Here is a 56,132-nt window from a genome sequence, read left to right on the forward strand (position 1 = left end):
GCGGCTTGCCACGCCTGCGTGCAGTTTCGAAAATCGGATTCGACTTTCGAAGAGAACTGTGCGCAAATTCAAAGTGTTACTGCGCCTTTACGTGTCTCGGTGATTGTCGGGGCGCAGTAAGAAGCCAAACTCGAGAGAGCGATGCTGCACGTCTCCTGGTGGAAGACCGTCCTGATCTGGTTCGCCGTTCTCTTGAGCGTTCTCCTTGCCGTACCCAATCTGCTCGGCGATCAGCAGCTTTCCTCTTTTCCGGCATGGTTCGCGCAGCGGAAAGTCGGGCTCGGGCTCGATCTTCAGGGCGGCTCGCATATCATGGTGAAGATCGAGCGTGGCGACGTCGTCAGGAATCGGCTGGAGACCGTAGTCGGCGATATCAGCGCTAGGCTGCGTACAGTCAATATCGGCTATTCCGGTCTCACAGGTACCGGCCAGAAAATCCAGCTCCGCATCAACGATCCCGCTCAGGTGGAAGCTGCGGTGAACGCCCTGAAGCCGATCACCAGCGGCAAGGCGGAGGCGACCTTGTCGCAAGGCGACAACGGTGCCCTGATCATCGATATTACTGATGCCGGCATCAATGAGCGTGTCTCCGCATCCATGACGCGCTCGCTCAAAGTCATTCGCAATCGTATCGCTCAGTTGGGTGTCGGCGAGCCACTGATCCGCCGGCAGGGCGCGGACCGTGTCATCATTCAGGTGCCGGGTCTCGCCGATCCGCAGCGCCTGAAGAATCTTCTGAACCAGCCTGCCCAGCTCAGCTTCCGTCTGGTCGATCAATCCATGCAGGTGCAGGATGCCATCAATGGCCGACCGCCCGCCGGTTCGGAAGTGCTGTTTTCCGACGACGATCCGCCGGTCGGCTATCTCGTCCAGAAGCAGCCTCTCCTTTCGAATATTGACTTTGCCGATGCCGTAGCGGTGTCCAATGCCCAAAACAACGACGGCAATATCTCCGTCAAACTGACGCCCGAAGCGACCAGCCGCTTTGCGCAAGCGACGGCTAACAATCTCGGCAAGAATATCGTGGTCGTGCTTGACGATCAGGTCATTTCGGTGGCCGCATTGAAGACGGCAATCACCACCGGCGACATCGATATACCCGGCGATTTCACGGCACAGGGCGCACAGGATCTCGCCGTCATGCTGAAGTCGGGGCCGTTGCCTGCGACGCTGACTACGGTCGAAGAGCGGACCATCAAGCCCGGTCTGGGCAATGAAACGATGCGCTCCGGCGTAACGGCCTGCATCGCCGCCGGTATTTTCGTTGCCGCGCTGATGATCGGCTTTTATGGACTGCTCGGTGTCGCCGCGACGATTGCGCTTGTCATCAACATCATCATGGTTCTGGCGATCATGGGGCTCTTCGGCATCACGCTGACGCTGCCCGGGATTGCCGCCATCGTTCTCATCATTGGCATTGCGCTCGATGCCAATGTGTTGATCTACGAGCGCGTCCGGGAAGAAGAAAAGAAGACCCATCTTCTCGTCGATGCGCTGCGCCATGGCTTCAACCGGGCGGCCGCCACCGTAGCCGACGCCGATCTCACGGTGCTCATCGTCGCCGCCATTCTCTTTTATGTCAGCGGCGGTGCGGTTCGTGGCTTTGCGGCGACATTGATGGTGGGCGTTTTCACCACCTTCTTTACCGCCTGCTTCGTCACGCGGTCGCTCGTCGATGCCTGGATTTCGCATCGCAAGCCGCGGGTGCTGCTGGCGGGTGTGCGAAGCGGCATTTTCGATGGCGCGAATATCCGCTTCATGGGTATACGACGCTATTCGTTTACAGTCTCGGCGGCGCTGTCGGTCGCAACTCTGCTCGCCTTCGCAACGGTCGGCATGCACCTCGGTATAGACTTTACCGGCGGATCGATCATCGAAGTTCGCGCCAAGCAGGGCGTTGTCGATCCGGCCAATATTCAATCGCGCCTGCAGAATGTGGTTCCGGGCGATGTGCAGGTCGACCGGCTGGCCGATCGGCTGAGTGCGGTGATCCGGGTGCATGCGCAGCAGGGCGGCGAAAACGCCGAACAATCCGCCGTGACCCTCGTGCGCGACGAGCTGGGCAAAGACTACGATTTCTCCCGTATCGAGGTCGTCGGCCCCGCCGTCTCCGGCGAAATCAGCACCACGGCTTCGGTTGCGGTTCTGGCGGCGCTGGCTGCGATCCTCATCTACATCTGGCTGCGTTTCGAATGGCAGTTTGCCGTTGGCGCGATCGTCGCCACCTTGCATGACGTCATCCTGACGCTTGGCCTTTTCGTGCTGACCGGCATGGAATTCAACATGACGGGCATTGCAGCACTTTTGACCATTGTCGGCTATTCGCTGAACGACACGGTTGTGGTCTATGACCGGATGCGCGAGAATCTGAGACGCTATCCGCAGATGCCGTTGCCGATTCTGATCGACGCTTCGATCAATCAGACGCTGTCACGCACGGTTCTGACCTCGGCGACGACTTTGCTGGCGCTGTTCGCGCTCTATATATTCGGCGGCGAGGTGATCCGATCCTTCACCTTCGTCTTACTTTTCGGCGTCGCGGTTGGCACTTTCTCGTCGATCTATATTGCGGCTCCAGTCCTGATCGTCTTCAAGCTGCGCCCGGATAAATTCCAGGCCGGCGGCGAAAACGAGGGACAGGCAGGCGGCGACGTGCAATCAGGCAAACCAGCGGTGTGACAAAGTGGCAAAAGGCATAGAAATACGGAACGCGCATTTTCCCGGCCGCGCACCGATCGACGCTTATGGCAATGGCGGTTTCCGGTTTGCCGATATGTCGCATCGCGGTTCGCTGCTCTGCCTGCCCTCGGGCATCTATGGCTGGGATATGACGCCGGAGGATGCGCTGACGCCGGCGCATTTCCAGAAAGTGCTCGATGAGTCCGCCGAGATCGAAGTGCTGCTGGTCGGCACGGGCTTGGAACTGCGGCCCTTGCCTTCGGAGCTGAGGGCAATGCTCCGCGCCAAGCAGATTTCTTCCGATTCGATGAACACGGGAGCGGCGGTGCGCACATTCAACATCATGCTGGCTGAGTCCCGCGCTGTTGCCGCGGCGCTGATCGCCGTTTGACGAGGATCAGTTAGGGCATGACAACATTAGCTGCGCCCCGTAGCAACCAGGATCTTTGCCTGGCGACGCTTCGCGACACCGATCGCGACCGTTATCTCGCCTGCCTGCTGGCACCGGAGGACAAGCGCGGCGCACTCGCCGCACTCTATGCCTTCAATGCCGAACTCGCGCGCATCCGCGATCTCGTCCACGAGCCTTTGCCGGGCGAAGTGCGTATGCAATATTGGCGTGATCTGCTCGAGGGACAGGCGCATGGGTCAAGCGCTGCCAATCCCGTCGCTGCCGAGCTGCTCGCCGCGATCGAAGCGTATCGCCTGCCGCGACAAACGCTGATCGATATGATCGATGCGCGCATCTTCGATCTCTACGATGATCCGATGGAAACGCGCGGCACGCTGGAAGGCTATGCCGGCGAGACGGCATCGGCGCTGATCCAGCTCGCGAGCCTGGTGCTGTCGCCGGAGGATGCCAGCCGCTCGGCCGATGCCGCCGGCCATGCAGGCGTGGCGCAGGCGATTGCTGGGCTGCTGCAGCTGATGCCGCTGCATCGCCGCCGCGGACAGCTCTACCTACCGTTAGAAATCTTGACGGCAACCGGCCTCGATCGTGATGCCTTCCTCGCCGGCGAGGACAAGGCACGCATTTCCGCCGCCATCGAAGCTTTTGCCGGCCTTGGCCGCGAGCATCTGGCGAAGGCCAGAGCCGCCGGCAATATTGCGCCGACGGTGTTTCCGGCTTTCCTGCCGGTGGTTTTGGCGGAGCCGGTGCTGAAACGCGCACAGGCGCTGGGCGCTGAGTTGTTCGATCAATCTTTCCTGCAGCCGCAATGGCGCCGGCAGATGCGCATGGCATTGGCTTCAATGACCCGGAAAATCTGAAATCGACCACGTTCGCGCAAGTCTCGGGGTCTATAGAGACCGCTGAACATCTGCCCGCATTCCAGGAGAGCCGCTATGGGCATCATCGTCTGGTGCATACTCTTTGCGATCGTCGTTTTCTTTGCCTTCTTCGCAACGCGCATGGCGTCGCAGAACAAGGAGGACGGTTTGCACGACACCGGTCTTGCCATTCTTGAATTCGGCCGCGCTTTTCCGACGGAAGCGATCCGGCAGTTGCAGACCACGGCCAACGGCCAGGCGGTTTTCGTGCGCCTGCATGACGACAAGGCCGGCTTCATGCGGAGCCTGCGCAATCACTTTGCCGTTCATCTGATCGAGCCGGGCAGGGCGCGTGCCAAGGATTCTGGGACCGGACGCGGTTTGACCGTCGAGTTCCTGGACGCACCGCACCATAACGGCACATTCGAATTCGCCACGCCCGCGGAGGCCGCAGAGGTCTCGCTCTGGCTGCTCGGCAATTATGTTGAAAAAACTTCGCCCCAGCGGGGAGAAGGTGGGCATGATCGGTTGAGTGAAGCGAAACCGTGAATGGCCCGTTGAGGGGCACTGCAGGCAAAGTGCCGCTGTCACGCACACTAAATTCTTTCCAGTAACGCCCCCTCAATCCGCCCTTCGGGCGACCTTCTTCCCGCTGGGCGAAGGCAATTATTGTCCCAGCCACCCGGCGCAATCCGCCAGCGCCCGCTTGGCGATAAGTTGCCGTTTCATGATCGTCTTATCCTTGCCGCGGAAGCGCTTGACGCCCTCCGGCTTGACGATCGAGCCTGGTTCCAATTCCGGAAACAGCCCGAAATTGATGTTCATCGGCTGGAAGGATCGCTTGCCCGGCTCTTCATCGGAAACGATATGGCCGCCGGTGATGTGGTTGAGCAGCGAACCCAGCGCCGTCGTGTCCGGCGGCAGCGACGGCGACTCACCCTTGCGCTCGGCAGCGGCAAAGCGTCCGGCGAGCAGGCCGATGCTAGCGCTTTCGACATAACCTTCGCAGCCGGTGATCTGGCCGGCAAAGCGCAGGCCCGGCCGCGATTTCAGCGTCAGCGAGCGATCGAGCAGCGTCGGCGAATTGATATAGGTATTGCGGTGCAGCCCGCCGAGCCGTGCGAATTCGGCATTCTCCAGGCCTGGGATCAGCCGGAAAATCTCGGCCTGCGCACCATATTTCAGCTTCGTCTGGAAACCGACCATGTTGTAGAGCGTGCCAAGAGCATTGTCTTGGCGGAGCTGGACGATTGCATAGGCCTTGACGCCTGGATTATGGGCATTGGTCAGGCCCATCGGCTTCATCGGCCCGTGGCGCAGCGTCTCGCGCCCGCGCTCTGCCATCACTTCGATCGGCAGGCAGCCATCGAAATAGGGCGTGCCTTCCCATTCCTTGAAACCAACCGCATCGCCGGCAATCAGGGCATCGACGAAGGCATTGTATTGGGCTTCGTCCATCGGGCAGTTGATGTAGTCCTTGCCGGTGCCGCCCGGTCCGACCTTGTCGTAACGTGACTGGTACCAGCAGATATCCATATTGATGCTATCGCGATAGACGATCGGCGCGATGGCGTCGAAAAAGGCAAGCGCATCCGCACCGGTCTCGGCCTGGATGGCGCTGGCGAGTCCGGGTGCCGTCAGTGGTCCGGTGGCGATGATCGCCTGGTCCCATTCCTTCGGCGGCAGACCCTGGATTTCCTCGCGCAGGACCGTGATCAGCGGATGGCTTTCGATCGCCTGCGTGACTGCTGCGGAAAATCCATCGCGATCCACCGCCAGCGCGCCGCCGGCGGGAACCTGGTGTTTATCCGCCGAAGCCATGATCAGCGAGCCGGCCAAACGCATTTCCGCATGGATGACGCCGACTGCATTGCTGGTCGCATCATCGGAGCGAAAAGAATTGGAACAGACGAGTTCCGCCAGATCGTCGGTCTTATGCGCCTCGGTGCCGCGCACGCCGCGCATCTCATGCAGGATGACGGGCACGCCGGCGCTGGCGATCTGCCAAGCGGCTTCCGAGCCGGCAAGACCGCCGCCGATGACATGGATGGGAGAAAAAGAGCTGCTATTTGTCATGCGCGCGTCATTACCACGGGCAGGGCGGCGATCCAATTGCTTTACGCAAAAGCCGGAATCAAAAACGGCGCCGAAGGGCGCCGTCTTGGGGCAGTCCACTTGGTCCGTTGTATTAACGGAAAGAGCGGGAAGCGATGTTGCGGATTTCGTAGCGGCTAACGCCGATATCCGACAGGGTCTGGCTGGAAAGGTTGCCGAGCTCGTTCAGGGTGCGGCGGTAGCTAATCCAGTTCTTGGCAATGCGAAGCGGGTTCATTGTTTTGTCCTCAGTCATTCATGTTGCGAGCGGCACGATTGCCGCCTCAGCGCTTGCCATCTATATAGGCGCGAGGACGAATATTTTGCAGTGCAAATAAAAAGCGTCTGCTATGCATTTGTGCAATATGACGCCCAAAAAGCCATCAATGCCCAAAATTTATGTGACCCTGCGAGGCGCATGGCTTGAAGCAGTTTGAGAGTTGCTGCCGGCGCGAACGACGGAAAAAAACAATGCCAAAAAAAGAACGCCCGCCGCGGTTGTCCGCAACGGGCGTTGTGTAGGCTGTCGCTATTTAGCGAAGCCAAACCGGTACTTAGCGGCCGGTGGCTTCGCGAGCTACGCGACGGATGTCCGAACGATCGATACCGAGGTCGTGCAGTTCGCGGGTGCTCATGCGGCCGAGTTCGTTAACGGTCTGACGATACTTGCGCCAGTTATTGAAAGAGCGGGTCAGGTTCATTTTAAATCCCTTTCGAGGGTCTGGAGATCTTGCCGGTTCCGCAATTGGTTCCGTCCTTGATCTGATGATCGTGAATATATGCTGCGCTGCAAGAACTAAAAGAGCGAATGCTTCATGCCACCTATGCGCATGGTGCAATTCAGTATGATGATTTGGTTAAGAGAGTGGCTGCTTTATGTGCACATCGTAGTGGCGCGAAGGCGAGCATTCGGCAGGATATTTGGTCGAGTCTGTGATCGTTTGCGCGAATTGAGCAATTGCTCAAGAAGGTCGGCCCCGCGAGCTCGGCACGCGAACAAAATCCGGACCGCACTCCCTGTACTCTTCCAATAGTCCGGGCCGCAAAAGCAGTGCGCAGCCGCGGCCTGCCGATTCGCGCCGAGTAGACCGATTTGGTTGGATAAAAAATAACGCCCACCGCGGGAGGAGGATGCGGTGGGCGTCATTTGTGGTGATTGACGACTGGGAGGAGGAGTGTCGTCAATCCATCGGAGCGCACTGGGAGGAGGAGTGTGCGGCTCCGAATTCTGTGTGAGGATTTATCCCCAGGCTCTTTCCAGCTTTCGCCGAAGCGGCGCGCCACCGCCGTCCTTTGATGCTCATAAAATAGTATGACTTTTTATTTTTGTGCAGCGCAATAATTTCATGGGAGGCATGCTGAATTTGCATACCTTAGGGCGATGCCTATGCCGCAAACGATCATTCTAGGGAGTAAAGCCTTAATCCAACATTAACGCGGTGCGGCTTTGCTGGAAATCCGGCTCGATTTGAGACTCGAAAGAGCGACTTCGAACCCACTCGATCTGTGATAAGACGTGCTGAGACGAGGGAATCGCTGTCAGGGGCGCGCGATGTACCGGGGTAGGCTGGAGCGTGATTTAAAGATCTGGGTGGATAAGGGACTGGTCGACGCACCGGCAGCGGCGGCGATTCTCAGCGAATATGACAGCCGCCCTGCAAGCTTCAGCCTCGGTCGAGTGCTTGCCGTCATGGCGGCGCTGTTGGTTGGCGTCGCGATTCTGCTTTTCGTAGCGTCGAATTGGGAGGCCATCCCCAGGGTTGTCAGGCTCTCCGGGCTTATAGCGCTGATCTGGGCTTTTTATCTCGGCGGCGCCTATTCATTCACGCGCGGGCATCCGATTCTCGCCTCGGCGGTGCTGATTCTCGGTACGATGAGTTTCGGTGGCGCCATGTCGCTGGTCGGCCAGATGTATAATATGTCCGGCGATGATCTGACGATGATGATCGTCTGGTTCGCAGTCGCCAGCATCGCGGCCACATTGTTTCGCTCAAGCGCGCAGGTCGCTCTTGCCGGGTTTCTGGCTTGGGGCTTTTGCGGCTTTTATCTTTGGGATCATTATGACCAATGGTACGGCCTCATGCCTTGGGCGCCACCGGTTATGGCGGCCGTGCTGATCGCCCTTGTCCGATACGTCAATGCGCCGAGGTCTCGGCATCTTGCCTACTTCATGCTTGTCGGCTGGCTGACATGGATTTTTGCGCAGTATGAGAGCCTGCATGCGGCTGTTCTGCTTGCCGCCGCCGGCTTGATTGTGTTCCTGGCCGTTAGCCTGCCAGTTTCGCCTCTGATGCGGATCGCCCGGACTGCCGGCGCGGCGCCGGCCTTCTATGCCTTCCTCATCGCTGCCATCGGTCTCTTCGCAGTCCATGGAGAGATCGGCAACGGTGTTTTTGAGAACAATATATGGGTTGAAAACAAGCTGCCTCTCATCGTGATTGCCTTTGTGACGCTCGCAAGTGCCATCGTAGCGATCATTCTGAGCGGCCGCGACAATGGTGCAGTGCGTTATCTCGCATACGTCGTCTTTGCTTGGGAGATTCTCTATCTTGCGAGCGAGACGGTTGGTTCGATCATCGGCACATCGGGCTTCTTCCTGATTTGCGGCGTGTTGGTTGCCATCGCCGCCTGGCTGGTCATTCGGCTTGAGCGGCGATTTTCCCATCATGCCGGCCCGCGGAGTGACGGGCAGGAGGTGCAGGTATGACGATGGCAGCCGAAACGAGCAGCGTCGCACGCAACCTCAGCCGGCGCATGTGGATCGCCGCCATCATTGTCGCGACGCTGCAGACGGCCATCCTTGGCTATATGGTCGGCGAACGGGCTTGGGGCTTGAGAAGCGGCGTCGAAGTGCTGTTGAAAACCGCTCCGATCGATCCCCGCGATTTGCTGCGCGGCGACTATGTGACACTGAATTACGATATTTCGCGGGTACCGGTATCGACCCTGATCGGCGGGGCACCGACCGAGAGCCGGAAAAACCAGGTTCTGTCCGTTCGCCTGAAGAAACGGGATGATGGCTATTGGGGCATTGTCGAATCGTCCTTTGGACCATTGGAACCGAAACCGGACACCGTCGTTCTCAAAACCCTGCCTTTCGACTATTTCTCTTATGGCGATAGCCCGGAGGCTACGATCCAGGTCACATACGGCATCGAGCGCTATTATATGCCCGAAGGCGAGGGCCGCGCCATCGAGGATGCACGCAATCACGACCGCGTCGCCATTGCCGCCCGCGTCTCGGCCGATGGCGTGGCGCATATCAGGAGCCTGCTCCTGGACGGTAAATCCGTCTATGACGAGCCGCTTTACTGACGGCGTTTCCGTGGAAAACCAAACAAGGTCCGCGGACGGTCGTGGAACCGTCATTTTTCCTTTGCGTGGTTTAAAACGGGTGATATAGAGACGCCGCGCTCCGGAAGGCCTCATGGGCAGGCATTGCCGTATGCTTTTGGGAACGCGGGTATGGTGAAATTGGTAGACACGCCAGATTTAGGTTCTGGTGCCGCAAGGCGTGGGAGTTCAAGTCTCTCTACCCGCACCAAGGCTGCCTTGTGGACGGGAGAGGCTTAACGAGCCTGTCTCCTGACCCGCTGTAGGACGCGCCATTTTGCCTAGAGCATCCCGCTTTCTACTGGAAAGTGGACAAGATGCCCTAGATTCCGAGAGGGAGAGCGACCTTTTGCGCGTTCGTTCGAACGCGCGGCGCTCCAGCAAAATGATGAGGAATTGCATCCAAGCCACGCTCGGGATTTTCCGGCGTCGTGCTCATCGAAACGAACGGCTGTCTGGGCACGGCCGCCATGAATGAAGGTAGGACAATGCAGGTTATCGAAACGCTCGCTGAAGGGCTGAAGCGCGAAATCAAGGTGGTCATCCCGGCCAAGGACATGGAAGTTCGCATGAACGAGCGTCTGGCCGAGGTCAAGGACAAGGTCCGTATCAACGGTTTCCGTCCGGGCAAGGTGCCGGTTGCGCATCTGAAGAAGGTCTACGGCAAGTCGATCATGGCCGACCTCGTCAACGAGATCGTTCGCGACCAGCCGCCGGCCATCCTGACCGAGCGCGGCGAAAAGTCGGCGACCCAGCCGGAAGTCGCCATGACCGAGGACAAGGACGAGGCTGAAAAGATCCTCGCCGCTCAGGCCGATTTCGAGTTCACGCTTTCCTATGAAGTCATCCCGGCAATCGAACTGAAGTCCGTCAAGGGCGTCAAGGTTACCCGCGAAGTCGCCGAAATCGGCGAGGACGAAGTCACCGAACAGATCCTGAAGATCGCCGAAAGCGCCCGCAGCTACGAGACGAAGAAGGGCAAGGCCGCCAACGGCGACCGCGTCACGATCGATTATCTCGGCAAGGTCGATGGCGAAGCCTTCGAGGGCGGCAAGGACGAAGACGCTCAGCTCGTCCTCGGCTCCAACCGCTTCATCCCGGGCTTCGAAGAGCAGCTCGTAGGCTTCAAGGCTGGCGATGAGAAGACCATCACTGTGACGTTCCCGGCTGATTACCCGGCCAAGAATCTTGCCGGCAAGGAAGCCACCTTCGACATCAAGGTAAAGGAAGTCGCAGCACCCGGCGACATCGAAATCAACGATGAACTCGCCTCCAAGCTTGGCATCGAATCCGCCGACCGCCTGAAGGAAATCGTCCGCGGCCAGATCGAAAGCCAGTATGGCTCCGTTACCCGTCAGAAGGTCAAGCGTCAGATCCTCGACCAGCTTGACGAGATGTATCAGTTCGACACCCCGCAGAAGCTTGTCGAAGCCGAATTCGCCAGCATCTGGCGCCAGATCCAGACCGATCTCGATGAATCCGGCAAGACCTTCGAAGACGAAGACACGACGGAAGAAAAGGCTCGCGAAGAATATCGCAAGCTCGCCGAACGCCGCGTCCGCCTTGGCCTCGTTCTCTCTGAAATCGGCGAAAAGGCCGGCGTCGAAGTGAGCGAAGACGAAATGCAGCGCGCCCTCTATGCGCAGCTCCAGCAGTTCCCGGGTCAGGAAAAGGAAATCCTGAACTTCTTCCGCAACACGCCCGGCGCCTCGGCCAACCTGCGCGCGCCGATCTTCGAAGAAAAGGTCATCGACCACCTGCTGACCGAAGTCGACGTCACCGACAAGACCGTTTCCAAGGAAGCGCTGCTGGCTGACGACGAGGCCGAAACCGAAGACAAGCCGGCAGCCAAGAAGGCTGCTCCGAAGAAGAAGGCTGCCGCCAAGGCTGAAGCAACCGAAGCTGCCGCCGAAGGCGAAGAAGCTGCCGCTCCGAAGAAGAAGGCCGCTCCGAAGAAGAAGGCTGCTGAAGACAGCGCCGAATAATTCGGCTCTCTTCCGAAACGAAATCACGCCCTGCCGTTCGCGGCGGGGCCTTTTTTGTTGGGGTAGGGCGTGGGAAAATCGCGGAATTTAGGAGTAGATGGCTCCACCCGCTACTGTAGCCGCTCGTGGCAATATCAAACCACAGGCGACCACTCCTTCCTCTCACCTATTTCTGCAGCCTCGATATTTGGGTCGTGTCATATCGTTCCCTCAATTCCGCAATGGCGTCGGGATTCGGCGTGTTGCTCTGCGCAACAAGCTTCACAAGTTCCTCAAAATAATGTTCGTGCCCGGGCGGCGAGACTGTCATGATCATCCTCGCCGTCTTGCCACTGGCATTGCCAATATTGTGGGGCACCCCTGGAGGGATGAAGACATAGGTCCCCGGCGTGGCCGTGATTTTCCGGCCGTCGATGTGCCATTCACATTCGCCCTCAAGAACAAAGAAGGTTTCTTCCTGAACCCGGTGAACATGGAGGCCGGTGGAAAAACCCGACGGCAATGTCCAGTCAAACATCGACGTGTGCTTTGTATCTCCCCCGACCACCAGCAATCTCAAAGGCTCTCCGGCCAGCTTCAGCTCCTTGCCTTCACCCGGCATTCGAACAATGGCTTTCGCGCTCATTTCACTCTCCTCCGCTGTTGTGTCTCAAGGCCCTGGTGACCTCCCGAAGGATGCTGCTTTGCCAACTCGAAGTCGCAAATGGATTGCGAAAATGTTGCAAAATATCTGCGAATGATATTTCCTCGACCTATGGCGACGGTCCACACGTTCGGCTCGTTTCGCCTCGATGCGGACGCTGAAATTCTGTTTTGCCGAGCAGAGCCGTTGGGGCTGGGGCGACGCGCAGTGGCGCTATTGCGGGTGCTTCTGGAACGGGCGGGAATGCCGGTTGGCAAGGAGGCGCTGATAGAGGCCGCATGGCCGGGTCTCGCCGTCGAGGACAGCAATCTTACGGTCCAGATGGCAGCCATACGCCGCGCACTTTCCGAGGATGGTGGTTCGAGTTGGATCGAGACTCTGCCGCGGCGGGGATATCGATACATTGGGCCAGAGGTGACAAGCGAGGACGTGCTCGACAAAGCAGCGTGCCGAACACCATCCTCGCATAGTCTTCCATCCGGACCATCCGTTGCCGTGCTTCGGTTCTCAAATCAGAGTGGTGACGCTCAACAGGAGTATTTCGCAGACGGCATCGTCGAAGACATCGCGGCCGGCCTGTCCCGAATAAATTGGCTGCTTGTGGTCGCACCAAAATCAAGTTTTGCGTATGACGGGCAATCGGTGGACCTGAAGCAGATCGGCGAGGAGCTGGGCGTACGCTATCTCCTGCAGGGCAGTGTGCGAAGGTCCGGCGGTCGCGTCCGGATATCTGCCCGGATGATCGAGGCGGAGACCGGAAGCCTACTGTGGACGGAACGGTTTGACCGTCCGCTTGACGACATTTTCGAACTGCAGGATGAAATCGCCCTCAATGTCGTCAGTGCCATCGAGCCGCACCTCCGCAAGGCGGAATTGGAGCGCGTCAGGCGCAAGCGGCCCGAAAGTCTTGACGCCTATGACCTCGTTTTGCAAGCTCAGCCCGACGTCTACTGCGGCATGCCGGTGGAGGCAACAAGGGCATTGGTGCTGTTGGACCAGGCGCTTGTTCTCGAACCAAGCTATGCGCTGGCGCATGCCTTTGCTGCAATGTGCCATCACTGCCTTTTCCTCCGCGCCGGATTGCTCGAAGAACATCGTCTGGCATCGGTCCGACACGCTCGGACGGCAATTCTCCACGGACAAGACGATGCGCTCGCGCTGACATTTGCCGCTTTTTCCATTGGAATGGACGAACACGATCGCGATGCCGCCTTCGCCGCGGCCGAAGCTGCCCTCGCCATCAGCCCATCTTCGGCGATAACCTATATCGTTGGCGGCGTGATGTTTGGGTGGGCCGGAAAGGCCGAGCGCGCCGTCGAATGGGGCGAGCGGGCGTTGCGTCTCAGCCCTTTCGATCCCTGGGCATGGTCCGCTTTTCATGCATTGGTGCTTGGTCATTTCCATCTGGGAAATTACGAGGATGCAGTCAAAGCAGCTTACAGGGCTGTTCAATACAATCCTCGCCACAGCATTTCGTACATGCTGTTGGCGGCATCGCTCGCAAACCTTGGGCGCCACGCCGATGCCAAAAGTGCGGCGGCACGAGTTTTGGAACTACAGCCTGCTTTTCGCTACCGCATGCAATTTTCCGGCGTCGACTGCCAACCAGCGTTATCGGCATCTCTCGGCATCGCGTTGGAAATCGCGGGACTTCCTGGATAATGGAGCATTCGAGTGATTTTCCGGGCGACGTCCTCGGCAGCTAACAGTGGGGCGGTCCGGCCGAAAGTGGCCATCAGTGGCATCTGCCGCAAAACGTCGGACGATTGGGTCTCCTCTCACCGTTTCAACGAGGAGAGGAGATTATGCCGCAACCTGCTCAAATCTCCGACTTGATATCGCCCATACGGTTCCACGCATCCAGACCGGCGATTTTGTAGGCTTCCGCGAGTGTCGGGTAGTTGAAGGTGTTTTCGACGAAATATTCGACCGTGCCTTTGAGGTTCAACACCGCCTGGCCGATATGGACGAGTTCGGTCGCGCCTTCGCCGACGATGTGGACGCCGAGCAGGCGGCGGGTCTTCAGCGAAAAGATCATCTTCAAGAGGCCGGTATCGAGGCCCATGATATGGCCGCGGGACGTCTCGCGGAAACGGGCGATGCCGCATTCGTAGGGAATATGGCGGTCCTTCACCTCTTCTTCGGAAAGGCCGCAGGTGGAGATTTCCGGCACGGCGTAAATGCCGTAGGGGAAGTATTTCGGCGGCTCCTTGGCGATAGCGCCGACGGCGACGCGGGCAGCGATACGGCCCTGTTCCATCGAGGTCGAGGCAAGGCTCGGAAAACCGACGACGTCGCCGGCTGCGAAGATATGGGAGACGTTGGTGGCAAAGGTTTCGGGATTGACGCTGAGGCGGCCGCGATTGTCCGCTTCGAGACCGGCGGCCGCCAGATTGAGCGTATCGGTAGCACCCATGCGGCCGGCCGCAAACAACACCATATCGGTGACGATATGGCGGCCATTATCCAGCAGCAGTTCCACCTTGCCATCCTGCCGGATGACCTTCTCGGCCTTTTGCCCCAGCAGAAGCTTCATGTTGCGGTCACGTAGCTGATAGATGAAGTCCTCGACGATTTCCTTGTCGATGAAGTCGAGCATCGTCGATTTCGGATCGATCAACGTTACCTGTGTATCGAGCGCACTGAAGATCGTCGCATATTCGATCCCGATGACGCCGGCTCCGATGACGACCATCGAACGCGGCAGATGCTCGATCTCCAGCAACTCGTCGCTGTCGAGAACGGTCTTGCCATCGAAGGGCATGTAGTCCGGACGGAAGGGCTTGGTGCCGACCGCGAGCAGAATGCTGGCGCCGGTCACATGGAGCACTTCGCCGTCATCCTTGACGACCTGCAGGGTCTGGGGATCGACGAAGCTAGCCTTTCCGCGAATGTGTTGGACGCGATTGCGGGCGAACTGGTGCTCCAGCACTTCGACTTCATGGTCGAGCGTGATCAACAGGCGACGGCGCAGATCCTCGGCGCTGATTTCCTGTTTGACGCGATAGGAGCGGCCATAGAAGCCGCGCTCGCGCCAGCCGGAAAGATTAAGCGCGGTTTCGCGCAGCGTCTTCGATGGAATGGTGCCGGTATGGACGGAAACACCGCCGACACGCTTCCCCTGTTCGATCACCAGCACCCTCTTGCCGAGCTTGGCGGCCTGAATGGCGCCTCTGCGGCCTGCGGGGCCACTGCCCACGACTATGAGATCGAATTGGTCCATCGGAAGCCTCGGGTGATGAAATCTATGGAATCAATGTCGCAACGCAACATGCTGCCCGTCAACCGGTAGCCGCTCAATGTTACAGATTATCTAACAGGAAATGATCAGGAGCTGGAAAGGCCGAGCCAAGGCTCCAGCTTTTCAAAAGTCCGGTCCATGGCATAGGCATGGGTAAAGGAAAGCGGCAGATGTCCGTAGATGATCGACATCTGGCTCTCTGCAACCGCTTCGCCGGTTTTGGCGATAGCAGCGAGATAGAGGGCAGAGGCAAGCCCCGTGCGGTCTGCGCCGGCCTGGCAATGGATCAACAATGGCTTCGGCGCATCGCGCATGATCTCGACGAGCTGAGCTGCTCGCTCCTGAGTCAGTTCGCGGCTGGAAGACATCTTGAAGTCGATGTGGTTGATATTGAGTTCCTTCGCCTGGGCGACTTCGTTGTCATACCAACTACGGCCGCTATTGTCGCCGCGCAGATTGATGATGGTCTTGATACCATACTGCTTCTGCAGTTCGGCGATCGTCGCCGGTGACGGCTGAGAAGAGCGGTAGACCTCGCCTGCAATGACTGGATGGAAATTCGTTGTCCAGAGCATATGAGCATAGAAACCGCCGGCGATCAGCGCAAACGGGGAAAACGCAAAAAGAATACCACGGCCGACGCGGCGCAGACGATGAGAAAGCGGCGATGACGTCTTCGGCAATGTAATCTCCGGATATGCCGCACCTCGGGCGGATAAGGCGTAAACAAAACAACCGCTTCCGCCGGCAAATGCGCCGATCTGGAGGCGCAGTCGTTGTGTCAGAACATCCTGACAAATACCTTAAAAGCGGAGGAGAGCTCCCGAGGTAGGAACTATCGATGCTTCAGTGCTCCAGATCGGTATTTGTGCTGATCAATATAGAAAAAACAATACATTACGTAAGTATTTTAACGTTTTAATATATCTGAGAAAGACGTTTCAGACCAGACGTAGTGCTCTGAAGCTGACGTGGCCGTTCTTGCCGATGATAATATGATCGTGGACAGTAATGCCCAAAGGACCGGCCGTGTCGATGATCGTCTTTGTCATATCGATATCGGCGCGCGAAGGAGTGGGGTCCCCGGAGGGGTGGTTGTGCACGAGAATAATGGCGGTGGCTGAGAGTTCGAGTGCCCGTCTGACCACCTCGCGCGGATAGACGGGCGTGTGATCGATCGTGCCCAAACCCTGCACTTCGTCGGCGATCAGGGCATTGCGCTTGTCGAGAAACAGGATCCGAAACTGTTCGCGCCTCTCATGCGCCATGGCTGTATGGCAGTAGTCGATCAGAGCTTTCCAGGAGGAGAGCACCGGCTTGCCCGTCAGCTCGCTTTTCAGCATGCGCTGTGCAACACTCGCCACCAACTTCAGATCGAGGGCCACGGCTTCGCCGACGCCGCTGATTTCCTGCAGCAGATTGGTTGGCGCGCCGAAGACGCCGCCGAGCGTGCCGAAGCGGGCAAGCAGCGCCTTGGCGATCGGCTTGGTGTCTCGGCGCGGAATCAGCCGAAACAGCAAGAGCTCGAGGATTTCGTAATCGGCAAGCGCCGCATCGCCGCCATCGCGATAGCGATTGCGCAGTCGTTCTCGGTGGCCGTGATAGTGAGCCTCGGCATTGGCCGGTATGCTCGGTGGTTTTGCCGGTTTGTCGCGCAGCGTAGCCTTGGCTGGTTGGTGGGCGAAAAACAGCCGTTCGTCGAAAAGCGACGCGCCTTCAAGGCCATCCGCCGCCCCGCCGCTATCGACGGGCATGTCGCCATGTCCGGAAGAGGAAGCGGGGCGCCTTGCCATGTATTACCCCTGCAGCGGCGGCAGGCCGGGACGGTCGAGACCGCCGGGCGAAAGGGTGAATATTTCGCAGCCGGTCGCGGTAACGGCGACGGTGTGCTCGTACTGCGCCGACAGCGAGCGGTCACGCGTGACCGCTGTCCAGCCGTCGCCAAGCACTTTCACATGCGGTCGTCCGAGATTGATCATCGGCTCGATGGTGAAGATCATGCCTTCGCGCAGTTCCGGGCCCTCGCTGGCGCGGCCGTAATGCAGGATGTTCGGCGAATCATGGAAGAGGCTGCCGACGCCGTGGCCGCAAAAGTCCCGCACGACGGAGCAGCGCTCCGCTTCGGCATAGGCCTGGATCGCTTCACCGATGGCGCCGGTCCGCGCACCGGGACGCACGGCGGCGATGCCGCGCATCAGTGATTCATGGGTCACTTCGAGCAGCCGCTCCGCCGAACGTTTGATCTCGCCGACCGGATACATGCGGCTGGAATCACCGTGCCAGCCGTCAAGCACATAGGTCACGTCGATATTGACGATATCACCGTCGCGCAGCGGCTTGTCGTTGGGAATGCCGTGGCAGACGACGTGATTGATCGACGTGCAGGAGGATTTCATATAGCCGCGATAGTTCAGCGTCGCCGGATAGGCGCCGTGATCCATGCCGAACTCGAAGACGAATCGGTCGATGACATCGGTCGGTACGCCAGGCCTGACGATTGCAGCCAGTTCGTCGAGACAACGGGCGGTCAACTGGCACGCCTTGCGCATTCCTGCGAAAGCATCTTGCCCGTAGAGGCGGATGGCGCCCGTATTCTTCGACGGCGCCGTTGCCGCTTCGATGTAATTCACCATGATCAGCCTTCAGCAGAAATCTTTATACTGGTATTTAATGCAGCTATGCCGGGTTCGTCTATCGGGATCAACCCAGCGGGCGTTATTTCCGTCGACGAAACTCTGCATTTCAACGCATAGACTTCGACGCCGCGTTTCAAAGCTCGCTCGAAAGCAGCCGCATAAACGGTGTCGAGATCGCTGCAGACACGAAAGCGGTTGCAGTCGTGCCGCTGGATCACGAACAGCATGACGGCGCGATATCCCGCTTCCGCCATATCGCCGAGTTCTTCGAGATGCTTGGCGCCGCGGGCTGTCACCGTATCGGGAAATTCGGCAAGGCCCGGCTGGCGCATGAAATGCACATTCTTGACTTCGACATAGGTGGTCGTCCGCAAAGGATCGGTCAAGAGCAGGTCGATACGGGAATTGCGGCCATAATTTTGCTCGCGCCGAACGCTCGTGTAATAGCCGAGGTCGGAAATCTGGCGGAGAGCGATCGCCTCCGCCGCCAGCCGGTTCGGCATGGCGGTGTTGACCCCGACTGTGGTGCCATCGGCTTCGATCAGTTCGAAGACGTGACGATATTTGCGCTTCGGACTGTCGTGTTCGGAAAGCCAGATGCGTGAACCCGGTGTCGTCAGGCCCTGCATCGAGCCGGTGTTCGGACAGGATCCGGTGATGATCTCGCCGCTCTCCAATTCGGCATCGAAAAGGAAGCGCTTATAGCGGGCGATCAGCCGCGCGGGAACGAGGGGCGGATTGAAGAGCATGGATAACCGCCGCTTACGCGCGCTCCATGACGAAGCTGCCGGGAGCTTCCTCAATGGCGTTCAGTGCTCCGCCGCCGGGCTTACGGGCAGGAACCATGCGGCTGTCATTGCTCTTGATCCATGCAAGCCAATGTGGCCACCAGGAGCCCGGCGTCTCCTTGGCCTCATCTAGCCATTGATCATAGTCGCCCTTGACCGGGCCGCCTGTCCAGAACTGGTATTTGTGCTTGTCCGGCGGATTGACGACGCCGGCGATATGACCGGACCCGGTCACCACGAACTCCACCGGCCCGCCGAAGAACTGGCTGCCGATGAAGACGGATTTGGCCGGCGCGATGTGATCCTCGCGCGTTGCCAGGTTGTAGACGGGTATCTTCACGTCCTTCAGCGACAGTTTTTTGCCGTCGAGCACCATCTTCCCCTGGCTTAGAGCGTTGTCGAGATAGCAATTGCGCAGATAAAACGAATGGTTGGCGGCGGCCATTCGCGTGGAATCGGCGTTCCAGAACAGGAGATCGAAGGGCAGGGGTTCCTGGCCTTTCAGATAGCTGTTGACGAAATAGGGCCAGATCAGCTCTGAGGCGCGCAGCATGTTGAAGGCCGTCGCCATTTTCGAGCCTTCGAGATAGCCGACTGCCTTCATCTGCTCTTCCAGCGCCGAGATTTGCTCCTCATCGACGAAAACCTTGAGATCGCCGGCAAAGGTGAAATCGACCTGCGTAGTCAGAAAAGTCACGGTGCGGATGCGCTTGTTCTTTTCCTTGGCATGCAAAGCAAGCGTTGCCGCCAGCAGCGTGCCGCCGACGCAATAACCGACCGCGTTGACCTCTTTTTCGCCGGTTGCCTTCTCGATCGTCTCCAGCGCGAAATCGATGCCTTCGCGCGCATAACATGTCCAATCCTTGGCCGCATGGCGCTTATCCGGATTGACCCAGGAAATCACGAAAACGGTGTGCCCCTGTTCGACACACCATTTGATGAAGGATTTCTGCGGATTGAGATCGAGAATGTAGAATTTGTTGATCCAGGGTGGGCAGATCAGCAACGGCCGTTTCAAGACTTTATCGGTTGCCGCTTCATATTGAATGACCTGGCAGACCTCGCTCTGCGCGATTACCTTGCCGGGCGTCAGTGCCATGTCCCGCCCGACCGCGAATTTCGTCATGTCGGTCTGGCGCAACCGCAATTCGCCGCGGCCGGCGCTGATATCCTCGGCGAACATCTTCATGCCGCGCACCAGGTTTTCGGCATTGGAGGCGACGGTCTCGCGATAAAGCTGCGGATTGGTGGCGACGAAATTGGTCGGCGACAGCGCCGCGGTGATCTGCTTGGTATAGAAGGAGGCCTTATGGCGCGTGTGCTCGTCCAGCCCTTCGGCGTCGGTAACTAGCTTGTCTGCCCAGCCGGCGGTCAGGAGATAGGTTTGGCGCAGGAAATCGAAGAAAGGATTTTTCTGCCAATCCTCATCGGCGAAGCGTTTGTCCTTGATCGGTTCGGGTTCAGACGCGGCCGCCGAATCGCCGCTGAGACGCTGCATGGTTTTCGTCCACAGGCCGAAATAGCCGGATAGAAGATTGGTCTGTGCTTCCAATGTCCGGCGCGGATCGGAAAGCCAGTATTCGCTGACCTTGGAAAGCGTCTTGACCATATCGGTCATCGGATCGGCGACGGTGTCGACCTTCTCGCCGCGCTCCCGTGGCGCAAGCCAGGCAGAAGCAGCTTTGCCGAGATTTTCCAACGCACGGGCAAAGTTCACGGCCATCGCCTCGGGATCTTTGACAATGTAAGGCTCGACCGACTTCGCATCGAAGCCCTGAAAGGCGCCGTTGCCTTCACTTTTATCCCGCTTGCTGTCGGTCACGCATCATCCTCCCGGCGGCAGCTCACTTTGTTTTCCATTTGTACATCTTGCTGGAAAAGGAATACAAGTCGAATGAAACGCAACCCTGCTCTTGCTTTGCCGCTGCGACAAATTTAACAGTCGCAACCCACGGCAAGGAAGAGAGCAGGACGACATATGGGCGGCGGCATGGTGGCAAGACTCAACCGGTATTCCGTATTTTGCGGTGCTTTGTGCGGCATTCTTGCGCTGGCGCTTGCCGGCTGCACGACGCCTGAGGAGAAAGCAGCCTTTGCGAAGAGCAAGCAGGCTCCACAAGCTGTCGTCGTCAAGTCCGCTGAAGGCAAGCCGGTCGATGAAGGCAACACCCAGCAGCACTACAAGGACGGTTATCCTTCCTTCAACGCTCCTCCGACGGCGGCGAATGTTCAGATCAACGACCAGCAGGCGGCCGATATCGGCAAGAAATTGACGGCGCTCGGCGCACAGCGCAAAGCCGGCACGATTTCGGAGGCCGAATATCAGAAGCGTGTGGCCGACATGCGTAAGCTCGCAGCCGAACACGGCCAGGACACGCTGTCGGAAATTCAGCAGCAGAGTGCCGATCCCAGCCAGACGCCCGCGCCGACGCAGAATTAGCCTTGCGTTTCAGGCGATTTGGACGCAAAGCGTTCAGCTAGGCTGAATTTCGATGTTTCTTCCTGGTTGATAGCGCATTGCGTTCATAACCGCCAAAGATTCACCGTATCCTTCGCGTCAGTATAGTTGCGGCGCCGCGATTCCGGAGTTCGTATCGCGGCTCACCGGGAGATTGACGAACTTCATTGCGGTTTTGAGGGCCGCTGTCCCATGGGGAAAGAAATGGAAGAGTTTCATAAAGTCCGGCGCTTGCCGCCCTACGTCTTCGAACAGGTCAACCGTTTGAAGGCCAGCGCGCGAGCGGGCGGGGCCGACATTATCGACCTCGGCATGGGCAATCCGGACCTTCCGACCCCCAAGGCCATCGTCGACAAGCTCTGCGAAGTGGTTCAGGACCCGCGCACGCATCGCTATTCTTCGTCCAAGGGCATTCCCGGTCTGCGCCGCGCGCAGGCCGCCTATTATGCCCGCCGCTTCGGCGTCAAGCTCAATCCGGATACGCAGGTGGTTGCCACCCTCGGCTCCAAGGAAGGCTTCGCCAATATGGCGCAGGCAATCACGGCGCCGGGTGACGTTATCCTCTGCCCGAACCCGACCTATCCGATCCATGCCTTCGGTTTCCTGATGGCTGGCGGCGTCATCCGCTCTATGCAGGTCGAGCCGGACGATAGCTTCTTCCCGCCGCTGGAACGGGCTGTGCGGCACTCTATCCCGAAGCCGCTGGCCTTGATCCTCAACTATCCGTCCAACCCGACGGCCTATGTCGCGACGCTGGATTTCTACAAGGAAGTCGTCGCCTTCGCCAAGAAGCACGACATCATCGTGCTGTCGGATCTTGCCTATTCGGAAATCTACTTCAACGATGATCCGCCGCCGTCCGTTCTCGAAGTTCCGGGCGCGATGGATGTCACCGTCGAGTTCACCTCGATGTCGAAGACCTTCTCCATGCCTGGTTGGCGCATGGGTTTCGCCGTCGGCAACGAGCGTCTGATTGCGGCTTTGACGCGTGTCAAATCCTACCTCGACTACGGCGCCTTCACACCGATCCAGGTGGCGGCGACGCATGCGCTGAACGGTGACGGCTCCGATATTGCGGAAGTCCGCAACATCTACAAGCGCCGACGCGACGTGCTGGTCGACAGCTTCGGCAAGGCCGGCTTCGATGTGCCGCCGCCGGCAGCGACGATGTTTGCCTGGGCGAAGATCCCGGAAAAATTCCGCCATCTCGGTTCGCTGGAGTTCTCGAAGCTTCTGGTCGAGAAGGCCGATATCGCAGTGGCGCCGGGCATCGGCTTCGGCGAGCAGGGCGATGATTACGTCCGCATCGCGCTGGTCGAGAACGAGCATCGCATCCGTCAGGCGGCGCGCAATTTGAAGCGCTTCCTCTCCACCGCGGATGAGACCATGCATAATGTGATTTCACTGAACGCCCATCGCTCTTAATTTTTCACGGCAGCCGTTTCCGCGGCTGCCGTGCCCCACGACATTGATCAGGAATTCCTCATGGCAGATGCCCTCAAAATCGGCATTGCGGGCTTGGGCACCGTTGGCGCCTCGCTTGTCCGTATCATTCAGAGCCGCGCCAACGAGCTTGCCGTTACTTGCGGCCGTCCCGTTAAGATCGTCGCCGTCACGGCCCGCGATCGCAGCAAGGATCGTGGCATCGACCTTGCCGGCATCGAATGGTTCGGCGGCCCGGTCGATCTGGCGCAGAAGGCCGACATCGACGTCTTCGTCGAGTTGATCGGCGGTGCCGAAGGCGCCGCCAACGCAGCAGTCCGTGCGGCCCTTGCCCGCGGCTTGCACGTCGTCACCGCCAACAAGGCGCTGCTCGCCTATCATGGCGTCGAACTTGCCGAGATTGCCGAAGAAAAGGGCGCGCTGCTCAACTTCGAAGCGGCAGTCGCTGGCGGCATTCCCATCATCAAGGCGCTGCGTGAATCCCTGACCGGTAACACGATCTCGCGCGTCTACGGCATCATGAACGGCACCTGCAACTACATCCTGTCGCGGATGGAGAAAGAGGGCCTGTCATTCGCCGATTGCCTGAAGGAAGCCCAGCGTCTCGGTTATGCCGAAGCCGATCCGGCCTTCGACATCGAGGGCAACGACACGGCGCATAAGCTCGCCATCCTGACGACGCTCGCCTTCGGCAACCGCATCGCTGCCGACGATATCTATCTCGAGGGGATCACCAATATTTCCATCGAGGACATCCGCGCCGCGGCCGACCTCGGCTACCGCATCAAGCTGCTCGGCGTTGCCCAGCGCACTGAAAGCGGCATCGAACAGCGCGTTCACCCGACCATGGTGCCGCTCGAGTCGGTCATCGCCCAGGTCGACGGCGTCACCAATGCCGTCGCGGTCGAATCGGATATCCTCGGCGAACTGCTGATGGTCGGCCCCGGCGCCGGCGGCAACGCGACGGCGTCCTCCGTACTTGGCGATATTGCCGACATCGCCAAGAGCCAGCCGGGCGCGCAGCGCGTGCCGGTGCTCGGTCATCCCGCCAAGGCGTTGGAGCCCTATCGTAAGGCGCAGATGCGGAGCCACGAGGGCGGCTATTTCATCCGCCTGACCGTTCTCGATCGCACCGGCGTTTTCGCCAGCGTCGCGACCCGCATGGCGGAAAACCACATCTCGCTGGAATCGATCATGCAGCGCGCAACGCAGCACCTGGCTCCGGCCCATCATCAGACGATCATCCTCGTCACGCATGCGACGACGGAAGATTCGGTGCGCAAGGCCGTCGCCGCGATCAAGACCGAGGGCTACCTTGTCGGCGAGCCGCAGGTCATCCGCATCGAACGGCCAAAGGAATAGTCTGACGACCAAGGCCCGCTCCGACAAATCGGAACGGGTCTTCTAATTCTGGGAGAGATGGTGGAACAGCCGGCAGATCCTGTGCAGCGGGCATTTCTGGGCGTCGAGCGCTCCGTCTCCGGCAACCGCTGGGTTTCCCGGCTCGACCAGGCCGGCCAGAACCGGGCGCTGGCCATCGCTCAAACCCACGGACTGCCGGATCTGATTGCCCGCGTTCTCGCCGGCCGCGGTGTCGGCCTCGAGGAGGCCATGGCCTTCCTCGATCCCACGATCCGCAGCCTGATGCCCGATCCCCATCTGCTGACGGACTGCGAGAAGGCGGCGCAACGCCTGCTGCACGCCGTCAAGACGGGCGAGACAGTCGCGATCTTTGGTGATTACGACGTCGATGGCGCAGCATCCTCGGCGCTGCTCTATCGTTTTCTCAGCCATTTCGGCGTGCCAGCCAGCATCTATATTCCAGACCGCATCTTTGAAGGCTATGGCCCGAATCCGGCTGCCATCAATCAGCTCATCGATAATGGCGCAACGCTGATCGTCACCGTCGACTGTGGTTCCACCAGCTTCGAATCGCTGGAAGCGGCGAAAGCCCGCAATATCGATGTCGTCGTCATCGATCATCATCAGGTTGCACATGAGCTGCCGCATTGCCACGCACTGGTCAATCCGAATCGCGAAGACGATCTATCGGGGCAGGGACATCTCTGCGCCGCCGGCGTCGTCTTCATGGTCCTGGTCGCGGCCCTGCGGCAATTGCGTGAGGCAGGCGATGCCCGGGTTCGCTCCATCGACCTGCTTGCCTGGCTCGATATCGTCGCCTTGGCAACGGTTTGCGATGTCGTGCCCCTGAAAGGGCTGAATCGCGCCTACGTCGTTAAAGGCCTGATTGCAGCGCGCCATCAGGGCAATCCCGGCCTTGCCGCCCTTTTTCGAAAGGCGGGTCTCGGCGGCCCTGTAAGCCCCTATCACTTCGGCTTCATGATCGGCCCGCGCATCAATGCCGGCGGGCGCATCGGCGATGCAGCACTTGGCGCCCGGCTGCTGACGCTCGACGTTGCCTCGGAGGCCGAGACGATCGCCGAGAGGCTGGACGAGCTCAATCGTGAGCGCCAGGCGATGGAAGCGGCCATGTTGCAGGAGGCGGAGGCTGAAGCGCTGGCCGAATACGGCAACGGCGATGGAGCCTCCGTCATCGTCACGGCGCGGGAGAACTGGCATCCCGGCATCGTCGGGCTGATCGCCTCGCGGCTGAAGGATAAGTTCCGCCGCCCGGCCTTTGCCATTGCTTTTGATAGGATGGGGCGGGGCACTGGCTCCGGACGCTCGATCAATGGCTTCGACATGGGCCGCATGGTGCGCGCTGCCGTCGATGCCGGCCTACTGACAAAGGGCGGCGGCCATGCCATGGCGGCGGGCCTGACGGTGGAGCGCGCCAATCTCGGCAAACTCCGCGCCTTCTTCACGGAGAAGGCGGAAAGACAAGTCGCTGGTCTCGTCGCCAACGAAACGCTGAAGATCGACGGTGCGCTCGGTGCCGGCGGCGCGACAGTGGAGCTTGTCGACCAGCTCGAAACCGCAGGCCCCTACGGCTCCGGCCACCCGCAGCCGATCTTCGCCCTTCCAAGCCACCGCCTGCGCGATTCGCGCCTCGTCGGCCAATCGCACATCAAGATCACCCTCGAGGCCCAGGACGGCGGCCGCCTCGACGGCATCGCCTTCCGCGCCGTTGAAACGCCCCTCGGCGAGCTGCTGCTCTCCTCCCGCGGATCACAAATCCACATCGCCGGCACGCTCGGCGCCGATCATTGGCAGGGCGCAAGGCGTGTGCAATTGCGTGTCATGGATGCCGCCAAGGCGCCGTGAGACGCGAATGGCAATCGACGCTTTAGCTCAGCAGAATCAGAGATTTAGGGAAGGGAAACAGTGGCACGCCCTAGGGGAGTCGAACCCCTCTTTACAGAATGAAAATCTGTCGTCCTAACCGATAGACGAAGGGCGCGTGCTGTGGCGCCCTTATAGTCAGCACCTTTTGTTCCCGCAAGCGGAAAATCGAGAAAAATCCATGGGTAGAGCCAGATTTTTCGAGGCAATTGTGGAAAAGTTCGGAATGGGTCTGATTGGTACGCCCTAGGGGAGTCGAACCCCTCTTTACAGAATGAGAATCTGTCGTCCTAACCGATAGACGAAGGGCGCAGCCTGCGCTTGCGACCATATAGGAATAGCGCAAAGCCGCTGCAAGCGGAAGATAGATCATTGTCGGAAGAGAGGAAGAACAGTGGCACGCCCTAGGGGAGTCGAACCCCTCTTTACAGAATGAAAATCTGTCGTCCTAACCGATAGACGAAGGGCGCGTGCTGTTGTGTGGCGCGCTTATAGCGGGGCGATTTCATTCCCGCAAGCGCCTATTTCGCTTTTTTTTGGAAAAAATGACAGAAGCGTAACGCTTCGACCAAGTTTGAATAAGCTTGCCTTAACAGCATGTTGTGGAGATTTGCGGATGAAGCCGGCTTAGAGCCCCGCTCCGCCCTGCGGCTGCGTTATCAGCGGCTTGCCATCTTGGCCCTGGCCCTTCGAGGCTACGATATGCGCAAGCATCAGGGCTTCCTTGCTGTCTATCCTACGGGCGTTAGAGCCGCGGGCGGGCAGGATTTTCGAGGGTGTCGCGTCCGCGGTCGGCTTCATCGGGCTTCCCGATGCATAGGCGGCATTGCGGATGACGGGCGGGGGAATCACAGCCTGGGACGTTTGGTCGACCGGCATGCCACCATTGCCCTGTTGTGGTGTGGCATTCTGCGTGGCACTGGGCGGCATGCTGTAGACGCTGCGCATGATCGGCGTGGGTCCCTGCGGCTGTCCGCCACCCGGCTGGGTATTGGCCAGCGTTCCGTCCGGATTGACGGCAATCGGCGCAGGCGCCGAATAGATGCTGCTTCTGTTGGCGTTAATACCCGTCGGCTGCGTCACCACGCCGGCTATGCCGGCCGGCGCGTCGGTGGCCACAGGTGCCGCTCCGGCCGGTGCCGGCGGGAAGAAGGATTGGCTGCTCGTCTCTTCGGCGACCACCTGCTGCCGTGTGCCATGGACGCTGTGTACCAGCGGATCGCGATAGGCAACATCGCCCTTTTGCCGTTTCGCGTCCGCTTTGGTGTTGAGGGCGTCGGCAAGCTGTTCGGCAGCACTGGGCTGCGGCTCGGCCGCGGCCTCCTGCTTCTGCTTGTCGCCTGTCGTCGCGCAGCCGGTGAGCATTACAAATGACATGGCGACGGCAATAGCGCTTGCGAGCTTTTTATTGCCGGATAAAATCTGCCGATCGCACAAAGGACGTTCCCCGCTTGAAAGTTGGCACCGGAACGGCCTCTTGCGAGGGACGATGATGTCGCGCGGCTCAAACTGGGAACGATGACCGCACGAAATCCGATGCATGATGCTTCGAGTCGTCCCAAGCATGCCGGAGAGCGGGTATGGCCGGCAAGCGCGAAACCGATGGCTCCGCGCGCGCCGCAAGCTTCGCGAAAGCCAGCGCTTTACCAGGCGCCAGTGTTGGGCATCGAAGCCCAGGGCTCGGCTGGAGCCAGATTGGCGCCCTTCTGCAGAATCTCGATGGAAATGCCGTCCGGAGAACGCACGAAAGCCATGTGACCATCGCGGGGCGGCCGGTTGATGGTAATGCCATTGTCCATGAGCTTCTGGCAGATTGCGTAGATGTCATCGACCTCATAGGCAAGGTGACCGAAGTTCCGTCCTCCGGTATACTCCTCGGGGTCCCAGTTGTAGGTGAGCTCCAGGCTGGGGGCGCCGTTGCTTCGTGAGGTGTCTACATCTTCGCTGGCAGCAAGGAAAACGAGTGTGAAACGGCCTTTCTCGTTTTCGTAGCGACGGGTTTCGGTGAGGCCGAAGAGAGTGCTATAAAAGTGCAGTGAGGCGTCGAGATCGGTAACGCGAACCATGGTGTGGAGATAACGCATTCTGTTTCCTCTCTAATGTTTGCGCTGAGACGATCATGAAACGAGACACCAGCTTCAGGCAAGACTCGGCGCGCTAATCTACGGTTGGGAATAAACGAAAACTAGGACTTGCGCTTTTCCGTTACCAAGATGTTAATCTTGATTTCAAGGAATCAGTTAACTGTAACAGTGTGACGCGTAATCGAGGGCTGGCTAAGATGGGTGACAGAATTTCATCGAAGGGAATCGTCGACTTCGGAGAGATGTCGGGCGAGGCCGTCGAGCTCATCGAAATCTCCGGCGTCGTCAAATGGTTCGACGTCGCCAAGGGTTTTGGCTTCATCGTTCCGGATAACGGCATGCAGGACGTTCTGTTGCATGTGACGTGCCTGCGCCGTGACGGCTATCAGACCATTCTCGAGGGAACGCGCATCGTCGCGCTGATCCAGCGTCGCGAACGTGGATATCAGGCTTTCAAGATCCTCTCCATGGATCAGTCGACCGCCGTGCACCCGTCGCAGATGCCGCCGGTGCGCACACATGTCCAGGTCACGGCGACAAGCGGCCTGGAGCGCGCCTTGGTCAAGTGGTTCAACCGCACCAAGGGATTCGGTTTCCTGACGCGCGGCGAGGGCACGGAGGACATCTTCGTGCATATGGAAACGCTGCGTCGTTTCGGTCTGGCGGAATTGCGGCCAGGGCAGGTGGTTCTCGTCCGCTTCGGGCCAGGTGAGAAGGGGCTGATGGCGGCGGAAATCCATCCGGATGCGCCAAGCCCGGTGACGCGGCCGCATTGATATGACCAGAGCTACGTTTTCTGCTGTTTTGAAGAGCGCCATCATGGCGCTTTTTCTTGTCGGGGCATCCGCTCCCGCCTTTGCCGCGCAGGTGGCCAGCGAGAAATCGGTAACGTTCGATTCGGAGCCTTTGTCGATCAAAACCGCAAAGGGCGTGACGCATAAATTCACCGTGGAATTGGCGTTGACCGAGCCGCAGCTTCAGTTCGGCTTGATGTATCGCAAGAGCATGCCGGCGGATCACGGCATGCTTTTCGATTTCGGTGCACCACGTCCTGTCATGATGTGGATGAAGAACACCGTATTGCCGCTCGATATGCTCTTCCTGGACAAGAGCGGTGTGGTCACCCACATTCAGGAAAACGCCGCACCCTATTCGGAAGAGATCATCAGTTCCGGCGGGCCGGTGCTTTACGTCATCGAGCTGAACGGCGGCACCGCCAGAAAACTCGGCCTTGCCATCGGTGACAAGGTGACCAGCGCCACGATTTCCGCCAAACTCGGCAAATAGATTTTCCCCGGGATCGGCGCTTCAACGCGATTTTAGCTGTTGCAGCATGAGGATGAACCGTGTATCTCCGCACTCGTTCTGCAAAGCGGAACGACGCGATCATCTGAAGAAATGACGCGACAGGTACGGAGTGTAGCGCAGTCTGGTAGCGCATCTGGTTTGGGACCAGAGGGTCGGGAGTTCGAATCTCTCCACTCCGACCATTTAAATCCCCCTGATATCGATGGATTGTAATGCGGTCTGGCCGCCTTTTTGCTTGAAAACAAAGGGATTCGCGGCTAAGCAAAATTTGACAATGCTCTGCCATTACAGGCTGGGCAAAGACTAGAGAAGCAAAAAGGCGGGACTGTCCCGCTTATCCGGAGGCGCTGCAGCGATGCCTGCCAAGATTTACCGTCCCGCAAAAACCGCCATGCAATCCGGCAAGGCCAAGACCCAGTTGTGGGTTTTGGAATTCGACCAGGAAATCCCGCGCAAGATCGATCCGATCATGGGCTATACCTCGTCGGCCGACACGCGCCAGCAGCTCAAGCTGACTTTCGAGACGCAGGAACAGGCCGAGGCCTACGCCCAGCGCAATGGCATCGAATACCGCGTCCTCGCCCCCAAGGACGCCAACCGCCAGGTTGTCTCCTATACGGATAACTTCCGTTTCAATCGCATCCAGCCCTGGACCCATTGATCCGGCACTCGTCGAATTCGATTGCCATTGAGTTTGACGGAAGTTTCAGGCATGTGTTGTCAGCCGCGACCGGTTCGCGGCGGCTTGATTTCAGGCCCCTTAGCTCAGCTGGATAGAGCACCTGCCTTCTAAGCAGGTGGTCGCAGGTTCGAATCCTGCAGGGGTCGCCATCTCTTTTTGAACCAATTGATTTGAATAATTATTTTCCTGTTTTACCCTCACTGGATCGGATTGAGGGGTTAGGATGTTCTCGTTAAGTTTCGCTGCGCCCGAAATTGCAAGGCGCTTGTTGCCTGCTTCGCGACTGTAGAGATTGGGCATGGCGTCGCTGCGCCAGCCAAAACGAGCCTTCAATTCGTTGTTGCCGTGGCCAGCGAGAATCTTGCCAAGCGTCCAGCCTTTAGTTTCCACTCGATGCGAAATCGAATAACATCCCTCTTTATGACAGATGGTCAAAGCGAGCATTAGGGATGTCTATGCAGCCGATCTACTACGGGCTCACGAGGGCAGTTGCCTTGGGCATTCTGATTATTTTTCCCGCTGTTTTCTTTGTTTCCTGCTCGACGGTCGGCGGACAATCTGGTTCCGTAGAAACGAGAAAATCGACAGATCCCGCCACCGCCAAAGACAAAGCGGCCGACCGTCGGCGATGGTCTGAGAGAGTCCAGCGAGACAATCAGTTAGCTCCAAGCGGGTCGCAACCGGGTTCCTATGGCTCTGTCCGTCCTCTCTTGACTTGGTGAGCGATAGACTTGTGAACTGCCTTGTCTCAGTCTGGTCGATTGCCTAAGGGAGAGCGCGATACAACAGATTACCAAGATCTGTCACATCTGCGCCGTTTCGTCGACCTTGCGAATCTCGTTTCGCAATTATCCCACCCTCACTATTTGTCAGTCCGTTGCAGCACCCAGCGCCGCAGCAGAGCCAGACTCAATGCGCCTCCATCGGCCATCCGCCGGAGTCTGCCGGTCTGGTTGCATTCACTGCCATGTCGATGAGGTCATAACCGGCCATTGCACCGATCACTCTTACGACGATGATTGCTGCGCTGAGAAGCGCCAGCGCAGCGATTATCCTGTCGCTTTTCTTCACGTCCCGTCTCGTCCCCCGATGCCTATAAACTGCATCCGCACGCAGCGGTCGGCAATATATCGAGTTTAGGGCGGGGCGCTATGACTATGTTCTTGCCGCTGGCCGTTACGTTAACGGCGCCTCAGAAAGGGACGCCTTTTAGCGGCGATAGTTGGTCAGGCGACGTTGAGGTCGGCGATCTCGCCGTGCCGGGCCAGGAGGCGAGGGGAGGTCATGTCGCCGGTCTCTTCGTCGACCATGATCGCATAGGCGGCAACGCCAACGAAACGTGCGGACATGGAGGAGGCGATCTTTTCCGCGCTGGCGGCGCTCGATGCCTGCCGCATCTCTCCCGGGACCAGATTTCCACGGTTCTTCTTATAAGGAAGGATAATGAATTTTTCGCCGGATGCCATTGTGCTTGCCCTGATTTGTTCACAAAATGTTCTGGTTTGCGCCAGATGTCAATATGGTTAACCGCAGCGGCCGTCGTAAATCCCGAATGCACATAGAAAAACCCGCCGGCCTGGTCACAGCCGACGGGTTTAGGTTGTCGCATGGTCCCCTCAGTGAAGAATCTGGCTCAGGAACAGCTTGGTGCGTTCGTGCTGCGGATGTTCGAAGAATTCCTTGGGGGAGTTCTGTTCGACGATCTGGCCCTGGTCCATGAAGATCACACGGTTGGCGACTTGGCGGGCGAAGCCCATTTCGTGGGTGACGCAGAGCATCGTCATGCCTTCTTCGGCGAGACCCACCATGGTATCCAGCACTTCCTTGATCATTTCCGGATCGAGCGCCGACGTCGGCTCGTCGAACAGCATAATCTTCGGGTTCATGCAGAGCGAACGGGCAATCGCCACACGCTGCTGCTGACCGCCGGAAAGCTGGCCAGGATATTTCTTCGCCTGCTCGGGAATCTTGACGCGGGTGAGGAAGTGCATCGCAATCTCCTCAGCCTGCTTTTTCGGCATCTTGCGCACCCAGATCGGCGCCAGCGTGCAGTTTTCCAGGATCGTCAGATGGGGGAAGAGGTTGAAGTGCTGGAACACCATGCCGACTTCACGGCGCACCTCATCGATCTTCTTCAGGTCGTTCGTCAGTTCCGTGCCATCGACGATGATCTGGCCCTTCTGATGCTCCTCAAGGCGGTTGATGCAGCGAATCATCGTCGACTTGCCGGAACCGGAAGGCCCGGCAATAACGATTCGCTCGCCGCGCATGACCTTAAGGTTGATGTCGCGTAACACGTGGAAATCGCCGTACCACTTGTTCATGTTGATCATTTCAACCGCGACTTCCGTGTCGGAAATGGTCAGTTTTTTCGGTTGGGCGTCAGCCATATTTTTTCCCTCAGTTTTTATCGTTTGTGGCCAGTGTCGAGATGGCGTTCCATGAAGCCTGAATAGCGCGACATGCCGAAGCAGAACAGCCAGAATATGAAGCCGGCGAAAACCAAACCCGTAATCGGCGTCACGGCGCTTGCCCAGTTTGCGTCGGAGAAATTCTGGCGAACGATGCCGAGCAGGTCAAACATGCTGATGATCGACACCAGCGACGTATCTTTGAACATGCCGATGTAGGTGTTGACGATGCCGGGTATGACCAGCTTGATCGCCTGCGGCAGAACAATCAAGCGCATCTTCTGCCAGTAGCCGAGGCCCAGCGAATCGGCACCTTCGAACTGGCCCTTCGGCACAGCTTGAAGACCGCCGCGGATGACTTCGGCGATATAGGCCGAGGTAAACAGCGAGACACCGACGACTGCGCGCAGCAGCTTGTCCACCGTCCAGCCCTGCGGCAGGAAGAGCGGCAACATGACGCTGGCCATGAACAGCACTGTAATCAGCGGAATGCCGCGGATGACCTCGATGAAGAGGACGCATAGCATGCGGATAACCGGCATTTTCGAGCGTCGTCCGAGCGCAAGCAGAATGCCGACGGGAAAGGAGACGACGATCGCAACGAAGGAAAGGACGAGCGTTACCATCAAGCCGCCCCACTTCTGCGTTTCCACGATCTCCAGCCCGAAGCCACCGTAAAGCAGGAAAAACGAGACGATAGGGAGCACGATGAATGCCAAGATGGCATTCAATCCCTTTCTGGGCACCGACGGCGTCATCATCGGCACAAACAGGATGATGGTGAGAATCGCGACCAATGCCGGCCGCCAGCGCTCCTCCGGTGGATAAAGGCCGACCATGAAGATGGTGAATTTCGCTCGGACGAACGCCCAGCAAGCGCCGCTCCAACCGTCCGGTTGCGTCCCGCCCTGCACGGTGGTCGCGCAGAAGGTGCGGTCCGTACCGTTCCACACCGCCTGGATGAACAGCCAGTTGACAATATGCGGAACGGCCCACGCGAGGAAGGCTATCGCTAGGATGGTTAGAACCACGTCTTTCGGTGTCGCCAGCAGATTTTTCCTGACCCAATGAACGACGCCTTTTTCGCTCGATGGAGCCGGCAGTTGCGGAAGAATTGTTTTGCTCACAAAGCTTTGGCTTCCGTTGGACATCTTATCTCTCCACCAAAGCCATCTTGGCATTGAACCAATTCATGAACAGCGAGGTCGCGATGCTCAGCGCAAGGTAGACAAGCATCCAGATGATGAATACTTCGATGGCTCGGCCGGACTGATTGAGAATGACGCCGCCGACAGCGACGAGATCGGCATAGCCGATGGCGATTGCGAGCGAGGAGTTCTTCGTCAGATTGAGATACTGGCTGCTCAACGGCGGAATGATGATGCGCATTGCCTGTGGAATGATGATGAGCCGCGTGATGGCGCCAGAGCGAAGCCCAAGCGCACCGGCAGCTTCCGATTGCCCCTTCGCGACGGCGCGGATACCGCCGCGGACGATTTCGGCGATATAGGAGGCCGTGTAAAAGGAAAGCGCGAGGAACAGCGAAATGAATTCCGGCCCAATGACGGAGCCGCCGGTCAGATTGAACTTGCCGGCGACAGGATAGTCGAAGGAAAGCGGCATGCCGGCTGCGAAGAAGGTCAGGAGCGGCAAACCGATGAATATCGCCGCAGAAACCCAAATCGTGTGAAATTGCTTGCCTGTCGCCGCCTGTCGCTTATGCGCCCAGCGGGCCATGAAGAATATCGCTATGATGGCGACCACGACGGCAATGCCGACGGCCCACATCCCGGCGCCGAAAATCGGGCTCGGAAAGGCAAGGCCGCGATTGCTAAGATAGCTGGAGAACGGCAGATGCAAGGCTTCGCGAGCCTGCGGCAGCAGCACCAGCACGCCGCTATACCAGAAGAAGATGACGAGCAGCGGCGGGATATTGCGGAACACCTCAACATAGGCCTGGCAAAGCTTTGCGATCAGCCAGTTCCCTGAAAGCCTGCCGATGCCGACGATAAAGCCGACAATCGTCGCCGCGATGATGCCTGATATTGCGATGAGAACGGTATTGAGCAGGCCGACGACGAGCGCGTCGATATTCGTCGAATCGCTCGAAAATGGAATCAGAGCTTGGCCGAGATTGAAACCGGCGCGTCCGCCCAGAAACGAAAATCCAAAAGGTTGGTTCGACGCACGCAGATTATCGACGGTGTTATTGATGATGAACCCGACGAACGCCAGCAGAATTACGATGGTAAGGACTTGATAAACCAAGCCTCGGAATTTGGGATTATTTATTGCTGATCCGGACGAGCGCTCGCCTTCGGGCGAATTTATTGTAATTGCCATGCAGACTTTTTCCCCTCTGTGCCCGTTTCGGGCTTGTTTTCTTAAGGGAGGAAAGGCGGGGAGCCGCCTTTCCCAATGTCACGTAGTCGCGGCTTAGCGAACCGGAGGTGCGTACTGAATGCCACCCTTGTTCCACAGGGCATTCAGGCCACGCTGAATCTTCAGCGGGCTGCCGGCGCCGATGTTGCGGTCGAACACTTCGCCATAATTGCCGACGCCTTTGATGATGTTATACGCCCAATCGTTGCTCAGGCCGAGGTCCTTGCCGATGGTCGAACCCTGCTCGACACCGAGGAAGCGCTTGATGTCCGGATTGGCCGAATTCTTCATCTCATCGACGTTCTTCTGCGTAATGCCGAATTCTTCGGCATTGATCAGAGCATAAGCGGTCCAGCTCACGATGTCGAACCATTGGTCGTCGCCCTGGCGAACGGCCGGCCCGAGGGGCTCCTTGGAAATGATTTCCGGCAGAACGACGTTGTCGTCAGGGTTCTTCAGGGTCAGGCGCAGCGCGTAGAGGCCGGACTGGTCGGTGGTGTAGACGTCGCAACGGCCGGAGTCGTAAGCGGCATTGACTTCTTCGAGCTTGTCGAAGACCACCGGATTGTACTGAAGGTTGTTGGTCTTGAAGTAGTCGGCGAGGTTGAGTTCGGTCGTCGTGCCGGATTGAACGCAAACGGCGGCCCCGGAGAGCTCGAGAGCCGATTTTACGTTCAGTTCCTTATGAACCATGAAGCCCTGGCCGTCGTAATAGGTGACCGGGCGGAAGTTGAGGCCGAGCGCGGTATCGCGGTTGATCGTCCAGGTGGTGTTGCGTGAAAGCAGATCGATTTCACCGGACTGCAGCGCGGTGAAGCGGTCTTTCGCGCTGAGAGGGGTGTACTTTACTTTGGTTACGTCGCCGAAGACAGCCGCCGCGACGGCCTTGCAAAGGTCCACGTCGAAACCGGCATAGTTCCCGGAAGCGTCGGGCTGTGAAAAGCCAAGAAGGGCACTATTCACGCCGCATTGAACAAAGCCCTTGGCCTTCACATCGCTCAACGTCGAAGCCGAAGCGCCCGACGCGGTGTATGCCAAAGCTGCCGCTCCGAGGAATACGGACAGAGCAATCTTTTTCATCTTTCCCAACCTTTGTCTATTGTTTTATAGTTAAAGCGTATCGCCCCGAAGCAGGCTCTCGGAGAACCGTGTCCCTCACTCTCCCGGCGCGAGTAGTGCTATCACAGTCGTAAATGCATTTCCGGTCAAGACACAGCCCGAATTATTGAGGAATAATTCGGCGTTTTCGCCAGTTTAGGCTCAAAAGCGGGCGGTTGGCTGCCATTTGAGCAACGTTTTGCCGAAAAACTGCGCGAAAATGACGTATTGTTTCGTCATTTCGGTATTTTAGCTTGTGCGTAATAATAGGATTTTCCGGGTCGTTCGGGGTTGACCCCGCCGGGATCGGCAGCCACTAATCGAAGTCTCCACAGCGCCAAAGGCATACCCAGACATGAAAGACAAAGACACATTGCTGCAAAACGCCGGCATCAACACGCGTTTGTCCCACATCGGCAATTCGCCCTCGGATTTCCACGGTTTCGTCAATCCGCCGGTCGTGCATGCCTCGACGGTGTTGTTTCCGAATGCGCGAACCATGGAGACGCGCGATCAGAAATATACCTATGGCACGCGCGGCACGCCGACGACCGACGCGCTTTGCGATGCCATCGATGCGCTGGAGGGATCGGCGGGAACGATTCTCGTGCCATCCGGGCTTGCGGCGATCACCGTGCCTTTCCTTGCCTTTCTGTCCTCAGGCGACCACGCGCTGATCGTCGATTCGGTTTACGGGCCGACCCGTATCTTCTGCGACACCATGCTGAAGCGTCTCGGTGTCGAGGTCGAATATTACGACCCCTTGGTCGGCGCCGGCATCGAGTTGCTGATCAAGCCGAACACCAGGCTGGTGCACACGGAAGCGCCAGGCTCCAATACCTTTGAGATGCAGGATATTTCCGCGATATCGACCGCCGCTCATCGCCATGGCTGCGTCGTCACCATGGATAATACCTGGGCGACGCCCGTCTATTTCAAACCACTGGATCACGGCGTCGACATCTCCATTCACGCGTCGACGAAATATCCGGCCGGTCACTCCGATATTCTAATGGGGACCGTGTCCGCCAATGCCGCTTATTGGGAGCAGTTGAAGGAAGCCAATATCCAGCTCGGCATCTGCGGCACGCCGGATGATGCCTATCAGGTGCTGCGAGGCCTGCGCACCATGGGCGTGCGCCTGGAGCGCCATCAGGAAAGCGCGCTCGCCATCGCGCGATGGCTCGATAGCCGCGACGACGTCGCGCGCGTGCTGCATCCGGCGCTGCCGAGTTTCCCCAGCCATGAACTTTGGAAGCGCGACTTCAAGGGATCGAGCGGCATCTTCTCCTTCGTGTTGGCTGTCGACAGTGCGGAGAAATTCAAGGCCAAGGCCCATGCCTTCCTCGACGCGCTGCGGATTTTTGGCCTGGGCTATTCCTGGGGCGGCTTCGAAAGCCTCGCGCTGCACGTCAATCTCAACGACCGACGCATCAGCAAGGCGCCGCCGGAAGGGCCGGTTCTGCGCCTGCAGATCGGCCTTGAGGACGTCGCCGATATCAAGGCCGATATCGAAAAGGGCCTTTCCGCTGCGAAAGAGGCCTGATCAGCCTATGGCGCGATAGCCGTAGACCCAGTCCAGATCCGCCGCGAGCTTTTGCGGCGGACGCATGGACAGAACAAGATTGCGGGCCAGCCGAACCGGTCCGCGGGCATGATAGGCGAATTGATTGAAGGCGCCGCGCCGGCGCAGGCGCGCGATGCGCGGCACGCGATGCCTTTCGAAGAGATCAAGTGCTTCGGCGAGGGGACGCGACGCTACCATGCCGGCGAGTTCGAAGGCATCCTCAATCGCCATGGCAGCACCTTGCGCCGCGAAGGGCATCATCGCATGGGCCGCATCGCCGATTAATATGACATCCTGGCCATTGTGCCAGCGCCCGGCGCTTGCTTCGTAGAGCGGCCAGAAGGTCGCCTGCTCCTGGCGTTCGAGCATTGCCGTGATGGCATCGTTCCAGGCTGAGAAGCGCTGGAGAAGATGCTCGCGCTGCGCCTTGGTGCCGATGGCGCTCCAATCATGGCTCGTACTGCTTCCGGAGATAATCGCCACGATGTTGAAGGCGGCATGTTCCTTGATCGGATAGCTGACCAGATGCGCCGAAGGGCCGAGAAATGCCGTGACGCTCGTTCTGTCGAGGACGCTTGGGGCGGATGCCCCGGGGATGGTGAAACGCCACGCGATATTGCCGGAGAAGTGCGGTGATGGGGCACCCGACACCAATGCGCGCGTCTTCGACCAGACGCCATCGGCGCCGACGATCAGATCCATGTCCTCGCCAATGGCCGCCTCCAGCGCCCGTCGGTCCGTGACATCGACAGACCGGCCGAGATGCAGCTTGCAGAGTGGGCTGACCATCACGGCGTCGAGAAGCGCCTTTTGCAGCGTCGCACGATGAACGGTGCCATAGGGAGCGCCCCAGCGTTCCCTGGCGAAACTGCCGCAGGGCACGGATGCGAGTAGTTGTAAGGATGAACCGGAGACCAGCCGCACTCCCGTCGGCTCCAGCCAGACAGGCCGAAGAGCATCGAGCGCGCCGAGCGTGTCGAGAATGCGGGATGCGTTGGGAGAAATTTGCAGGCCGGCGCCGACTTCGGTCAGCGCTTCGGCCCGTTCGAAAATCTCCGAGCGAATGCCATGCTTGGCAAACGCCAGCGCCGCGGTAAGGCCGGCTATTCCGGCACCGATGATCGCGGCAGTCCTGATCGGCATTGAGCTATGTCCGATCCGCTCTCGGGAAATCAGGCGGCCTTGAAGTGGAAGACGCAGCCGGCCGGATTGGTCTCATCGGCCTTCAGCGATGGATTGTAGCGATAAAGCGTCGAGCAGTAGGAGCAAACCTTCTCGTTTTCATCGCCCATGTCGATGAAAATATGCGGATGGTCGTAGGGGACCGAGGCGCCGGTGCACATGAATTCCTTCACGCCGATCTCGATAACGCGGTGTCCGCTGTCGTTCTGGAAATGGGGAATGTTGTGGCCGGCCATGATGATCTCCGAATGCGTCTGCCTTGAGCGGCATGAATGTTGCGCCAGACTTGTTTGCCCCTCTTTATAATTCTTCTCGTCGATTGTGTAGTGCGAAAGTCCGGCGCGGCGCACAGATTTTCGCGAGCGCGGGGTTCACCTGATATGACCGATAAAATATGGTCCGCGACAAAGAGACGATGTTCACGAAGATCTTGCCATGAATTTGAATAGTCCTGCCTTTTCCTATTTCGTCCATGACGGGCTCAAGCTGGCCTATTTCGACGAGGGCGATGCGAATGGCGCGCCGGTCCTGTTGATTCACGGCTTTGCCTCCACCGCGATTGCCAATTGGGTCAATCCAGGCTGGCTGAAATCGCTGGGCGAGGCGGGTTACCGGGTCATCGCCATCGATAACAGGGGCCACGGCTTGAGCGACAAAGCCTATGATGCCGAAGCCTATCGTCCCTGGGTCATGGCGGAAGATGCGGTTGCGCTGCTCGATCATCTCGGCATCCCCGAAGCCCATATCATGGGATATTCCATGGGTGCGCGCATCTCGGCGTTCCTGGCGATGGCCCATCCCGATCGTGTCCGCTCGCTCGTATTCGGCGGGCTGGGTATCGGCATGGTCGATGGTGTCGGCGATTGGGATCCGATCGCCGATGCACTATTGGCGCCGTCGGTTGACGACGTCACGCATCTGCGCGGCCGCATGTTCCGCGCCTTCGCCGATCAGAACAAGAGCGACCGCGAGGCGCTCGCCGCCTGCATCCGGGGCTCGCGCGATCTGGTCGCCAAGGAAGACGTGGCAAAGATCGAGGCGCCGACCTTGATCGGCGTCGGCACCAAGGATGACATTGCCGGTTCGCCGCACGAGCTCGCGGCGCTGATGCCGCATGCCGAAGCGCTGGATATCCCGAACCGGGACCATATGCTCGCCGTCGGCGATAAGGTGTTCAAACAGGCCGTCCTCGACTTCTACGAGCGCCTCGCCAATCGATAAAACCGATCATTTCCCTGTGAAATGTGGTTTGCGCCGCGCGGTAAAGGCTGCGCGGCCTTCGGCATAGTCGGCGCTGTCGAAGGTCTCGGCACCAATCACCTCCGCTTCGCGCAGGAGGTCGCTATCCTGCTCGATCACGGCACGAACCGCGAGCTTCGAGGCATGCAGTGCGATCGGCGCATTGGCGGCGATGGCGCGGGCGAGGGCCGAAACTTCGTCGTCGAATGCCTCGGCCGTAATCTCTTCCAGCAGAAAGCCGGCCATGACCATCTTGTCGGTCGACATCGGTGCGCCGGTGAAAAGCGTGACCTTAGCCATCTGAGGCCCCAGCGCGTTGACGATGTCCTGCACCGCATCGGCAGGATAGGCGATCCCGAGGCGGACGGCAGGCACCGAGAAACGTGCTCCCTCGGCAGCGACGCGCAGGTCGCAGGCGGCTGCAATGCCGAAACCGCCGCCGTAGCAGATGCCGCGGATTGCCGCGATCGTCGGCACCCGGCAGTGGCGGATCGCGGTGAACGCGTCGCTGTTCAGCGCCTCGTAGGCGACGGCGGTTTCGGCATCCTTTCGCAGGCTGTCGAATTCGCTGATATCGGCGCCGGTCGAAAAATCCTGGCCCGCACCGCGAATGATGATCACATGCGCCCGTGCCTTGTCGGTCAAAAGGCGGATGGCCTGGGGTATGGCGCGCCACATCGCCGCGGTAATGGCGTTTTTGCGGCCGGGATTGTCGATGGTGAGTGTACCGATAGCGTCGCTACAGGTAGCGCGCAGGAGACCGCCAGCAAAATCATGCTCAAAACTCATGCACACCCGCCCCATTTATGTTGTCGTGGTTTTACTCTATATAATGTTTCACCGACAGGAAATCAGGAGACCGCCAATGGTCGCAGCAACGGACATTCGCCAGGTCGACGGCGCGGGCCAGGTAAAGGTCGTCGATCCCATCTGGGGCAGCGTGCGCGAAGAAGCGCGTGCAGCCGCCGAGCGGGATCCGCTTCTGGCCGCCTTCCTCTATTCCACGATCATCAATCACCGGTCGCTGGAGGAATGCGTCATCTATCGCATTTGCGAACGTCTCGACCATCCGGATATGCAGGGCATCCTGCTGCGTCAGACCTTTGAGGAAATGCTGGCCGATTGGCCGGAATGGGGCTCGATCCTGCGCGTCGATATTCAGGCCGTCTATGACCGCGATCCGGCCTGCCTGCGCTTCATGGAGCCGGTCCTCTATTTCAAGGGGTTCCACGCCTTGCAGACGCACCGTCTGGCCCATTGGCTGCTCAATCGCGGCCGTCGGGATTTTGCGCTCTATCTGCAAAGCCGCTCCTCCAGCGTTTTCCAGACCGATATCAATCCGGCTGCGCGCATCGGCAAGGGCATCTTCCTCGATCATGCGACCGGCCTTGTGGTCGGCGAAACGGCCGTCATCGGCGACAACGTCTCGATCCTGCATGGCGTCACGCTCGGCGGTACCGGCAAGGAAGGCAGCGACCGTCATCCGAAGATCGCCCATGGCGTGCTGATCGGCGCCGGCGCAAAGATCCTCGGCAATATCCAGATCGGCCATTGCTCGCGCATTGCCGCCGGCTCGGTAGTGCTGAAGGAAGTGCCCCCGAAGACGACGGTGGCAGGCGTTCCGGCCAAGGTCGTCGGCGAAGCCGGCTGTTCGGAACCCTCCCGCTCCATGGATCAACTCCTTGCCGAGCAGATGGTCGCCGACCAAATCAAGGGTGCCGGAATCTAACGGAAATCCCAGCCGATTGTCAGGGTTTTGCTCCGCCGCCCAAGGCAGAAGGCGCGCTTCCGGTCTTTACACCGCCGCTTTTCCTATGCAAGAAGCGGCCAACCCGAGAATCCGCACGGAGATGAATTGTGAAGCCTGACGAAATCAAGAAGCTCGACGCCTACTTCAAACGCACGTTTAACCCGCAGATGGTGGTCAAAGCTCGCCCGCGCAAGAACGATTCCGCGGAAGTCTATCTTGGCGAAGAGTTCCTGGGCGTTGTCTATATCGACGACGAAGACGGCGACCGTTCCTATAATTTTTCGATGGCCATCCTGGACGTCGATCTCTGATCGGTAGCCTAGCGTTTTGACCGGCGCTCGACCCCTGGTCGATCTCGGGGTTTCCAATAGAGCTGGTATCAAGAAGCCGCATTTCACTGAAATGCGGCTCTTTTTTTAAAAATCTCCCACAAATAAGTAGGATAATTGCTATTTGCGATCGAATTTCGCCTGATTTGACGCCGAGATTCAGATTTTTCTGTCGAAGTCGAATATTTCTCTCGAAGCCTCAGGTTGCAACCCTGTTGATATATATTAGCAAAAACAGGAACATGTCCGCGGCCCTCTTCAGCGGTCGTTTCTTTGTCATTGAGAATGCAACCTGAAGACGATATTGCGCCGCACAAGACTACTTGACTCTTTGTGCGTCGCATTTAGTTTTCGTCCAGTAACCCGGCCGTCGGCCAAACCAACAAAGGGACGGAGAAGCATGTTCAATTTCGATGAAGCGAACAAGAAGGGCAAGGAAGCCATGGACACGGCGCTGAAGAGCTATTCCGATGTCACCAAGGGTTTCCAGGCGATTGCTGCTGAAGCTGCCGAATATTCCAAGAAGTCGTTCCAGGACGGCGTTACGCATTTCGAAACGCTGGTCGGCGTGAAGAGCTTCGAGGCTGCTTTCGAACTACAGACTGGCTTCGTAAAGTCGTCCTATGAAAACTTCGTAGCCGAAGCGACCAAGTTGGGCGAAATGTACGCCGATCTCGCCAAAACCGTGTACAAGCCCTATGAAGCTCCGGTTGCTACCGCCACCAAGGCTGGCGGCAGGGCCCCCGCTTCGGTTGCGCCTGCTGCCTAAGCAGCTTCGCTTAAGGACAGTGATTTACGAAAGACCGGCTGCGAGACCCGCAGCCGGTCTTTTGCGTTCCCGATGACCGATCTGGTTCCGACTAAGGCCGCGACTTTTTTGATGATGGCTGGCTTTGGCAACGAATTCTCATTGCAGTGTCCGGTAGGGGGCTTAAAATCGCATCAATATGAACTAAGTTAGGGGTTCGGATATCCGGCCCGACAGAGTCAGTACCCAATCCAGTTTGCCAAGTCGGAATGCGATAGCTTCTGCCGGATGATTTGAGGAATGAATGAAATGATCGCTGAGCCGATCCGGATGCAAAACGACAGCGAAAGGAACGGGGACAACGGCAATCGCGGGACCTCGGTGATCACGCGCACCAAGCCCAAAACCAAAAAACCCAACCTGTACCGCGTGCTGCTTCTGAACGACGACTACACGCCCATGGAATTTGTGATCCATATCCTGGAGCGTTTCTTTCAAAAGGATCGAGAAAGTGCCACCCGCATCATGCTTCATGTCCACAACCACGGCGTCGGCGAATGCGGGATATATACATATGAAGTAGCTGAAACGAAGGTGAGCCAGGTGATGGATTTTGCCCGGCAGCACCAGCATCCGCTGCAATGTGTTATGGAAAAGAAGTGAGGATCTGAACGTGCCAACATTTTCGCCTAGTCTTGAGAAGGCGCTGCATCAGGCACTGACCTACGCGAACGAGCGGCATCATGAATATGCCACGCTGGAACATCTGCTGTTGGCTTTGGTGGACGACGCCGATGCCGCGGCTGTCATGGGCGCGTGCAATGTTGATCTTGACGCGCTCCGTAAGACGCTGACTGAATACGTCGATAACGAACTTTCAAATTTGATCACTGGCTATGACGAGGACTCGAAGCCCACTTCCGGCTTCCAGCGCGTTATCCAGCGCGCCGTCATCCATGTGCAATCCTCGGGCCGCGAGGAAGTGACGGGTGCCAACGTTCTCGTCGCAATCTTTGCGGAACGGGAAAGCCATGCGGCCTTCTTCCTGCAGGAGCAGGAAATGACCCGCTATGACGCGGTCAACTATATCTCTCATGGCATCGGCAAGCGTCCGGGTTCCTCCCAGACCCGCACGCCGCGCGGCGCCGAGGATACTGAATCCGAAAGCAAGCCGACCTCCCGCGGCGAGCAGGAGGAAGGTAACAACAAGAAGCAGCAGGATGCGCTGAAGGCCTATTGCGTCAATCTCAACGAGAAGGCGAAGAGCGGCAAGATCGATCCGCTGATCGGCCGCAACTCCGAGGTCAGCCGCACCATCCAGGTGCTATGCCGCCGCTCAAAGAACAACCCGCTCTATGTCGGCGACCCCGGTGTCGGCAAGACGGCGATCGCCGAAGGTCTTGCCAAGCGTATCGTCGAGGGCAAGGTGCCCGAAGCCTTGGCCGATGCGACCATCTTCTCGCTCGACATGGGCACGCTGTTGGCCGGTACGCGCTATCGCGGCGATTTCGAAGAACGTCTGAAGCAGGTCGTCAAGGAACTGGAAGAATATCCGGGCGCCGTGCTGTTCATCGATGAGATTCATACGGTCATCGGTGCCGGCGCCACCTCCGGCGGTGCGATGGATGCATCGAACCTGCTGAAGCCGGCCCTGTCCTCGGGGGCGATCCGTTGTATCGGTTCGACCACCTATAAGGAATACCGTCAGTTCTTCGAGAAGGACCGGGCACTCGTCCGCCGCTTCCAGAAGATCGACGTCAACGAGCCGACCATCGAGGATGCCATCGAAATCATGAAGGGCCTGAAGCCCTATTTCGAAGAGTATCATCACCTGCGTTATTCGAACGACGCCATCAAGACAGCCGTCGAGCTGTCGGCTCGCTACATCTCCGACCGGAAGCTGCCGGACAAGGCGATCGACGTGATCGACGAAACGGGTGCTGCGCAAATGCTGCTGCCGCCCTCGAAGCGTCGCAAGCTGATCACCGAAAAGGAGATCGAAGCGACGATCGCGACCATGGCACGCATTCCGCCGAAGACAGTGTCCAAGGATGACGAGATGGTTCTCGCCAATCTTGAGCAGGAACTGCGTTCGGTCGTCTACGGCCAGGATACGGCGATCGAAGCTCTGTCGACCTCGATCAAGCTCGCTCGTGCGGGCCTGCGCGAACCGAACAAGCCGATCGGCTGCTATGTCTTCTCCGGCCCGACGGGTGTGGGCAAGACGGAAGTCGCCAAGCAGCTTGCCTCGTCGCTCGGCGTCGAGCTGCTGCGCTTCGACATGTCGGAATATATGGAGCGTCACACGGTTTCCCGTCTGCTCGGCGCACCTCCCGGCTATGTTGGCTTCGACCAGGGTGGTCTGCTGACCGACGGTGTCGACCAGCATCCGCACAGCGTCGTCCTGCTCGACGAAATCGAGAAGGCGCATCCGGATATCTTCAATATCCTGCTGCAGGTCATGGACCATGGCGCACTGACCGATCACAATGGCAAGAAGATCGACTTCCGCAACGTCATCCTGATCATGACGACCAATGCGGGCGCATCGGAAATGGCCAAGTCTGCCATCGGCTTCGGTTCGTCCAAGCGGACGGGCGAGGATGAAGAGGCGCTCAACCGGCTCTTCACCCCGGAATTCCGCAACCGTCTGGATGCGACCATTCCGTTCGCAGCGCTGCCGACCACGGTCATCCACAAGGTCGTGCAGAAGTTCATCATGCAGCTCGAGGCTCAGCTTTCCGAACGGAACGTTACCTTCGATTTGCACGAGGACGCGATCGCCTGGCTGTCCGAAAAGGGTTACGACGACAAGATGGGTGCCCGTCCGTTGGCGCGCGTCATCCAGGAACACATCAAGAAGCCGCTGGCGAACGAAATCCTCTTCGGCAAGCTGAAGAAGGGTGGTGTCGTCAAGGTTACAGTCGGCAAGAAGGAAGACGGCACGACCGGCATTCTGCTCGACTCCATCGCGGACACCGCGCCGATCCGGCCGAAACCGGAAGCCGAAGTGGTCGACTCCGTGGTCGACGTGGAAGAGGATGACGGCGACACGGTCAAGATCAGAAGCCGTGTCGGCAAGGCCGGTGCCGCTTCCGACGCCCGCCGCTCGCCGAAGACGCCTTCCTCCGCCAGCGATGACGAGCCGGACAGCAAGGCACCACGCAAGGGCAGCACGGTGCCGAAGGTGCCGCGCAAGTAATCGGCGATTGATCGTCTAAGAAAACAAAACGGCTGCATTGGCGACAATGCAGCCGTTTTCATATGTTTATGCTTCATACCTCATGAAGAGATTTAAGAAGATCGACCTGCTACGCTCAGCTCAGCGCCTCAATGATCTTCTTGGCATTTTCCGCCAAAACAGCGCCATCTTCCATCTTACCCGAATGAGGCTTCAGGGCGATGCCTTCATGGCGCGGGATGATGTGGAAGTGCAGGTGAAATACGGTCTGGCCGGCAGCCGGTTCGTTGAACTGGGCGATATAGACGCCATCCGCATCGAAAGCCTCCTGAATCGCGACGGCGACTTTCTGGACCGTAGCAATTAGATGCGGCAAGGTGCTCGGATCGGCGTCGAGAATGTTGCGCGAGGGGGATTTCGACAGTACTAGCGTATGGCCGGGCGCCTGCGGCATGGCATCCATGAAAGCAACCGTATGTTCATCCTCGTAGACACGATAGGACGGGATTTCGCCTTTCAGAATCTTGGCGAAAATATTGTTGGGGTCATAGGCGGGGCTGGTCATCCAGAATCTCCTCGTCTTCCGATTATAATTGTCCAGAGCAGCTAGATATCTTGCCGATCGCCTTTGCGGAAGGGGCTGTGCTCAGTCAGAATCTCACTCATCTCCTCCACTTGCTCGCGCTCGTGCTTGAGATAGTCGGCAACGGCGCGCCGCAGGCCTTGATGGCCGATATAGTGCGCCGAATGCGTAATGACCGGCAGATAGCCGCGAGCGAGCTTGTGCTCGCCCTGCGCGCCGGCCTCGACCCGCTTCAGCCCCTTGGCCAGCGCGAAATCGATCGCCTGATGATAGCAGACTTCGAAGTGCAGAAACGGATGATCTTCGATGCAGCCCCAATGCCGCCCATAGAGCGTTTCACCGCCAATGAAGTTGATGGCGCCGGCGATGTAGCGGCCCTCGCGTTTGGCCATCACCAGCAGGATATCGTCGGCCATACGCTCGCCGATCAGCGAGTAGAATTTGCGGGTGAGATAGGGCCGGCCCCATTTGCGGCTGCCGGTATCCATATAGAAAGTGAAGAACTGATCCCAGATACGCTCGGTGAGATCGCTGCCGGTCAGCCAATCGATGCTGATACCGCCTTCGAGGGCGGCGCGACGCTCCTTTTTCAGCGCCTTGCGCTTGCGCGACGCCAGTGTTTCCAAGAAGGCATCATGATTGGCATAACCGTCATTGATGAAGTGGAACTGTTGGTCGGTGCGATGCAGGTAGCCATCGCCCTCGAAGACGGAAATCTCGTCTTCCGGCAGGAAGGTGATGTGGGCGGACGAGATGCCGAGCTGCCGGGTCACTTCCTTCAGACTTTCGGCCAGTGCCGGCTGAATCACATTACGATCCTGGCCTTCGGCAACAAGCAGGCGCGGGCCGCTTGCCGGCGTGAAGGGTATGGAGCACTGCAGCTTCGGATAATAACGGCCGCCCGCGCGCTCAAAGGCGTCAGCCCAGCCGTGATCGAAGACATATTCACCCTGGCTATGATTCTTGAGATAACCGAAGACCGCGCCGATCAATTCGCCGTTGTCGGTTTCGAGCAACAGGTGATTGCCGAGCCATCCGGTTTTGTCGGTGGCGGAGCCAGACTCCTCCAGTGACGACAAAAAGGCATGCGAGACAAACGGATTATACGGCCGCACCGTACCCGTCCGTGTTGCTCCGGCGAGCTTGGACCAGCTCTCCGGAGCAATGTTTTTGAAGGAATGCTCGACTCGAATGGATAATTCGTCTGTCATCAAATTCGTCTGTTAGGAAGGAAAGGCAGGGCTCTCCCTTGGGTCGAACCCCTCGAAGGTCATTTGATCTGCGTTGGCAAATGTGTGCTTACGGGCCGCTTCGTCGCGTACGGTCCAGGTGATAACCGGAATGCCGCGCTGGCGCTGCGCCGTGATGAAGGGGTTCGGTAGGTGGCCATAGAAATACGAGATGAAGTCTAGCCCAAGCTGCATGGCTTCGTCATGCTTAAAAAACGTCTCGGGCTCATTTCCATCCGCCGTCAGGCCGACAGGGTAGGGTGCGTTGAGCGCCTTCAGGTCCTTCAGCAGCCACAGGTCGAAGCTCATCAGCGCGACGTGACCCTTGTAGCCTTCCAGCACTTCCAGCACGGATTCCGCAAAGCCCTCATCGTCGCCTTCGCGGCCCTTGAGCTCCAGCACCAGCGGCACCTTGCCGTCGCAGAGCTTGAGGAGCTGTTTCAGCGTCGGCACCTTGTCGCTGGTGCCGCCGACCGAAAGCAGGCCGAGTTCGGCCGAGGTACGGTCACGAAGCTGGCCCGGAAGATTGCAGACGCGCTGCAGGTCGTCGTCATGAAAGACGACCGGAACGCCGTCGGCGGCATAATGCAGATCGCATTCGATGGAAAAACCGGCTTCGATAGCGCGAGCAAATGCCGAGAGCGTGTTTTCCCAAACCTGCTTGTTCATGTCGTGATAGCCGCGATGGGCGATGGCACGTTCGGTAAGCCAGGCAATCTTGCTCATTATGCAATTTCCATGATGGCATCGATCTCGACGGCGGCATTCAGCGGCAGTGCTGCCATGCCGACCGCGGCGCGCGCATGCTTGCCGGCGTCGCCGAGTACATTTGCCAGAAGATTGGAGGCACCGTTGATCACAAGATGTTGTTCGGCAAATTCGGGTGCCGAGGCGACGAAGCCGTTCAGCTTGATGATGCGCTTGATACGGCCGAGATCGCCGTCCAAGGCTGCCTTTGCCTGGGCGAGAATATTGATAGCGCAAAGCTCGGCAGCGCGTTGGCCGCCGGCAACGTCGACATCCCTGCCGAGGAGGCCGGTAACGCCGAGCTTACCATTTTCCATCGGCAACTGTCCCGACAGATAAAGAAGATTGCCGCTGATGACATAGGGCACATAGTTTGCGGCTGGCGCTGCAGCCTGCGGCAGAACGATGCCAAGCTCCTTCAGACGGCTTTCGACGGCGTCGGACATTTTCATCTCCCGTTTTGTTGTAAAATCTTCAAAAATCCGGCATCAAGCTTAAATTCCCTTTGCCGGGAAAGGCAGCCTCGATTTAAGCACGATCCCGAAATGCCAGAAGCGATCTTGGACGAGATCACGCCAAATCAAAAGGCAGAGTGAGATGACGAATTGATGACGGGCCGCCTCACTCTGGCCGAAGCGTTCTTATAGCATCGCGTGCGAGTCCAACAGGAGATAATGAATGTTCCGCTCGAGTCTTGCCGCTGTTGTTGTTTCGAGTTTAGGCGTCGCATCTCTGGGCGCGCCCGCCATCGCTGCGGGTCCGAGCGGGTTGATCGCGCATCGCGCCGTCTATGATCTCGAACTGAAAGACGCTTCCGACCGGTCCGGTATCGCCGGCATGTTCGGCCGTATGGTCTATGAGTTCGACGGTTCCGATTGCACCGGCTTCACCACCAATTTCCGCTTCGTCACGCAGATCGACACGGGCGATTCAACCCGCGTCAGCGATCAGCAGACGACCACATTCGAGGATCTCGTCAAACGGACGTTCCGCTTCGAGACCAAATCCTATACGGACGATCAACTCGATAAGGATGTGCGCGGCGCGGCAGCGGACGACCAGAAGGGAATCAAGGTCGAGCTGACCCAGCCGCAGGCCAAGCAGGTCGAGCTCATGCAGAGCCGTTTTCCGACGGAACATATGCTCGACATCATCCATAATGCCAAGCTGGGCAGAAATTTCTTCGAGGCCGAGGTTTTCGACGGCTCCGACGATGGCGACAAATCGTTGATCGCAACGACCGTCGTCGGGAAACAATCGACGCCCGCCACAGACGATCCCGATGCCGACAAGGCCGGCATGTTCGCCAAGACACCGTTCTGGCCGGTGACCGTCGCCTATTTCAACGACAAATCTAAAGGCGACGCCATTCCGGTCTATCGCATGTCGTTCAAGCTATATGAAAACGGCATCACCCGCGACCTCACCATGGACTATGGCGACTTCGTGCTGACCGGGAAGCTCTCCAAGCTTGAAGTGCTCGACACCAAAGCCTGCCAATAGATTTTGTGAGAGCTGTCCGAAGCTTCACTGTTCTCTGAGGCTTCGGCACGCCGTAAGTGAGTTAGGGGCAGGGGGCTGCCGCATTTTTTCGGCGCTCAAGCCTTGCATTCCCGTCAAATCGAATGTATGGGCAGCCGCATTCCACACGTAAGGCATGGGATTGTCCGGGAGAAATCCGGATCGTTCCGCCCGGTGGCATCTTCGAAGAGGATGCTGTTCGCCTTGCGGAGGTTCAACCGGAAAAGGAGTCAAAGGCATGGCATTGCCTGATTTTTCTATGCGTCAGCTTCTGGAAGCTGGTGTTCACTTCGGCCACCAGACACATCGCTGGAACCCGAAGATGAAGCCGTACATCTTCGGCGATCGTAACAACATCCACATCATCGACCTTGCCCAGACGGTTCCGCTGCTGAGCCGCGCCCTGCAGGTCGTCAGCGACACCGTTGCCCGTGGCGGCCGCGTTCTGTTCGTCGGCACCAAGCGTCAGGCCTCCGAACTGATCGCCGACAGCGCCAAGCGCTCGGCCCAGTACTACGTCAACGCCCGCTGGCTCGGCGGCATGATGACTAACTGGAAGACGATTTCGAATTCCATTCAGCGTCTGCGCAAGCTCGACGAAATCCTCAACGGCGAAGCCCAGGGCTTCACCAAGAAGGAACGCCTGAACCTTGAGCGCGAGCGCGAAAAGCTGGACAAGGCTCTCGGCGGTATCCGCGATATGGGCGGCACTCCGGACCTGATGTTCATCATCGACACCAACAAGGAAAAGATCGCGATCGACGAAGCCAAGCGCCTCGGCATCCCGGTCGTTGCCATCATCGACTCGAACTGCGATCCGGACCTGATCGATTATCCGATCCCGGGTAACGACGACGCCTCGCGCGCCATCGCTCTCTACTGCGACCTGATCTCGCGCGCTGCCATCGATGGCATTGCCCGCCAGCAGAGCGCATCCGGCCGCGACCTCGGTGCTTCTGTCGAAGCTCCGGTTGAGCCGACTCTCGTGGACGGCACCGAAGCCTGATCGCGTCTTGTGGCGGACGGAACCTTGTCCGCCCGAGCGTATTGATATCCGGGATAAGGCCGTTTGCGACTTCAAGAAGTTCGAGCGGCCTTGTTCTGTTTTGGGGTAACGCGTTGCCTGGGCGATAAATCCACGCGTGTTCCAATCAAGAATTCCAGTGTATGGCGCGGCTTCATAACGCTGTCATACTTACGGGTACATTTCGTCCCTCAAATCGGTGCCGCGTTGGCTTAACGCCGCCTGCCGCACCGTCTGAACCGACAAGAGGAAGCTTATGACCGAGATTACGGCTGCAATGGTGAAAGAACTGCGCGAAAAGACCGGCGCAGGCATGATGGACTGCAAGAAGGCTCTGGCCGAAACCGCTGGAGACATGGAAGCAGCGATCGACTGGTTGCGCGCCAAAGGCATCGCCAAGGCCGACAAGAAGTCTGGCCGCACCGCCGCCGAAGGCCTGATCGGCGTTGCCGGCGCCGGCACGAAGGCTGTTGTCGTCGAAGTTAACTCCGAAACCGACTTCGTTGCCCGCAACGATGCCTTCCAGGACCTCGTCCGCGGCATCGGCCAGGTTGCGCTCTCTACCGCCGGCTCCGTCGAAGCCGTCGCTGCTGCGGCTTACCCGGCTTCCGGCAAGTCGGTTGCCGACACGATCAAGGATGCGATCGCCACCATCGGCGAAAACATGAACCTGCGCCGCTCGGTGCTGCTCTCCGTCGAAGACGGCGTGGTCGCGACCTACATCCACAATGCTGTTTCCGACGGCCTCGGCAAGCTCGGCGTTCTCGTCGCGCTGAAGTCGACCGGCAACAAGGAAGCTCTGACCGCCATTGGCCGTCAGGTTGCGATGCACATCGCTGCGACTGCGCCGCTCGCCATCCGTCCGGAAGAAGTCGACGCCGCTGTCGCCGAGCGCGAACGCAACGTTTTCATCGAGCAGTCCCGCGCCTCCGGCAAGCCGGACAACATCATCGAAAAGATGGTCGAAGGCCGCATGCGCAAGTTCTTCGAAGAAGTCGCTCTTCTGTCGCAGGCTTTCGTCATCAACCCGGATCTGACCGTCGCTGCTGCCCTCAAGGAAGCTGAAAAGACCGTCGGCGCGCCGATCGAAATCACCGGCATGGCCCGTCTGCTTCTCGGCGAAGGCATCGAGAAGGAAGAGACCGACTTCGCTGCCGAAGTCGCCGCGGCCGCCAAGGGCTGATCAACGAAATCATTTCGTCTGTTGACGAAACGAAACCATATCCCAGATAGGTGAAACCATATCAGGGGAAACCCGTGGGCATCGCGTGACAACGCGGTGCCCTTCGTGTATCCGGCTTTCACTATTACCCCGCGATCACTTCAAGGAGCGACAATGTCCCAGCCGATCTACAAGCGCGTATTGCTCAAGGCCTCCGGCGAAGCTCTGATGGGCAGCCAGGGGTTCGGTATCGACGTTACCGTCGCTGACCGTATCGCATCCGATATTGCCGCAGCGCGCGAAATGGGTGTCGAGGTCGGCGTCGTCGTCGGCGGCGGCAATATCTTCCGCGGCGTTGCCGTGGCCTCCAAGGGCGGAGATCGCGTGACCGGCGACCATATGGGCATGCTCGGCACCGTCATCAACGCGCTGGCGCTGGCGACCTCGCTGCGCAAGCTGGATATCGACACGGTGGTGCTGTCTGCCATTTCCATGCCGGAGATCTGCGAAAGCTTTTCGCAGCGCGCGACGCTCTATCATCTCTCGCTGGGCCGGGTGGTGATCTTTGCCGGCGGCACCGGCAATCCTTTTTTCACGACCGATTCCGCCGCTGCGCTGCGCGCCGCCGAAATGGGTGCTGAAGCAATCTTCAAGGGCACGCAGGTCGATGGCATCTATTCCGCCGACCCGAAGAAGTTTCCGGACGCCGAGCGTTTCGAACATCTGACCCATAGTCAGGTGCTGGAAAAGGGGCTCGCCGTCATGGATGTGGCCGCCGTCGCGCTTGCGCGGGAAAATTCAATTCCGATCGTCGTCTTTTCCATTCATGAAAAGGGCGGTTTCGCAGAAATCTTGACCGGCGGCGGCCGTAAGACCATCGTATCCGACAATTGACGTTCCTGTGGCACCGGGCCTTCCCGGCGCCGCCTATTACACGGGAGTATAAAAACATGAGTGAAGGCACCGACCTCAAGGAACTGAAGCGCCGCATGGACGGCGCCATCTCGGCATTCAAGAGCGATATCGCCTCGCTGCGCACCGGGCGCGCGTCGGCCAACATTCTCGATCCGGTCACGGTTGAAGCCTATGGTTCGCGCATGCCGCTGAACCAAGTCGCCAACATCACCGTACCCGAGCCGCGCATGCTGACCGTGTCCGTCTGGGACAAGTCGATGGTCGGCGCCGTCGAGCGGTCGATCCGCGAATCCAATCTCGGCCTCAACCCGATCGTCGATGGGCAAAATCTGCGCATCCCGCTGCCGGAACTCAACGAAGAGCGCCGTCGCTCGCTGGTCAAGGTCGCTCATGAATATGCCGAAAAGGCCAAGGTGGCGATTCGCCATGTCCGCCGTGATGGTATGGATGGTCTCAAAAAGGCCGAAAAGGACGGTGTAATCGGTCAGGACGAAAGCCGTGCCCAGTCCGAGCGTGTGCAGAAGATGACCGACGATACGATTTCGGACATCGACCGCTTGCTAGCCGAGAAAGAAAAGGAAATCATGCAGGTCTGATTGTCCGCTAGAGCATCCCGCTTTCGATTGAGGAATATTGAAAGCGGCGAGGGTGCGCTAGATTGACGAGCCTAGAGCATTTCCTGCCGAACGAAACCGGATCCATATGTCAGTTCCCACGTTCTCTGCCATACCCGATCACCTCGCCATTATCATGGATGGCAACGGGCGTTGGGCCAACGCGCGCGGCCTGCCGCGCACCATGGGTCACCGCAAGGGCGTGGAGGCGGTGCGCGAAACGGTGCGGGCGGCGGGCGATGTCGGCATAAAATATCTGACGCTCTTTGCCTTTTCCTCGGAGAATTGGCGTCGGCCGGAGACCGAGGTGAGTGACCTTCTCGGTCTGCTCAAGGCGTTCATCCGGCGGGACCTTGCGGAACTGCATCGCCAGAATGTCCGCATCCGTGTGATCGGCGACCGTTACAATCTGCGCAGCGATATCCTGCCGCTGCTGATCGAAGCGGAAGAGACCACCAAGGACAACACCGCGCTGACGCTGATCATCGCCTTCAATTATGGCTCCCGCGACGAGATTACCCGTGCTTTCGTCAGCCTGGCCAAGGATGTCGAGGCCGGGCGACTGCGCCCGCAGGATATCTGTCCAGAATTGATTGATGGACGACTGGATACCGCCGGAATTCCCGACCCCGATCTCATCATCCGCACCAGTGGCGAAGAGCGGCTGTCGAACTTTCTGCTCTGGCAGGCGGCTTACTCGGAATTCATGTTCGTGCCGGAGTATTGGCCGGATTTCAGCCGCGACCTCTTTTTCTCCGCACTGGAAAGATACGCCGCGCGTGATCGGCGTTTTGGCGGTCTTTCCGCCAAACCGGCGGCGGCCGTGGGGTCCTGATGAGCCGCGAACTCAGGCTGCGCATCATTTCCGGCATCATTCTTGCCGCGATCGTTCTGGCTGCCACCTGGTATGGCGGTCTGAGCTTTCGTATCCTGGCGGCGGCGATCGGCCTGCTTGTCTATTATGAATGGTCGACGATAACGGACCTGCATGGTCGCGATCCGCAGGGCAATGCACTCGGCTGGCTCGGCCTCCTGCTGATAGCCGGCGCGACGCTCACTGCAGAATCCGTTTATTCCCTCGAACTATTGGTCCTTTTTGTAGCGGTCACGGCGATCATGGTCGCTGTGCGCCGTAGAAGCTGGTGGCTGCCCGGCGGAATATTCTATGCAGGGTTGACGGCGATCGCCCTTGCCGAGATTCGGGACGACGATCTGCGCGGCTTCGTGCTGATGCTGTTCATTTTCGCCACGGTTTGGGCGACGGATATTTTTGCCTATTTCGTCGGCCGCGCCATCGGTGGAGCGAAGCTTGCGCCGCGCATATCTCCGGGCAAGACCTGGTCGGGCGCTATCGGCGGCGCGATCGCCGCGGTGGTTGCCGGAACAGCGGTCGTCTGGAGCTTTTTCTCGGCAGATGGTTTATGGATTCCTGCGCTTGCGCTGGTGTTGTCGATCTGCAGCCAAATCGGCGATCTTTTCGAGTCTTTCATCAAGCGCCGCTTCGGAGTGAAAGATTCCAGCCACCTGATTCCCGGTCATGGCGGCGTTATGGACCGGGTCGACGGACTAATTTTTGCTTGTTTTGCAGCGTTTTTGTTGGCTATCGTAATATCTCTGACAATAAGCGGCGAGACTATGTCATTGGGCGGCGTTCTGCTCGGTGTCTGAAATCAACGCGAACAGGATCGTGGCATGGGTAGCGCGGCAGGCATTATCGGCTTCTTGACGAACAACGTCATCACGTTTGTTTTCGTATTGTCCTTGCTCGTTTTCGTGCATGAAATGGGTCACTATCTGGTGGGGCGCTGGTCCGGCATCCGCATCATGGCCTTTTCGATCGGCTTCGGTCCGGAAGTCGCCGGCTTCACCGATCGCCACGGCACGCGCTGGAAGCTGTCGATCATTCCGCTCGGCGGCTATGTCCGCTTCTTCGGCGACGAGGATGCGTCGAGCAAGACTGATGTCGATCAGCTCGCGGCCATGACCGAGGAGGAGCGCGCCCGATCCTTCGGCGGCGCCAAACTCTGGAAGCGGGCCGCAACTGTCGCGGCCGGTCCTATCGCCAACTTCATTCTCGCCATCGCAATCTTCGCCGTACTCTTCGGCGTCTATGGCCGCACCGTCGCTGATCCGGTCGTGGCCGTGGTCATGCGCGGCAGTGCCGCGGCTGAAGCGGGGATCGAACCGGGCGACCGTCTGGTTGGCATCGACGGCACCAAGGTGACGACGTTCGATGAGGTGCAGCGCTATGTCGGCCTGCGACCCGGCCGCAATATCGTGTTGACCGTGGAACGTGACGGTCAGAAGCGCGACTTCCGCATCGTGCCGAAACTCGCGGAAGATACCGATCAGTTCGGCAACAAGATGGAGATGGGCCGCATCGGCATCGCGCTCGTAGACCCGCTGGTGACGGCGGTTGAGCCCGGCGGACCGGCAGCGCGGGCGGGCGTTCAGGCGGGTGATCGCCTGATCGCCGTCGACGGCAACAATGTCGCGACCTACTATGATGTTGCCCGCTATGTGGTCGATCATCCCGGCAAGAGTCTCCTCTTGACGGTCGAACG

The 56,132-nt window shown here is 58.7% G+C and carries 55 protein-coding genes and 6 tRNA genes (1 of these 61 cut by a window edge); 33 read left to right on the plus strand and 28 right to left on the minus strand.

Translation table 11 applies throughout. The annotated features are described in order from the left end of the window. Positions 1–141: 141 nt before the first annotated feature. The 4 genes from secDF (at position 142) to QA646_RS06095 (ending at position 4,497) form a co-directional block, all read left to right on the plus strand. Complete coding sequence (secDF, locus tag QA646_RS06080; protein ID WP_283058142.1) at positions 142–2,679, plus strand: protein translocase subunit SecDF; 2,538 nt, start codon at positions 142–144, stop codon at positions 2,677–2,679. A 4-nt stretch (positions 2,680–2,683) separates the two neighbouring features. Next, positions 2,684–3,070 carry an Mth938-like domain-containing protein gene (locus QA646_RS06085; RefSeq protein WP_283058143.1) on the plus strand — a complete coding sequence of 129 codons (387 nt, stop codon included), beginning with the start codon at positions 2,684–2,686 and terminating at the stop codon, positions 3,068–3,070. Positions 3,071–3,087: 17 nt separating this feature from the next. Continuing rightward, positions 3,088–3,948: a phytoene/squalene synthase family protein gene (locus tag QA646_RS06090; protein WP_283058144.1), complete on the plus strand. Its 861-nt coding sequence runs from the start codon at positions 3,088–3,090 to the stop codon at positions 3,946–3,948. Positions 3,949–4,023: 75 nt separating this feature from the next. Beyond that, positions 4,024–4,497, plus strand: coding sequence for a hypothetical protein (locus QA646_RS06095; protein ID WP_283058145.1), 474 nt, complete (start codon positions 4,024–4,026; stop codon positions 4,495–4,497). A gap of 117 nt (positions 4,498–4,614) precedes the next feature. On the opposite strand, the gene trmFO is transcribed toward QA646_RS06095, so the two are convergent. The 3 genes from trmFO to QA646_RS06110 form a co-directional block, all read right to left on the minus strand. Next, entirely contained in the window at positions 4,615–6,024 is a 1,410-nt protein-coding gene (trmFO, locus tag QA646_RS06100; protein ID WP_283058146.1) for a methylenetetrahydrofolate--tRNA-(uracil(54)-C(5))-methyltransferase (FADH(2)-oxidizing) TrmFO, read from the minus strand. Between the two features lie 112 nt (positions 6,025–6,136). Continuing rightward, positions 6,137–6,280, minus strand: coding sequence for a DUF1127 domain-containing protein (locus QA646_RS06105; protein ID WP_065091553.1), 144 nt, complete (start codon positions 6,278–6,280; stop codon positions 6,137–6,139). Between the two features lie 316 nt (positions 6,281–6,596). Further along, positions 6,597–6,743: a DUF1127 domain-containing protein gene (locus QA646_RS06110; protein ID WP_283058147.1), complete on the minus strand. Its 147-nt coding sequence runs from the start codon at positions 6,741–6,743 to the stop codon at positions 6,597–6,599. A gap of 851 nt (positions 6,744–7,594) precedes the next feature. Here QA646_RS06110 and QA646_RS06115 point away from each other — a divergent pair. The 4 genes from QA646_RS06115 to tig all read left to right on the plus strand — a co-directional run bounded on the left by QA646_RS06115 (position 7,595) and on the right by tig (position 11,360). Continuing rightward, positions 7,595–8,749, plus strand: coding sequence for a DUF2157 domain-containing protein (locus QA646_RS06115; protein WP_283058149.1), 1,155 nt, complete (start codon positions 7,595–7,597; stop codon positions 8,747–8,749). Beyond that, complete coding sequence (locus tag QA646_RS06120; RefSeq protein ID WP_283058151.1) at positions 8,746–9,357, plus strand: GDYXXLXY domain-containing protein; 612 nt, start codon at positions 8,746–8,748, stop codon at positions 9,355–9,357. Before QA646_RS06115 ends, QA646_RS06120 begins: the two co-directional genes overlap by 4 nt. Positions 9,358–9,501: 144 nt before the next feature. Next, a tRNA-Leu gene (locus QA646_RS06125) sits at positions 9,502–9,586 on the plus strand. A gap of 277 nt (positions 9,587–9,863) precedes the next feature. After that, a complete protein-coding gene (gene tig / locus QA646_RS06130) occupies positions 9,864–11,360 on the plus strand; it encodes a trigger factor (protein WP_283058152.1) in 1,497 nt (498 codons plus the stop codon). 166 nt (positions 11,361–11,526) lie between these two features. Here the strand turns inward: tig and QA646_RS06135 are convergent, their stop codons facing one another. Beyond that, the gene (locus tag QA646_RS06135; protein ID WP_283058153.1) at positions 11,527–11,985 is read right to left on the minus strand and encodes a cupin domain-containing protein; all 459 of its coding nucleotides are present in this window, start codon (positions 11,983–11,985) and stop codon (positions 11,527–11,529) included. Positions 11,986–12,210: 225 nt separating this feature from the next. Here QA646_RS06135 and QA646_RS06140 point away from each other — a divergent pair, with 225 nt between their 5' ends. Beyond that, positions 12,211–13,665, plus strand: a complete 1,455-nt coding sequence (locus QA646_RS06140) for a winged helix-turn-helix domain-containing protein (protein WP_349254259.1) — start codon at positions 12,211–12,213, stop codon at positions 13,663–13,665. 157 nt (positions 13,666–13,822) lie between these two features. On the opposite strand, the gene sthA is transcribed toward QA646_RS06140, so the two are convergent. The 6 genes from sthA to phaC form a co-directional block, all read right to left on the minus strand. Beyond that, positions 13,823–15,226 carry a Si-specific NAD(P)(+) transhydrogenase gene (gene sthA / locus QA646_RS06145; RefSeq protein ID WP_283058155.1) on the minus strand — a complete coding sequence of 468 codons (1,404 nt, stop codon included), beginning with the start codon at positions 15,224–15,226 and terminating at the stop codon, positions 13,823–13,825. Between the two features lie 104 nt (positions 15,227–15,330). Then, on the minus strand, positions 15,331–15,927 hold the full coding sequence (locus QA646_RS06150) for a dual specificity protein phosphatase family protein (protein ID WP_283058156.1): 597 nt from the start codon (positions 15,925–15,927) through the stop codon (positions 15,331–15,333). Between the two features lie 258 nt (positions 15,928–16,185). Continuing rightward, positions 16,186–17,037, minus strand: a complete 852-nt coding sequence (radC, locus tag QA646_RS06155) for a DNA repair protein RadC (RefSeq protein ID WP_283058157.1) — start codon at positions 17,035–17,037, stop codon at positions 16,186–16,188. 3 nt (positions 17,038–17,040) lie between these two features. Next, positions 17,041–17,877, minus strand: a complete 837-nt coding sequence (gene map, locus QA646_RS06160) for a type I methionyl aminopeptidase (protein WP_283058158.1) — start codon at positions 17,875–17,877, stop codon at positions 17,041–17,043. A 2-nt stretch (positions 17,878–17,879) separates the two neighbouring features. After that, complete coding sequence (sfsA, locus tag QA646_RS06165; RefSeq protein ID WP_283058160.1) at positions 17,880–18,629, minus strand: DNA/RNA nuclease SfsA; 750 nt, start codon at positions 18,627–18,629, stop codon at positions 17,880–17,882. A gap of 13 nt (positions 18,630–18,642) precedes the next feature. Next, entirely contained in the window at positions 18,643–20,490 is a 1,848-nt protein-coding gene (gene phaC / locus QA646_RS06170) for a class I poly(R)-hydroxyalkanoic acid synthase (RefSeq protein WP_283058161.1), read from the minus strand. A gap of 168 nt (positions 20,491–20,658) precedes the next feature. On the opposite strand from phaC, the gene QA646_RS06175 reads away from it, so the two are divergent. The 4 genes from QA646_RS06175 to recJ all read left to right on the plus strand — a co-directional run bounded on the left by QA646_RS06175 (position 20,659) and on the right by recJ (position 25,794). Further along, entirely contained in the window at positions 20,659–21,108 is a 450-nt protein-coding gene (locus tag QA646_RS06175; protein WP_283058162.1) for a hypothetical protein, read from the plus strand. A 222-nt stretch (positions 21,109–21,330) separates the two neighbouring features. Next, positions 21,331–22,551, plus strand: a complete 1,221-nt coding sequence (locus QA646_RS06180; RefSeq protein WP_107107907.1) for an LL-diaminopimelate aminotransferase — start codon at positions 21,331–21,333, stop codon at positions 22,549–22,551. Between the two features lie 60 nt (positions 22,552–22,611). Next, a complete protein-coding gene (locus QA646_RS06185) occupies positions 22,612–23,931 on the plus strand; it encodes a homoserine dehydrogenase (RefSeq protein ID WP_283058163.1) in 1,320 nt (439 codons plus the stop codon). A 57-nt stretch (positions 23,932–23,988) separates the two neighbouring features. Then, positions 23,989–25,794, plus strand: coding sequence for a single-stranded-DNA-specific exonuclease RecJ (gene recJ / locus QA646_RS06190; RefSeq protein ID WP_283058164.1), 1,806 nt, complete (start codon positions 23,989–23,991; stop codon positions 25,792–25,794). Between the two features lie 61 nt (positions 25,795–25,855). Here the strand turns inward: recJ and QA646_RS06195 are convergent. The 5 genes from QA646_RS06195 to QA646_RS06215 form a co-directional block, all read right to left on the minus strand. Further along, positions 25,856–25,930, minus strand: a tRNA-Glu gene (locus QA646_RS06195). Positions 25,931–26,049: 119 nt separating this feature from the next. Continuing rightward, positions 26,050–26,124: transfer RNA gene (locus tag QA646_RS06200), tRNA-Glu, on the minus strand. A gap of 83 nt (positions 26,125–26,207) precedes the next feature. After that, positions 26,208–26,282 (minus strand) — tRNA-Glu (locus tag QA646_RS06205). A 157-nt stretch (positions 26,283–26,439) separates the two neighbouring features. Next, the gene (locus tag QA646_RS06210; protein WP_283058166.1) at positions 26,440–27,189 is read right to left on the minus strand and encodes a hypothetical protein; all 750 of its coding nucleotides are present in this window, start codon (positions 27,187–27,189) and stop codon (positions 26,440–26,442) included. Positions 27,190–27,455: 266 nt separating this feature from the next. Further along, the gene (locus tag QA646_RS06215; RefSeq protein ID WP_283058167.1) at positions 27,456–27,896 is read right to left on the minus strand and encodes a VOC family protein; all 441 of its coding nucleotides are present in this window, start codon (positions 27,894–27,896) and stop codon (positions 27,456–27,458) included. Between the two features lie 197 nt (positions 27,897–28,093). On the opposite strand from QA646_RS06215, the gene QA646_RS06220 reads away from it, so the two are divergent. From QA646_RS06220 to QA646_RS06240, 5 genes are all read left to right on the plus strand, one after another. Continuing rightward, the gene (locus QA646_RS06220; RefSeq protein ID WP_028753855.1) at positions 28,094–28,672 is read left to right on the plus strand and encodes a cold-shock protein; all 579 of its coding nucleotides are present in this window, start codon (positions 28,094–28,096) and stop codon (positions 28,670–28,672) included. Positions 28,673–28,715: 43 nt separating this feature from the next. Then, positions 28,716–29,183, plus strand: coding sequence for a DUF192 domain-containing protein (locus tag QA646_RS06225; protein ID WP_283058168.1), 468 nt, complete (start codon positions 28,716–28,718; stop codon positions 29,181–29,183). A 126-nt stretch (positions 29,184–29,309) separates the two neighbouring features. Further along, positions 29,310–29,386 (plus strand) — tRNA-Pro (locus QA646_RS06230). A 173-nt stretch (positions 29,387–29,559) separates the two neighbouring features. Then, on the plus strand, positions 29,560–29,865 hold the full coding sequence (locus tag QA646_RS06235) for an ETC complex I subunit (RefSeq protein WP_028753853.1): 306 nt from the start codon (positions 29,560–29,562) through the stop codon (positions 29,863–29,865). 93 nt (positions 29,866–29,958) lie between these two features. After that, positions 29,959–30,035: transfer RNA gene (locus QA646_RS06240), tRNA-Arg, on the plus strand. A 760-nt stretch (positions 30,036–30,795) separates the two neighbouring features. On the opposite strand, the gene QA646_RS06245 is transcribed toward QA646_RS06240, so the two are convergent. From QA646_RS06245 to QA646_RS06270, 6 genes are all read right to left on the minus strand, one after another. Further along, positions 30,796–30,957, minus strand: coding sequence for a hypothetical protein (locus QA646_RS06245; protein WP_283058169.1), 162 nt, complete (start codon positions 30,955–30,957; stop codon positions 30,796–30,798). 155 nt (positions 30,958–31,112) lie between these two features. Beyond that, a complete protein-coding gene (locus QA646_RS06250; RefSeq protein ID WP_283058170.1) occupies positions 31,113–31,352 on the minus strand; it encodes a hypothetical protein in 240 nt (79 codons plus the stop codon). 150 nt (positions 31,353–31,502) lie between these two features. Then, entirely contained in the window at positions 31,503–32,276 is a 774-nt protein-coding gene (locus QA646_RS06255) for an amino acid ABC transporter ATP-binding protein (RefSeq protein WP_028754999.1), read from the minus strand. Between the two features lie 17 nt (positions 32,277–32,293). Beyond that, complete coding sequence (locus QA646_RS06260; RefSeq protein ID WP_283058172.1) at positions 32,294–33,448, minus strand: amino acid ABC transporter permease; 1,155 nt, start codon at positions 33,446–33,448, stop codon at positions 32,294–32,296. 1 nt (position 33,449) lies between these two features. Further along, a complete protein-coding gene (locus QA646_RS06265) occupies positions 33,450–34,640 on the minus strand; it encodes an amino acid ABC transporter permease (RefSeq protein WP_283058173.1) in 1,191 nt (396 codons plus the stop codon). Positions 34,641–34,733: 93 nt separating this feature from the next. After that, positions 34,734–35,759, minus strand: a complete 1,026-nt coding sequence (locus QA646_RS06270) for an amino acid ABC transporter substrate-binding protein (protein WP_283058174.1) — start codon at positions 35,757–35,759, stop codon at positions 34,734–34,736. Between the two features lie 373 nt (positions 35,760–36,132). Here QA646_RS06270 and QA646_RS06275 point away from each other — a divergent pair, with 373 nt between their 5' ends. Continuing rightward, the gene (locus tag QA646_RS06275; RefSeq protein ID WP_283058175.1) at positions 36,133–37,323 is read left to right on the plus strand and encodes a cystathionine beta-lyase; all 1,191 of its coding nucleotides are present in this window, start codon (positions 36,133–36,135) and stop codon (positions 37,321–37,323) included. Here QA646_RS06275 and QA646_RS06280 read toward each other — a convergent pair whose 3' ends face one another. Next, complete coding sequence (locus QA646_RS06280) at positions 37,324–38,487, minus strand: FAD-dependent monooxygenase (protein WP_283058176.1); 1,164 nt, start codon at positions 38,485–38,487, stop codon at positions 37,324–37,326. Positions 38,488–38,516: 29 nt separating this feature from the next. Further along, positions 38,517–38,762, minus strand: a complete 246-nt coding sequence (locus QA646_RS06285) for a zinc-finger domain-containing protein (RefSeq protein ID WP_283058178.1) — start codon at positions 38,760–38,762, stop codon at positions 38,517–38,519. 199 nt (positions 38,763–38,961) lie between these two features. Between QA646_RS06285 and QA646_RS06290 the strand changes: the two genes are divergently transcribed. Next, positions 38,962–39,747, plus strand: coding sequence for an alpha/beta hydrolase (locus QA646_RS06290; RefSeq protein WP_283058179.1), 786 nt, complete (start codon positions 38,962–38,964; stop codon positions 39,745–39,747). A gap of 6 nt (positions 39,748–39,753) precedes the next feature. Here the strand turns inward: QA646_RS06290 and QA646_RS06295 are convergent, their stop codons facing one another. After that, positions 39,754–40,554 (minus strand): enoyl-CoA hydratase-related protein, encoded by an 801-nt coding sequence (locus QA646_RS06295; RefSeq protein WP_283058180.1) that lies wholly within the window; start codon positions 40,552–40,554, stop codon positions 39,754–39,756. Between the two features lie 76 nt (positions 40,555–40,630). Here QA646_RS06295 and cysE point away from each other — a divergent pair, with 76 nt between their 5' ends. The 5 genes from cysE (at position 40,631) to clpA (ending at position 45,794) form a co-directional block, all read left to right on the plus strand. Then, positions 40,631–41,494, plus strand: coding sequence for a serine O-acetyltransferase (gene cysE, locus QA646_RS06300; RefSeq protein ID WP_283058181.1), 864 nt, complete (start codon positions 40,631–40,633; stop codon positions 41,492–41,494). A 128-nt stretch (positions 41,495–41,622) separates the two neighbouring features. Beyond that, entirely contained in the window at positions 41,623–41,826 is a 204-nt protein-coding gene (locus QA646_RS06305) for a DUF3126 family protein (protein WP_283058182.1), read from the plus strand. 418 nt (positions 41,827–42,244) lie between these two features. After that, on the plus strand, positions 42,245–42,613 hold the full coding sequence (locus tag QA646_RS06310) for a phasin family protein (RefSeq protein WP_283058183.1): 369 nt from the start codon (positions 42,245–42,247) through the stop codon (positions 42,611–42,613). Between the two features lie 288 nt (positions 42,614–42,901). Continuing rightward, positions 42,902–43,255: an ATP-dependent Clp protease adapter ClpS gene (gene clpS / locus QA646_RS06315; RefSeq protein ID WP_028755011.1), complete on the plus strand. Its 354-nt coding sequence runs from the start codon at positions 42,902–42,904 to the stop codon at positions 43,253–43,255. 10 nt (positions 43,256–43,265) lie between these two features. Next, positions 43,266–45,794 carry an ATP-dependent Clp protease ATP-binding subunit ClpA gene (clpA, locus tag QA646_RS06320; RefSeq protein WP_283058184.1) on the plus strand — a complete coding sequence of 843 codons (2,529 nt, stop codon included), beginning with the start codon at positions 43,266–43,268 and terminating at the stop codon, positions 45,792–45,794. A gap of 115 nt (positions 45,795–45,909) precedes the next feature. On the opposite strand, the gene QA646_RS06325 is transcribed toward clpA, so the two are convergent. Genes QA646_RS06325 through QA646_RS06340 form a run of 4 tightly spaced genes read right to left on the minus strand, consistent with a single transcriptional unit; the run spans position 45,910 to position 48,778 of the window. Then, positions 45,910–46,338: an HIT family protein gene (locus QA646_RS06325; protein ID WP_283058185.1), complete on the minus strand. Its 429-nt coding sequence runs from the start codon at positions 46,336–46,338 to the stop codon at positions 45,910–45,912. A gap of 41 nt (positions 46,339–46,379) precedes the next feature. Then, positions 46,380–47,567, minus strand: a complete 1,188-nt coding sequence (locus QA646_RS06330) for a GNAT family N-acetyltransferase (RefSeq protein ID WP_283058186.1) — start codon at positions 47,565–47,567, stop codon at positions 46,380–46,382. A gap of 12 nt (positions 47,568–47,579) precedes the next feature. Next, entirely contained in the window at positions 47,580–48,311 is a 732-nt protein-coding gene (locus QA646_RS06335; protein WP_283058187.1) for a glycerophosphodiester phosphodiesterase, read from the minus strand. Continuing rightward, on the minus strand, positions 48,311–48,778 hold the full coding sequence (locus tag QA646_RS06340; RefSeq protein ID WP_283058188.1) for a RidA family protein: 468 nt from the start codon (positions 48,776–48,778) through the stop codon (positions 48,311–48,313). Before QA646_RS06340 ends, QA646_RS06335 begins: the two co-directional genes overlap by 1 nt. Positions 48,779–49,010: 232 nt before the next feature. Here QA646_RS06340 and QA646_RS06345 point away from each other — a divergent pair, with 232 nt between their 5' ends. From QA646_RS06345 to rseP, 8 genes are all read left to right on the plus strand, one after another. Beyond that, the gene (locus QA646_RS06345; RefSeq protein ID WP_283058189.1) at positions 49,011–49,835 is read left to right on the plus strand and encodes a cell envelope integrity EipB family protein; all 825 of its coding nucleotides are present in this window, start codon (positions 49,011–49,013) and stop codon (positions 49,833–49,835) included. 256 nt (positions 49,836–50,091) lie between these two features. Next, positions 50,092–50,859 (plus strand): 30S ribosomal protein S2, encoded by a 768-nt coding sequence (gene rpsB, locus QA646_RS06350; RefSeq protein ID WP_104822978.1) that lies wholly within the window; start codon positions 50,092–50,094, stop codon positions 50,857–50,859. A 274-nt stretch (positions 50,860–51,133) separates the two neighbouring features. Continuing rightward, positions 51,134–52,060, plus strand: coding sequence for a translation elongation factor Ts (gene tsf / locus QA646_RS06355; RefSeq protein ID WP_283058190.1), 927 nt, complete (start codon positions 51,134–51,136; stop codon positions 52,058–52,060). Between the two features lie 153 nt (positions 52,061–52,213). Continuing rightward, positions 52,214–52,933: a UMP kinase gene (gene pyrH / locus QA646_RS06360; protein ID WP_283058191.1), complete on the plus strand. Its 720-nt coding sequence runs from the start codon at positions 52,214–52,216 to the stop codon at positions 52,931–52,933. A 56-nt stretch (positions 52,934–52,989) separates the two neighbouring features. Beyond that, positions 52,990–53,550 carry a ribosome recycling factor gene (frr, locus tag QA646_RS06365; RefSeq protein ID WP_283058192.1) on the plus strand — a complete coding sequence of 187 codons (561 nt, stop codon included), beginning with the start codon at positions 52,990–52,992 and terminating at the stop codon, positions 53,548–53,550. Between the two features lie 106 nt (positions 53,551–53,656). Continuing rightward, positions 53,657–54,403 carry an isoprenyl transferase gene (locus tag QA646_RS06370; RefSeq protein ID WP_283058193.1) on the plus strand — a complete coding sequence of 249 codons (747 nt, stop codon included), beginning with the start codon at positions 53,657–53,659 and terminating at the stop codon, positions 54,401–54,403. Further along, positions 54,403–55,236, plus strand: a complete 834-nt coding sequence (locus QA646_RS06375) for a phosphatidate cytidylyltransferase (RefSeq protein WP_283058194.1) — start codon at positions 54,403–54,405, stop codon at positions 55,234–55,236. The genes QA646_RS06370 and QA646_RS06375 overlap by 1 nt, the downstream gene beginning before the upstream one ends. A gap of 24 nt (positions 55,237–55,260) precedes the next feature. Further along, on the plus strand, positions 55,261–56,132 hold the 5' portion of the coding sequence (gene rseP / locus QA646_RS06380) for an RIP metalloprotease RseP (protein WP_283058195.1). The gene runs 802 nt beyond the window's last position; the window shows 872 of its 1,674 coding nt (coding positions 1–872); it begins with the start codon at positions 55,261–55,263; its stop codon lies off the right edge, out of view.

Origin of the sequence: Rhizobium sp. CB3090, from assembly GCF_029714285.1 — a bacterium.
GTDB lineage: Bacteria > Pseudomonadota > Alphaproteobacteria > Rhizobiales > Rhizobiaceae > Rhizobium.

What these genes read in the sequence shown, in the direction of transcription:
- secDF (WP_283058142.1), top strand. Translation starts at nt 142, where the DNA reads ATGCTGCACGTCTCCTGGTGGAAGACCGTCCTGATCTGGTTCGCCGTT.
- QA646_RS06090 (WP_283058144.1), top strand. Translation starts at nt 3,088, where the DNA reads ATGACAACATTAGCTGCGCCCCGTAGCAACCAGGATCTTTGCCTGGCG.
- QA646_RS06095 (WP_283058145.1), top strand. Translation starts at nt 4,024, where the DNA reads ATGGGCATCATCGTCTGGTGCATACTCTTTGCGATCGTCGTTTTCTTT.
- trmFO (WP_283058146.1), bottom strand. Translation starts at nt 6,024, where the DNA reads ATGACAAATAGCAGCTCTTTTTCTCCCATCCATGTCATCGGCGGCGGT.
- QA646_RS06105 (WP_065091553.1), bottom strand. Translation starts at nt 6,280, where the DNA reads ATGAACCCGCTTCGCATTGCCAAGAACTGGATTAGCTACCGCCGCACC.
- QA646_RS06110 (WP_283058147.1), bottom strand. Translation starts at nt 6,743, where the DNA reads ATGAACCTGACCCGCTCTTTCAATAACTGGCGCAAGTATCGTCAGACC.
- QA646_RS06115 (WP_283058149.1), top strand. Translation starts at nt 7,595, where the DNA reads ATGTACCGGGGTAGGCTGGAGCGTGATTTAAAGATCTGGGTGGATAAG.
- QA646_RS06120 (WP_283058151.1), top strand. Translation starts at nt 8,746, where the DNA reads ATGACGATGGCAGCCGAAACGAGCAGCGTCGCACGCAACCTCAGCCGG.
- tig (WP_283058152.1), top strand. Translation starts at nt 9,864, where the DNA reads ATGCAGGTTATCGAAACGCTCGCTGAAGGGCTGAAGCGCGAAATCAAG.
- QA646_RS06135 (WP_283058153.1), bottom strand. Translation starts at nt 11,985, where the DNA reads ATGAGCGCGAAAGCCATTGTTCGAATGCCGGGTGAAGGCAAGGAGCTG.
- sthA (WP_283058155.1), bottom strand. Translation starts at nt 15,226, where the DNA reads ATGGACCAATTCGATCTCATAGTCGTGGGCAGTGGCCCCGCAGGCCGC.
- radC (WP_283058157.1), bottom strand. Translation starts at nt 17,037, where the DNA reads ATGGCAAGGCGCCCCGCTTCCTCTTCCGGACATGGCGACATGCCCGTC.
- map (WP_283058158.1), bottom strand. Translation starts at nt 17,877, where the DNA reads ATGGTGAATTACATCGAAGCGGCAACGGCGCCGTCGAAGAATACGGGC.
- sfsA (WP_283058160.1), bottom strand. Translation starts at nt 18,629, where the DNA reads ATGCTCTTCAATCCGCCCCTCGTTCCCGCGCGGCTGATCGCCCGCTAT.
- QA646_RS06175 (WP_283058162.1), top strand. Translation starts at nt 20,659, where the DNA reads ATGGTGGCAAGACTCAACCGGTATTCCGTATTTTGCGGTGCTTTGTGC.
- QA646_RS06180 (WP_107107907.1), top strand. Translation starts at nt 21,331, where the DNA reads ATGGAAGAGTTTCATAAAGTCCGGCGCTTGCCGCCCTACGTCTTCGAA.
- QA646_RS06185 (WP_283058163.1), top strand. Translation starts at nt 22,612, where the DNA reads ATGGCAGATGCCCTCAAAATCGGCATTGCGGGCTTGGGCACCGTTGGC.
- recJ (WP_283058164.1), top strand. Translation starts at nt 23,989, where the DNA reads ATGGTGGAACAGCCGGCAGATCCTGTGCAGCGGGCATTTCTGGGCGTC.
- QA646_RS06210 (WP_283058166.1), bottom strand. Translation starts at nt 27,189, where the DNA reads ATGTCATTTGTAATGCTCACCGGCTGCGCGACGACAGGCGACAAGCAG.
- QA646_RS06215 (WP_283058167.1), bottom strand. Translation starts at nt 27,896, where the DNA reads ATGCGTTATCTCCACACCATGGTTCGCGTTACCGATCTCGACGCCTCA.
- QA646_RS06220 (WP_028753855.1), top strand. Translation starts at nt 28,094, where the DNA reads ATGGGTGACAGAATTTCATCGAAGGGAATCGTCGACTTCGGAGAGATG.
- QA646_RS06225 (WP_283058168.1), top strand. Translation starts at nt 28,716, where the DNA reads ATGGCGCTTTTTCTTGTCGGGGCATCCGCTCCCGCCTTTGCCGCGCAG.
- QA646_RS06235 (WP_028753853.1), top strand. Translation starts at nt 29,560, where the DNA reads ATGCCTGCCAAGATTTACCGTCCCGCAAAAACCGCCATGCAATCCGGC.
- QA646_RS06250 (WP_283058170.1), bottom strand. Translation starts at nt 31,352, where the DNA reads ATGGCATCCGGCGAAAAATTCATTATCCTTCCTTATAAGAAGAACCGT.
- QA646_RS06255 (WP_028754999.1), bottom strand. Translation starts at nt 32,276, where the DNA reads ATGGCTGACGCCCAACCGAAAAAACTGACCATTTCCGACACGGAAGTC.
- QA646_RS06260 (WP_283058172.1), bottom strand. Translation starts at nt 33,448, where the DNA reads ATGTCCAACGGAAGCCAAAGCTTTGTGAGCAAAACAATTCTTCCGCAA.
- QA646_RS06265 (WP_283058173.1), bottom strand. Translation starts at nt 34,640, where the DNA reads ATGGCAATTACAATAAATTCGCCCGAAGGCGAGCGCTCGTCCGGATCA.
- QA646_RS06270 (WP_283058174.1), bottom strand. Translation starts at nt 35,759, where the DNA reads ATGAAAAAGATTGCTCTGTCCGTATTCCTCGGAGCGGCAGCTTTGGCA.
- QA646_RS06275 (WP_283058175.1), top strand. Translation starts at nt 36,133, where the DNA reads ATGAAAGACAAAGACACATTGCTGCAAAACGCCGGCATCAACACGCGT.
- QA646_RS06280 (WP_283058176.1), bottom strand. Translation starts at nt 38,487, where the DNA reads ATGCCGATCAGGACTGCCGCGATCATCGGTGCCGGAATAGCCGGCCTT.
- QA646_RS06285 (WP_283058178.1), bottom strand. Translation starts at nt 38,762, where the DNA reads ATGGCCGGCCACAACATTCCCCATTTCCAGAACGACAGCGGACACCGC.
- QA646_RS06290 (WP_283058179.1), top strand. Translation starts at nt 38,962, where the DNA reads ATGAATTTGAATAGTCCTGCCTTTTCCTATTTCGTCCATGACGGGCTC.
- QA646_RS06295 (WP_283058180.1), bottom strand. Translation starts at nt 40,554, where the DNA reads ATGAGTTTTGAGCATGATTTTGCTGGCGGTCTCCTGCGCGCTACCTGT.
- cysE (WP_283058181.1), top strand. Translation starts at nt 40,631, where the DNA reads ATGGTCGCAGCAACGGACATTCGCCAGGTCGACGGCGCGGGCCAGGTA.
- QA646_RS06310 (WP_283058183.1), top strand. Translation starts at nt 42,245, where the DNA reads ATGTTCAATTTCGATGAAGCGAACAAGAAGGGCAAGGAAGCCATGGAC.
- clpS (WP_028755011.1), top strand. Translation starts at nt 42,902, where the DNA reads ATGATCGCTGAGCCGATCCGGATGCAAAACGACAGCGAAAGGAACGGG.
- QA646_RS06325 (WP_283058185.1), bottom strand. Translation starts at nt 46,338, where the DNA reads ATGACCAGCCCCGCCTATGACCCCAACAATATTTTCGCCAAGATTCTG.
- QA646_RS06330 (WP_283058186.1), bottom strand. Translation starts at nt 47,567, where the DNA reads ATGACAGACGAATTATCCATTCGAGTCGAGCATTCCTTCAAAAACATT.
- QA646_RS06335 (WP_283058187.1), bottom strand. Translation starts at nt 48,311, where the DNA reads ATGAGCAAGATTGCCTGGCTTACCGAACGTGCCATCGCCCATCGCGGC.
- QA646_RS06340 (WP_283058188.1), bottom strand. Translation starts at nt 48,778, where the DNA reads ATGTCCGACGCCGTCGAAAGCCGTCTGAAGGAGCTTGGCATCGTTCTG.
- QA646_RS06345 (WP_283058189.1), top strand. Translation starts at nt 49,011, where the DNA reads ATGTTCCGCTCGAGTCTTGCCGCTGTTGTTGTTTCGAGTTTAGGCGTC.
- rpsB (WP_104822978.1), top strand. Translation starts at nt 50,092, where the DNA reads ATGGCATTGCCTGATTTTTCTATGCGTCAGCTTCTGGAAGCTGGTGTT.
- tsf (WP_283058190.1), top strand. Translation starts at nt 51,134, where the DNA reads ATGACCGAGATTACGGCTGCAATGGTGAAAGAACTGCGCGAAAAGACC.
- pyrH (WP_283058191.1), top strand. Translation starts at nt 52,214, where the DNA reads ATGTCCCAGCCGATCTACAAGCGCGTATTGCTCAAGGCCTCCGGCGAA.
- frr (WP_283058192.1), top strand. Translation starts at nt 52,990, where the DNA reads ATGAGTGAAGGCACCGACCTCAAGGAACTGAAGCGCCGCATGGACGGC.
- QA646_RS06370 (WP_283058193.1), top strand. Translation starts at nt 53,657, where the DNA reads ATGTCAGTTCCCACGTTCTCTGCCATACCCGATCACCTCGCCATTATC.
- QA646_RS06375 (WP_283058194.1), top strand. Translation starts at nt 54,403, where the DNA reads ATGAGCCGCGAACTCAGGCTGCGCATCATTTCCGGCATCATTCTTGCC.